The sequence below is a fragment of the Streptomyces sp. NPDC050674 genome, assembly GCF_040654575.1.
Taxonomy (GTDB): domain Bacteria; phylum Actinomycetota; class Actinomycetes; order Streptomycetales; family Streptomycetaceae; genus Streptomyces.
Genome location: NZ_JBFAIG010000007.1, coordinates 171441 through 227419, shown reverse-complemented (window position 1 = coordinate 227419; position 55979 = coordinate 171441). Strand labels below are relative to the sequence as shown.

At 72.5% G+C, this 55979-nt stretch carries 50 protein-coding genes and 2 pseudogenes (1 of these 52 only partly in view); 29 read left to right on the top strand and 23 right to left on the bottom strand.

Annotation, left to right across the window (positions count from 1 at the left end):
- The 6 genes from AB0I06_RS14545 to AB0I06_RS14520 form a co-directional block, all read right to left on the bottom strand.
- Positions 1 to 19, bottom strand: the start of a protein-coding gene (locus AB0I06_RS14545; RefSeq protein WP_363119109.1) for a methylated-DNA--[protein]-cysteine S-methyltransferase. Its footprint begins 476 nt before the window's first position; the window shows 19 of its 495 coding nt (coding positions 1-19); the start codon lies at positions 17 to 19; its stop codon lies beyond the left edge, outside the window.
- The gene (locus tag AB0I06_RS14540) at positions 19 to 1431 is read right to left on the bottom strand and encodes an AlkA N-terminal domain-containing protein (protein ID WP_363119108.1); all 1413 of its coding nucleotides are present in this window, start codon (positions 1429 to 1431) and stop codon (positions 19 to 21) included. Before AB0I06_RS14540 ends, AB0I06_RS14545 begins: the two co-directional genes overlap by 1 nt.
- Before the next feature lie 729 nt (positions 1432 to 2160).
- Positions 2161 to 3267 carry a ribosome small subunit-dependent GTPase A gene (gene rsgA, locus AB0I06_RS14535; protein ID WP_363119107.1) on the bottom strand — a complete coding sequence of 369 codons (1107 nt, stop codon included), beginning with the start codon at positions 3265 to 3267 and terminating at the stop codon, positions 2161 to 2163.
- Between the two features lie 210 nt (positions 3268 to 3477).
- Complete coding sequence (locus AB0I06_RS14530; RefSeq protein WP_363119106.1) at positions 3478 to 4968, bottom strand: cellulose-binding domain-containing protein; 1491 nt, start codon at positions 4966 to 4968, stop codon at positions 3478 to 3480.
- A gap of 234 nt (positions 4969 to 5202) precedes the next feature.
- Positions 5203 to 6525 (bottom strand): radical SAM protein, encoded by a 1323-nt coding sequence (locus AB0I06_RS14525; RefSeq protein ID WP_363119105.1) that lies wholly within the window; start codon positions 6523 to 6525, stop codon positions 5203 to 5205.
- A 124-nt stretch (positions 6526 to 6649) separates the two neighbouring features.
- Positions 6650 to 7657, bottom strand: coding sequence for a hydroxyacid dehydrogenase (locus AB0I06_RS14520; protein ID WP_363119104.1), 1008 nt, complete (start codon positions 7655 to 7657; stop codon positions 6650 to 6652).
- Positions 7658 to 7837: 180 nt separating this feature from the next.
- Here AB0I06_RS14520 and AB0I06_RS14515 point away from each other — a divergent pair, with 180 nt between their 5' ends.
- Positions 7838 to 9094 carry a D-arabinono-1,4-lactone oxidase gene (locus tag AB0I06_RS14515; protein WP_363119103.1) on the top strand — a complete coding sequence of 419 codons (1257 nt, stop codon included), beginning with the start codon at positions 7838 to 7840 and terminating at the stop codon, positions 9092 to 9094.
- A gap of 391 nt (positions 9095 to 9485) precedes the next feature.
- Here AB0I06_RS14515 and AB0I06_RS14510 read toward each other — a convergent pair whose 3' ends face one another.
- Complete coding sequence (locus AB0I06_RS14510; protein ID WP_363119102.1) at positions 9486 to 9836, bottom strand: helix-turn-helix domain-containing protein; 351 nt, start codon at positions 9834 to 9836, stop codon at positions 9486 to 9488.
- 134 nt (positions 9837 to 9970) lie between these two features.
- Between AB0I06_RS14510 and AB0I06_RS14505 the strand changes: the two genes are divergently transcribed.
- The 10 genes from AB0I06_RS14505 to AB0I06_RS14460 all read left to right on the top strand — a co-directional run bounded on the left by AB0I06_RS14505 (position 9971) and on the right by AB0I06_RS14460 (position 21761).
- Positions 9971 to 10729, top strand: a complete 759-nt coding sequence (locus tag AB0I06_RS14505) for an ANTAR domain-containing protein (protein ID WP_363119101.1) — start codon at positions 9971 to 9973, stop codon at positions 10727 to 10729.
- A 214-nt stretch (positions 10730 to 10943) separates the two neighbouring features.
- On the top strand, positions 10944 to 12191 hold the full coding sequence (locus tag AB0I06_RS14500; protein ID WP_363119100.1) for an ROK family transcriptional regulator: 1248 nt from the start codon (positions 10944 to 10946) through the stop codon (positions 12189 to 12191).
- A 220-nt stretch (positions 12192 to 12411) separates the two neighbouring features.
- Entirely contained in the window at positions 12412 to 13674 is a 1263-nt protein-coding gene (locus tag AB0I06_RS14495; protein WP_363119099.1) for a sugar ABC transporter substrate-binding protein, read from the top strand.
- Between the two features lie 20 nt (positions 13675 to 13694).
- A complete protein-coding gene (locus AB0I06_RS14490) occupies positions 13695 to 14660 on the top strand; it encodes a sugar ABC transporter permease (RefSeq protein ID WP_363119098.1) in 966 nt (321 codons plus the stop codon).
- Positions 14657 to 15541, top strand: a complete 885-nt coding sequence (locus AB0I06_RS14485) for a carbohydrate ABC transporter permease (RefSeq protein ID WP_363119097.1) — start codon at positions 14657 to 14659, stop codon at positions 15539 to 15541. Before AB0I06_RS14490 ends, AB0I06_RS14485 begins: the two co-directional genes overlap by 4 nt.
- 12 nt (positions 15542 to 15553) lie before the next feature.
- The gene (locus AB0I06_RS14480) at positions 15554 to 18466 is read left to right on the top strand and encodes a glycoside hydrolase family 2 TIM barrel-domain containing protein (protein WP_363119096.1); all 2913 of its coding nucleotides are present in this window, start codon (positions 15554 to 15556) and stop codon (positions 18464 to 18466) included.
- Positions 18467 to 18592: 126 nt separating this feature from the next.
- Positions 18593 to 19588, top strand: a complete 996-nt coding sequence (locus tag AB0I06_RS14475) for an ATP-binding cassette domain-containing protein (RefSeq protein WP_363119209.1) — start codon at positions 18593 to 18595, stop codon at positions 19586 to 19588.
- Between the two features lies 1 nt (position 19589).
- Positions 19590 to 20393, top strand: a complete 804-nt coding sequence (locus AB0I06_RS14470; protein ID WP_363119095.1) for an ABC-2 family transporter protein — start codon at positions 19590 to 19592, stop codon at positions 20391 to 20393.
- A 1-nt stretch (position 20394) separates the two neighbouring features.
- Positions 20395 to 21201 carry an ABC-2 family transporter protein gene (locus AB0I06_RS14465; protein ID WP_363119094.1) on the top strand — a complete coding sequence of 269 codons (807 nt, stop codon included), beginning with the start codon at positions 20395 to 20397 and terminating at the stop codon, positions 21199 to 21201.
- A complete protein-coding gene (locus AB0I06_RS14460; protein WP_363119093.1) occupies positions 21198 to 21761 on the top strand; it encodes a hypothetical protein in 564 nt (187 codons plus the stop codon). The genes AB0I06_RS14465 and AB0I06_RS14460 overlap by 4 nt, the downstream gene beginning before the upstream one ends.
- A gap of 215 nt (positions 21762 to 21976) precedes the next feature.
- Here AB0I06_RS14460 and AB0I06_RS14455 read toward each other — a convergent pair whose 3' ends face one another.
- Positions 21977 to 22099 carry a hypothetical protein gene (locus AB0I06_RS14455; RefSeq protein ID WP_363119092.1) on the bottom strand — a complete coding sequence of 41 codons (123 nt, stop codon included), beginning with the start codon at positions 22097 to 22099 and terminating at the stop codon, positions 21977 to 21979.
- An 84-nt stretch (positions 22100 to 22183) separates the two neighbouring features.
- Between AB0I06_RS14455 and AB0I06_RS14450 the strand changes: the two genes are divergently transcribed.
- The 3 genes from AB0I06_RS14450 to AB0I06_RS14440 all read left to right on the top strand — a co-directional run bounded on the left by AB0I06_RS14450 (position 22184) and on the right by AB0I06_RS14440 (position 25253).
- On the top strand, positions 22184 to 23503 hold the full coding sequence (locus AB0I06_RS14450) for a jacalin-like lectin (protein WP_363119091.1): 1320 nt from the start codon (positions 22184 to 22186) through the stop codon (positions 23501 to 23503).
- 168 nt (positions 23504 to 23671) lie between these two features.
- Positions 23672 to 24280 (top strand): WHG domain-containing protein, encoded by a 609-nt coding sequence (locus AB0I06_RS14445; RefSeq protein WP_363119090.1) that lies wholly within the window; start codon positions 23672 to 23674, stop codon positions 24278 to 24280.
- Positions 24255 to 25253, top strand: a complete 999-nt coding sequence (locus AB0I06_RS14440) for an aminoglycoside phosphotransferase family protein (protein WP_363119089.1) — start codon at positions 24255 to 24257, stop codon at positions 25251 to 25253. Before AB0I06_RS14445 ends, AB0I06_RS14440 begins: the two co-directional genes overlap by 26 nt.
- On the opposite strand, the gene AB0I06_RS14435 is transcribed toward AB0I06_RS14440, so the two are convergent.
- The 3 genes from AB0I06_RS14435 to AB0I06_RS14425 form a co-directional block, all read right to left on the bottom strand.
- Positions 25250 to 26038, bottom strand: a complete 789-nt coding sequence (locus AB0I06_RS14435) for an isocitrate lyase/phosphoenolpyruvate mutase family protein (protein ID WP_363119088.1) — start codon at positions 26036 to 26038, stop codon at positions 25250 to 25252. The genes AB0I06_RS14440 and AB0I06_RS14435 overlap by 4 nt on opposite strands.
- Before the next feature lie 77 nt (positions 26039 to 26115).
- Entirely contained in the window at positions 26116 to 27798 is a 1683-nt protein-coding gene (locus tag AB0I06_RS14430) for a DUF2264 domain-containing protein (protein ID WP_363119087.1), read from the bottom strand.
- Positions 27799 to 27876: 78 nt separating this feature from the next.
- On the bottom strand, positions 27877 to 28923 hold the full coding sequence (locus tag AB0I06_RS14425; protein WP_363119086.1) for a rhamnogalacturonan acetylesterase: 1047 nt from the start codon (positions 28921 to 28923) through the stop codon (positions 27877 to 27879).
- Positions 28924 to 29114: 191 nt separating this feature from the next.
- Between AB0I06_RS14425 and AB0I06_RS14420 the strand changes: the two are divergent.
- Positions 29115 to 30244, top strand: a pseudogene (locus AB0I06_RS14420) (polysaccharide lyase family protein).
- 9 nt (positions 30245 to 30253) lie between these two features.
- Here AB0I06_RS14420 and AB0I06_RS14415 read toward each other — a convergent pair.
- From AB0I06_RS14415 to AB0I06_RS14395, 5 genes are all read right to left on the bottom strand, one after another.
- Positions 30254 to 31666, bottom strand: coding sequence for an RICIN domain-containing protein (locus AB0I06_RS14415; RefSeq protein ID WP_363119085.1), 1413 nt, complete (start codon positions 31664 to 31666; stop codon positions 30254 to 30256).
- A gap of 1 nt (position 31667) precedes the next feature.
- Positions 31668 to 32795, bottom strand: coding sequence for a glycoside hydrolase family 43 protein (locus AB0I06_RS14410; RefSeq protein ID WP_363119084.1), 1128 nt, complete (start codon positions 32793 to 32795; stop codon positions 31668 to 31670).
- A gap of 413 nt (positions 32796 to 33208) precedes the next feature.
- Entirely contained in the window at positions 33209 to 34036 is an 828-nt protein-coding gene (locus AB0I06_RS14405) for an MOSC N-terminal beta barrel domain-containing protein (protein ID WP_363119083.1), read from the bottom strand.
- Positions 34037 to 34059: 23 nt separating this feature from the next.
- Positions 34060 to 35172 carry an aminoglycoside phosphotransferase gene (locus AB0I06_RS14400; protein WP_363119082.1) on the bottom strand — a complete coding sequence of 371 codons (1113 nt, stop codon included), beginning with the start codon at positions 35170 to 35172 and terminating at the stop codon, positions 34060 to 34062.
- A gap of 9 nt (positions 35173 to 35181) precedes the next feature.
- A complete protein-coding gene (locus AB0I06_RS14395; RefSeq protein ID WP_363119081.1) occupies positions 35182 to 36570 on the bottom strand; it encodes an amino acid permease in 1389 nt (462 codons plus the stop codon).
- A gap of 130 nt (positions 36571 to 36700) precedes the next feature.
- On the opposite strand from AB0I06_RS14395, the gene mmuM reads away from it, so the two are divergent.
- Positions 36701 to 37633, top strand: coding sequence for a homocysteine S-methyltransferase (mmuM, locus tag AB0I06_RS14390; RefSeq protein ID WP_363119080.1), 933 nt, complete (start codon positions 36701 to 36703; stop codon positions 37631 to 37633).
- A 251-nt stretch (positions 37634 to 37884) separates the two neighbouring features.
- On the opposite strand, the gene AB0I06_RS14385 is transcribed toward mmuM, so the two are convergent.
- Positions 37885 to 39492: a carboxylesterase family protein gene (locus AB0I06_RS14385; RefSeq protein WP_363119079.1), complete on the bottom strand. Its 1608-nt coding sequence runs from the start codon at positions 39490 to 39492 to the stop codon at positions 37885 to 37887.
- A 129-nt stretch (positions 39493 to 39621) separates the two neighbouring features.
- On the opposite strand from AB0I06_RS14385, the gene AB0I06_RS14380 reads away from it, so the two are divergent.
- From AB0I06_RS14380 to AB0I06_RS14360, 5 genes are all read left to right on the top strand, one after another.
- Entirely contained in the window at positions 39622 to 39861 is a 240-nt protein-coding gene (locus AB0I06_RS14380) for a hypothetical protein (protein ID WP_363119078.1), read from the top strand.
- 187 nt (positions 39862 to 40048) lie between these two features.
- Positions 40049 to 41092: a substrate-binding domain-containing protein gene (locus tag AB0I06_RS14375; RefSeq protein WP_363119077.1), complete on the top strand. Its 1044-nt coding sequence runs from the start codon at positions 40049 to 40051 to the stop codon at positions 41090 to 41092.
- A gap of 179 nt (positions 41093 to 41271) precedes the next feature.
- Positions 41272 to 41694 carry a Rid family hydrolase gene (locus AB0I06_RS14370; protein ID WP_363119076.1) on the top strand — a complete coding sequence of 141 codons (423 nt, stop codon included), beginning with the start codon at positions 41272 to 41274 and terminating at the stop codon, positions 41692 to 41694.
- A 189-nt stretch (positions 41695 to 41883) separates the two neighbouring features.
- Positions 41884 to 42309, top strand: a complete 426-nt coding sequence (locus AB0I06_RS14365) for a helix-turn-helix transcriptional regulator (protein WP_363119074.1) — start codon at positions 41884 to 41886, stop codon at positions 42307 to 42309.
- A gap of 133 nt (positions 42310 to 42442) precedes the next feature.
- The gene (locus AB0I06_RS14360) at positions 42443 to 42814 is read left to right on the top strand and encodes a VOC family protein (protein WP_363119073.1); all 372 of its coding nucleotides are present in this window, start codon (positions 42443 to 42445) and stop codon (positions 42812 to 42814) included.
- Between the two features lie 94 nt (positions 42815 to 42908).
- On the opposite strand, the gene AB0I06_RS14355 is transcribed toward AB0I06_RS14360, so the two are convergent.
- Together AB0I06_RS14355 and AB0I06_RS14350 are read right to left on the bottom strand one after the other, a co-directional pair.
- Positions 42909 to 43448: a peptidoglycan-binding protein gene (locus tag AB0I06_RS14355; RefSeq protein ID WP_363119072.1), complete on the bottom strand. Its 540-nt coding sequence runs from the start codon at positions 43446 to 43448 to the stop codon at positions 42909 to 42911.
- A 257-nt stretch (positions 43449 to 43705) separates the two neighbouring features.
- Positions 43706 to 44353 carry a ThuA domain-containing protein gene (locus AB0I06_RS14350; protein WP_363119071.1) on the bottom strand — a complete coding sequence of 216 codons (648 nt, stop codon included), beginning with the start codon at positions 44351 to 44353 and terminating at the stop codon, positions 43706 to 43708.
- Positions 44354 to 44413: 60 nt separating this feature from the next.
- Here AB0I06_RS14350 and AB0I06_RS14345 point away from each other — a divergent pair, with 60 nt between their 5' ends.
- Positions 44414 to 44824, top strand: coding sequence for a hypothetical protein (locus AB0I06_RS14345; RefSeq protein ID WP_363119070.1), 411 nt, complete (start codon positions 44414 to 44416; stop codon positions 44822 to 44824).
- Between the two features lie 21 nt (positions 44825 to 44845).
- On the opposite strand, the pseudogene AB0I06_RS14340 reads toward AB0I06_RS14345, so the two are convergent.
- A pseudogene (locus AB0I06_RS14340) lies at positions 44846 to 45899 on the bottom strand (IS630 family transposase).
- Between the two features lie 145 nt (positions 45900 to 46044).
- On the opposite strand from AB0I06_RS14340, the gene AB0I06_RS14335 reads away from it, so the two are divergent.
- On the top strand, positions 46045 to 46449 hold the full coding sequence (locus tag AB0I06_RS14335; RefSeq protein WP_363119069.1) for a VOC family protein: 405 nt from the start codon (positions 46045 to 46047) through the stop codon (positions 46447 to 46449).
- On the opposite strand, the gene AB0I06_RS14330 is transcribed toward AB0I06_RS14335, so the two are convergent.
- Together AB0I06_RS14330 and AB0I06_RS14325 are read right to left on the bottom strand one after the other, a co-directional pair.
- The gene (locus AB0I06_RS14330) at positions 46429 to 47118 is read right to left on the bottom strand and encodes a helix-turn-helix domain-containing protein (protein ID WP_363119068.1); all 690 of its coding nucleotides are present in this window, start codon (positions 47116 to 47118) and stop codon (positions 46429 to 46431) included. The two genes, AB0I06_RS14335 and AB0I06_RS14330, sit on opposite strands and share 21 nt — an antisense overlap.
- Before the next feature lie 119 nt (positions 47119 to 47237).
- Positions 47238 to 48209, bottom strand: coding sequence for an AraC family transcriptional regulator (locus AB0I06_RS14325; protein ID WP_363119067.1), 972 nt, complete (start codon positions 48207 to 48209; stop codon positions 47238 to 47240).
- Positions 48210 to 48289: 80 nt separating this feature from the next.
- Here AB0I06_RS14325 and AB0I06_RS14320 point away from each other — a divergent pair, with 80 nt between their 5' ends.
- On the top strand, positions 48290 to 49147 hold the full coding sequence (locus tag AB0I06_RS14320) for an NmrA family NAD(P)-binding protein (protein WP_363119066.1): 858 nt from the start codon (positions 48290 to 48292) through the stop codon (positions 49145 to 49147).
- A gap of 13 nt (positions 49148 to 49160) precedes the next feature.
- Here AB0I06_RS14320 and AB0I06_RS14315 read toward each other — a convergent pair whose 3' ends face one another.
- Entirely contained in the window at positions 49161 to 50327 is a 1167-nt protein-coding gene (locus tag AB0I06_RS14315; protein ID WP_363119065.1) for a YihY/virulence factor BrkB family protein, read from the bottom strand.
- 109 nt (positions 50328 to 50436) lie between these two features.
- Between AB0I06_RS14315 and AB0I06_RS14310 the strand changes: the two genes are divergently transcribed.
- From AB0I06_RS14310 to AB0I06_RS14290, 5 genes are all read left to right on the top strand, one after another.
- A complete protein-coding gene (locus AB0I06_RS14310) occupies positions 50437 to 52071 on the top strand; it encodes an acyl-CoA dehydrogenase family protein (RefSeq protein ID WP_363119064.1) in 1635 nt (544 codons plus the stop codon).
- Positions 52072 to 52331: 260 nt separating this feature from the next.
- Positions 52332 to 53609 carry a GAF domain-containing protein gene (locus AB0I06_RS14305; RefSeq protein ID WP_363119063.1) on the top strand — a complete coding sequence of 426 codons (1278 nt, stop codon included), beginning with the start codon at positions 52332 to 52334 and terminating at the stop codon, positions 53607 to 53609.
- A 184-nt stretch (positions 53610 to 53793) separates the two neighbouring features.
- The gene (locus AB0I06_RS14300; protein ID WP_363119062.1) at positions 53794 to 55104 is read left to right on the top strand and encodes a hypothetical protein; all 1311 of its coding nucleotides are present in this window, start codon (positions 53794 to 53796) and stop codon (positions 55102 to 55104) included.
- 66 nt (positions 55105 to 55170) lie between these two features.
- Positions 55171 to 55743: a GNAT family N-acetyltransferase gene (locus AB0I06_RS14295; RefSeq protein WP_363119061.1), complete on the top strand. Its 573-nt coding sequence runs from the start codon at positions 55171 to 55173 to the stop codon at positions 55741 to 55743.
- A gap of 126 nt (positions 55744 to 55869) precedes the next feature.
- The gene (locus AB0I06_RS14290; RefSeq protein WP_311241247.1) at positions 55870 to 55953 is read left to right on the top strand and encodes a putative leader peptide; all 84 of its coding nucleotides are present in this window, start codon (positions 55870 to 55872) and stop codon (positions 55951 to 55953) included.
- Positions 55954 to 55979: the final 26 nt, after the last annotated feature.

The following is a 55979-nucleotide window of genomic DNA, read 5'->3' as shown; positions in this document are numbered from 1 at the left end:
AGTAGGTCGGGTCGGTCATCACAACTCCCACTCCCCTGCTGCGCGCAGGTGGTTCACAGCGTACGAGCGCCAGGGGCGCCAATGGTCGGGGGCGTCGAGGCCGGGCGGCGCCACGTCCGGGTCGCCGAGGGCGCGGGTGCGGATGACCGCGACCGTGCGGGCGTCCAGGCCGGGCACGGCCGGCAGGGCGTGCCGCGTGGCGTCCCGGTCGGCGCCGGGGTCGAGGCGGACGGCCCGGTCGGCGAGGGCGGCGGTGAGCGCGCCGAGGGCGCCGCCGGGTTCGGCCCCGGCGAGGACGGCGGGCTCCGGGAAGAGGTGGGTGAGGCTCCCGCAGGGGGCGTCGAGGGCCTTGCCGTAGCGGCGTACGAGCCGTTCCGCCTCGGCCGGGCCGGTCAGGGCGCGCACCGCGAGTTCCTCGGGGTCGGCGGTGCCCGGTGAGCGCAGTCCGGGCCGGGCGGCGACCAGGGGCGCGAGCCGCGGGTCGGCCGCCAGACGCTCGTCGACGGCATAGGGGTCGGCGTCGAGGTCGAACAGCCGCCGCAGCCGCTGGACGGCGGTGGTGAGGTCGCGCGGGTCGGTGAGGTGCAGCCGGGCGTCGAGCCAGCCGCCCGGGTGGGCGCCGGATCCGGTCCGGGCGGTGCCGGGGCGTTCGTCGACGGCGGCGATGCCGGTGCCGTACGGCAGACGGAGGGTGCGCCGGTAGGTGCGGGTGCCGGGCGGGCCGCTCACCTCCTCGATTCCGGGTACGGCCTCGCGTTCCAGCAGGTCGAAGACGGGGCCGGCCCGGTAGGGGCCCCGGTGGGCGAGCCGGAGCGGAATGCCGGCGTTCGGGGTGGCGGTGCGGCGGTTCCGGCCGTGCCTGGGCGCGGCGGCGCGCAGTGCGCTCGGGGTCGAGTCGTACACGGCGCGGATCGTGTCGTTGAACTGCCGCACGCTGGCGAAGCCCGACGCGAAGGCGATCTCGGTGATCGGCAGCTCGGTGGTCTGCACCAGGACACGCGCGGTGTGGGCCCGCTGCGCCCGGGCGAGAGCGACCGGCCCGGCGCCGAGCTCGGCGGTGAGCTGCCGCTGCACCTGCCGTGCGCTGTAGCCGAGGCGTCCGGCGAGCCCGGCGACGCCCTCCCGGTCGACCACGCCGTCGGCGATCAGCCGCACGGCACGGCCGACCACGTCCGCGCGGACGTTCCACTCGGCGGACCCGGGCACGGCGTCCGGCCGGCACCGCCGGCAGGCCCGGAATCCGGAGCCCTGCGCGGCGGCGGCCGTGGCGAAGAACCGCACGTTGGTCCGCTTCGGGGTGACCGCGGGGCAGCTCGGCCGGCAGTAGATGCCGGTCGTCTCCACGGCGAAGAAGAACACGCCGTCGAAACGGGCGTCGCGGCTGCGTACGGCCTCGTACCTGGTGTCCTCGTCCGTTGCCTGGTCTCTCACGGCTCCAGTCTCCGTCGCCGGCCGAACGGCCGCTGGCGGAAATCGGACACCGAGATGGATCCGGGAGCGCGGGGTGAACGGCCCCCGCTGCTTGCCCGGCGCCTGACGGGAGTCTCGATGGGTCACGGGGCGCGGCGCGGGCACGGCCGGGGGGACGACCGGGGCGCTTGCGGCCGGGGCCGCAAACCGGGGCGCCCACCGGACCGCCGACGGCCGGGGGCCCACCGAGCCGCGGACGGCCCGGGGGGCGATGACCGCAGGCTGATGGCCAGGTCGCGCGAACCGAGGGCTGACGGCCGGGGCGCCGACCAGACCGCCGACGGGCCAGGGTGCCCACCGGACCGCGGACGGCCGGGGCCCAGCGGGACGCGGCCGGGCCGGGTCTGCTGCCCCTGGCGCGCCGCCCCGAGGCCGGGGACGGTTGCCCCGCCCGGGGTCGGGACACCCGACCCCCGGGCGACGCCGGCCCGGCACTGCGGCACCGGACCGCCGTGACACCGACCCCGCAACGGGACGACGGGCCCGGCGGCACCGGCCCGGCACTGGGGCACCGGACCCCGTGACACCGCCCCCCCCAACGGGACGACGGGCCCGGCGGCACCGGACCCACAACGGGAACCGAATCCCCGGCGACGCTGCCCCCGCAATGGGACACCGAACCCCCGGCGACGCCCCCGCAAGGACAACGGCCCGCCGGGAGACCCAGCCCCACCGCAGGGCGCGGAGGCGTCACGCGCGCCAGTGCGCTCCCCGCTTCGCCTCCAGTGCGGCCTTGCCCATCGCCCCCTTCCGCTTCCAGTCCTTGCGGATCTCCGCCCGCAGCCGGGCGTCGGTCTTGGCGACGATGCGCTGGTTCTCCCGCAGCAGCTTGCGGTAGCTCTGAAGCCGTCGCTCCGGCAGATCACCGGTCTCGACGGCGGCGAGCACGGCGCAGCCCGGCTCGGCCTCGTGGGCGCAGTCGTGGAAGCGGCACCGCTCGGCCAGTTCCTCGATCTCGGAGAACACCTGCCCGACGCCGGTCCCGGCGTCCCACAGGCCGACGCCGCGCAGCCCGGGCGTGTCGATCAGGACGCCCCCGCCGGGCAGGGCGAGCAGGTTGCGCGTGGTGGTGGTGTGACGGCCCTTGCCGTCGACGTCCCGGGTGGCCTGGACGTCCATGACGTCCTCGCCGAGCAGCGCGTTGGCGAGGGTCGACTTGCCCGCGCCGGACTGCCCGAGCAGCACGGACGTCCCCCCGCCGACGATCGCGGCGAGCACGTCGAGCCCGTCCCCGTCGACGGAGCTGACGGTGACGACCGGCACGCCGGGCGCGCTGGTCTCCACGTCCTGGACGAGGTGGGAGCGGGTCACGGCGTCCGGCACGAGGTCGGCCTTGGTGAGGACGACGACGGGCTGCGCCCCGGACTCCCAGGCGAGGGCGAGGAAGCGCTCGATGCGGCCGAGGTCCAGCTCGACCGCGAGGGACACGGCGATGACGGCGTGGTCGACGTTGGCCGCGAGGATCTGTCCCTCGGAGCGCTGGGAGGAGGTGGAGCGGACGAAGGCGGTGCGGCGCGGCAGGTAGGTGCGCACGTAGCGCGGGTTGCCGCCGGGGTCGACGGCGACCCAGTCGCCGGTGCACACGACCCGCAGGGGGTCGTGCGGGGTGACGAACGCGGTGTCGGCCCGCAGCAGCCCGCCCGCGGTGACGACATCGCACTGCCCGCGGTCGACCCGGACGACCCGGCCGGGCAGCAGCCCTTCCGTCTCGTACGGGGTGAACGCCTCGGCCCAGACCTCGTCCCAGCCGTAGGGAGCGAGCGCGGAGAAAACGGATGCGGCAGAAGAGGAAGACAAGGGTGACCCTTCTCAGGTCGGCCCCGGCCCGACGGTCGGTCGGATCAGCCGGCGGCCATGGAGGTGGACGTGATGATCTGGATGCGAGCAGCGCTCATCGCAATGACAGCCATCGGTCGACACCTCCTCGTCCCTCTTGGTCTGCTTCTCGTCCGGAACCGCCGACTGCGCGGAACCGCCGTCACGTTATCGCGTCACGGCGGAGGCGCGTCAACTGTTTTTCGCGCAGGCACGGCCGTTCAGTTCGAAGCCGTACGGCGGGGAGTTCTTCCCGTGCCAGGAGGCGAGGAAGCCGAAGGCCAGATCGCCGCCCGCGGGGACCGACTTGTTGTAGTCGGCGGCGGTGGCGGTGACGCGGGAGCCGTTCTGGGCGACGGAGGCGTCCCACATCTGGCCGACCTGCTGGCCGTCCCGGAAGGACCAGGCGACGCGCCAGGAGTCGAGCGGCTCGGTGCTGGTGACGGTGACGGTGGCCTGGAAGCCGTCGGGCCACTGGTTGACCAGGTCGTACTCGACGCGGCAGACGGGCTCGTCCTTCTCGTCGGGTTCGCTCCGGTCGGTGGGCGAGGAGGTGCCCTGGGGTTCGGTGTGGCGGTTCTCGCCGTCCGGCGTGCCGGAGGGGTCCGACCGCTTGGTGCGCTCGGTGTTCCGGGCGGCCGGCTTCGAGGTCGCGGGCGGCAGGGACGGGGCGGACGGCAGGGAGGGGCCGGGGTCGGCCACCGGCTGACGGTCGCCGCCGGGTGCACCGAGGTCGTCGCCCTCGCCGCCGAAGGGCATGAGCGAGACGCCGAGGGCGAGCGCGGAGACCAGGACGGCGGCGACGAGGAGGCCGTTGCGGGCCACGCGCGTCTTCTGCTCGGCGTCCTCCGGCTCTCCCCCCTTCTGGTCGGCCGCGCCGGGTCGTCCGGCGCCGAGGCGCACCTCGGCGGCGCGGCGGCGGCGCTCCAGATATGCAAGGCCGCCCCAGCCGATCACCCCGCCGGCCAGCGCACCGGGCAGCCCGCCGCCGTGCAGGCGCAGACAGGCGGCGGCCTCGGCGCACTGCACGCAGGTGGCGAGGTGGCGGGAGAGGTCACCGGGGGTGTCGGCGGCGGAGGAACGGGTGACGGCGTCCAGCAGCCGGGCGTAGCTGCGGCACCCGGCGTCCATCGGCGTGTCGAGGTGGTTGCGGTGGCAGCGGTCCCTGAACAGGGTGCGCACCTGCTGGAGTTCCTCGGCGGCGCCGGCCGGGTCGAGGCCCAGACGGCGGGCGACCAGGGGCAGGGGCAGCGCCTCCACCTCGGCGAACCAGAGCAGTTCGGCGTCGGGCTGCTGGAGATCGCGCAGACCGCGCAGCGCGAGCGGGCGTTGCAGCGGCGGGCCGGTGTAGCGGGCGGCCTTGTCCGAGTTGAGCCACAGCCGCAGGTCGGGGTCGAGTTTGTGGCCCTGCCCCTCCTCCTCCCAGGCGGCTGCCGTGGTGCGTACGGCGGTCAGCAGCAGGGGTATGCGGGGCAGCCGGGCCGGGCGGCGGCCGGTGCCGCGGACCGGGCCGGTCTCCGCGGCGCGGGCCTCACGTATGCCGAGTGCGAACGCCTCGCGGCCGAGCTGTGCGGCGGCGGAGGAGCCGGAGGTGCACAGATCGGCGTACGCGAGGACCGCGTCCCAGCACTCGGAGAACAGCGCGGCCTCGGTGGCGTCCTGAGGGGTCGGCAGGTCGGGCATGAGTCTCCTGCATCCACAAGCGAGGTCAACTCACCACATCGGCATCGGAGTTGGGGGGAACCCTCGCGGCAGGGCAAGAGCTTTTCACGCCTCTCACACAACTGACAAGCGCCCTGTTCAGATATCACGACAGGACGGCCGCACCCCCATGACTCCGGTGTCGGAGTGTCATACGGGTACGGCCGCCCTGCGACTCAATGCCGTGGCGTCTCCGGGGAAGACGTCACCGAAGCGTTATCGGACGGCGGTCGGCGCGTCGGCCGGGAGGCTGTCCATGAAGGAGCTGACGGAGAAGACCGCGTTGCCGGCACCGGGCGGACCGTAGCCGGGGGGCGAGGAGAGGCCGAAGTCCTCCATGGTCTGCCGGTAGGCCTGGAGCAGCCGGATGTGGTACTCCAGCGGCGCGCCCTGCGGGTTGGCCTTGCCGAGCGGGGTCGTGGGTTCCGGGCACCAGGTGGTGAAGCGGGGCGTGATGCCGTGCGACATGAAGAAGCGCAGGCCTTCGGTGGTGGAGGCGATGGCCTCGTCGACCGTCTTGAAGCCGAACGGCTCGGCCATCTCCACGCCCGCCACGAAGTTGGGGATGACGTTGCGCGCGCCGAAGACCTCCGCCGAGTCCAGGATGCGCTTGTGCCACTCGTCGCGGCCGACGTAGCGCTCCTTGCCGGGGCAGTACATCTTGAACAGGTACTCGTCCCACACCTCGTAGTTGGGGTGGTAGATCTGCACGCCGTAGTCCTTGAAGCGCTGGACGTCGTCGCGCGGCAGCGCCTGGGCCACGACCTTGCCGATCCAGCGGCCGGGGAAGCGCTCCTCGATGGCCTTGGCGTAGTGGCCGTAGAAGTCGGCCTCGTCGCGGCCGGAAACCGTCTTGGTGATGGCGCCGCCGGTGAGGGTGTAGGCGGTGGAGGCCTTGGCGGTGTCGTAGCGGTCGATGATCTCCAGCGCCTCCAGGACCTCCTCCACGTCCTTGACGCCCGTGTAGGGCCGGCCGGCGGCCTTGTGCTGGCGCCAGTTGTGGTTGATGTCGCAGTACTGGCACTCCTCCTTGGCGCCGAAGTACTGGCAGACCCGGAAGACCGTCAGGTAGATCAGGTAACCCCACTGGATGGTCGGGGCGACCTCCATGACCGACTTCCCGTTGGAGAGGGTGTGCCGGTAGTACTCGGGCATCGGCGGCACGCCGACGTCGGAGATGCGCCTGCCCTCGAGGTAGAGGCCGAGCACGCCGTCCTCGTTCGCGGCGACGCGGTAGGGCGAGGCGGGGTTCACCCGGACCGAGACGACCGTGCGGCGCAGGTCGTAGGGGCCACCGGTGAGGATGATCTCCTCGGGCGGCCGGCGCAGCGCGGCCTCGCCCAGCTCGGGCAGGGTGCCGTGGTCGAAGGAGAAGATGAAGTACGACTTCGGCTTGACCTCGCCGCCCTCGTTGTCGCTGAGCGCGGACGGGTCGAAGGCGACGCCGCCGCGGAGCAGGTCCTCCTTGAAGACGGCCTCCCGCGGTACGTGCGGGAACCGCTCCATCAGATCCTCGACCAGCGCGGTACGGCTGCCCATCCCGTTGCTCCTCCCGGTTCGGACGTACGACTCCTCACGGTATGCCCATGGGTGTACGCGGCCGGTACCGGGTCCCCCCGAGTCGACGCAATGCCCCGTTCGTGGCGTTTCGCGGGCGTGCGGTTCAGGCTTCGTGTGCCAGTGCCGCCCAGTCCACCGCGTACGCCGGGCTCTCCCCGGCCAGCAGCCGCTCCGCCTCCTGGGCGACGGTCAGGCCGAGCCGGGCCAGCTCGTTGCCCTGGGAGCCCGCGAGGTGCGGGGTGACGAAGGCACCGGGCAGGTCGTAGAGGGGCGAGTCTTCGGGGAGCGGCTCGGGGTCGGTGACGTCCAGGATCGCGGTCAGCCGCCCGGTGCGCAGTTCCGCCACCAGGGCGTCGTGGTCGACCAGCGCGCCGCGCGCGGTGTTGATCAGCACGGCCCCGTCGGGCATCAGGGCCAGCTCGCGGCGGCCGATCATGTGGTGGGTCTCGGGCGTCTCGGGGGCGTGGACGGTGACGATGGCGCAGGTGCGCAGCAGCTCGTCCAGGGGCAGCAGGGGGACGCCGAGCGCGGCGGCCTGCCGTTCGTCGACGTACGGGTCGGTGAGGGCCGGCCGCAGGTCGAAGGGGCGCAGCAGCTCCAGGACACGGCGGCCGATGCGCGAGGCGCCGATGACGCCGACCCGGCGGCCGTAATTGCCGATGCCGGGGATGACGCCCCAGCCGGTGGACGTGCGGGAGGTGCGCATCCGCTCACGGGCGGCGAGGACGTCCTTCCCGGCGAGCAGGATCATGGCGAGGGTGTACTCGGCGACCGGCACCGCGTTGGCGACGGCCGCCGACGACAGGGCGATGCCGCGCTCGCGCAGGGCCGGGGTGGCGAAGGACTTCACGGAGCCGGCGGAGTGCAGCACCGCCCGCAGCCGGGGAGCGGCGTCGAGGACCTTCTCGTCGAGGCGGGGGCATCCCCAGCCGGTCACCAGAATCTCGGTCCGGGCCAGCGTGTCGAGCACACGCGGGTCGGTGAGGTCCTCGGCCACGAGGCCCGGGTCGACGTCCACGGACTCCCGCAGCCGCGCCAGCACCTCGGGCGGGAAGACCTGCGGCACGTTCTCGGCGGCCATGGCGAACAGTCCTTGGGGGCGCTGGCTCAAGGAGGTGACCTTCCGGCTCGGGGGCGGCGCTGCGGAAACGTTCCGGTAAGACCTGTAGAAACCGCTCTCTACGCTGCATACCGTAGGCCGGGCGGGGCAGCGGCGGCAATGGACGCCGGGGGCGGGGTAGGTTCCGGCGGGGGCATCCCGGTCCCCGCCGTCTCGGGGAAGGACGACGCGATGAACGGGACCGTGACCAACTGGGCGGGCAACATCACCTACGCGGCCAAGGAACTGCACCGGCCCGGCTCGCTCACCGCGCTGCGCGCGCTCGTCGCGGACGGCGACCGGGTGCGGGTCCTGGGCAGCGGGCACTCGTTCAACGCGATCGCCGAACCGGGCCCCGAGGGCGTCCTGTTGTCGCTGGCAGGCCTGCCCCCGGAGGTGGACGTCGACACGGCCGCCCGTACGGTCCGCGTCGGCGGCGGTGTGCGCTACGCGGAACTGGCCCGCCGGGTGCACGGTCAGGGACTCGCGCTGCACAACATGGCGTCCCTGCCGCACATCTCGGTGGCCGGGTCGGTCGCCACCGGGACCCACGGCTCGGGGGTGCTCAACGGGCCGCTGTCGGCGTCCGTGCGCGAGGTGGAGCTGGTCACGGCCGACGGCTCGACGGTCACGATAGGCCGGGACGAGGAGCGGTTCGGCGGGGCCGTCACCTCACTCGGCGCGCTCGGTGTCGTCACCGCGCTCACCCTGGACCTGGAGCCGGCCTACGAGGTGGAGCAGTACGTCTTCACCGAACTGCCGCTCCAGGGCCTGGACTCCGGGACGTTCGAGACGGTGATGGCGACGGGGTACAGCGTCAGCCTGTTCACCGACTGGCGGGAACCGGGCTTCAGGCAGGTGTGGCTCAAGCGGCGCACCGACCAGCCACTGCCGGCCTTCCCCTGGGCCGCTCCCGCCAGGGAGAAGATGCATCCGGTGCCGGGCATGCCCGCGCTCAACTGCACCGAGCAGTTCGGCGTGCCGGGGCCGTGGCACCAGCGGCTGCCGCACTTCCGGGCGGAGTTCGTCCCGAGCAGCGGGGCGGAGCTTCAGTCGGAGTACCTGCTGCCGCGCGGGCACGCCGTGGAGGTGCTGCGCGCGCTCGACGCGATCCGGGGGACGGTCGCGCCCGTCCTGCAGACCTGCGAGGTGCGCACGGTGGCCGGTGACGACCAGTGGCTGAGTCCCTCCCACGGCCGGGACACCGTCGCGGCGCACTTCACCTGGATCGAGGACACGCAGGCGGTGCTGCCGGTCGTGCGACGGGTCGAGGAGGCGCTGGCCCCCTTCGCCGCACGGCCGCACTGGGGCAAGGTGTTCACGGTGCCCGCGGCTGCCCTGAGCGGGCTGTATCCGCGACTCGGTGACTTCCGGACGCTGGCGCGGGAGCTGGACCCTTCGGGGAAATTCAGCAACGCCTTCGTCCGGGACGTGCTCGCGGGGGCGTAGCCGGGGCGGGCGGTTTCTGGCCCCGCCGGGGAAATGGATCCATACCTTCGCGCGGGGCGTGCGCGCCGGGGCACAACCCGGGCACCGGGCAGGGCGTCACGACGACTCGCGGCCCGAGCGATCTCCGGACCCGCCGGGACATGCAGCCACACACCCGTGCGGAACACGTTCGCCAGGACACAGTCCGGGCGCCGGGCGGATCGTCACGACGGCCCGCCGCGCAGGCGGCCCCCGACCCGCCGAGGAGATGGCGACGCCTTCGTCCGGGCACTGCTCGCTCGCCGGGCACAGTCCGGGCACCGGGCAGGGCGTCACACCGGCCCGCCGCGCCCGACGCGGCGGGCATCGGCGCCGCACGCACGACCCGCGTGGCGGCGCGGCGATCGTCCGGTCAGGCCGTGGCGTGGGGCCGGCCCCGGGAGGCCGTGATCGTGGCGCGGTCGGCCTCGTCCTTGACCAGCAGGGACATCAGGGACGCCACGGTCAGACCCGCCTCGGCCGGGTGGCGCAGCACCTTGCCGGGGTCGATCCGGTACGTGTTGGAGCGCCCCTCCCGGGTGTGGGAGAGGTAACCGTCCTGCTCCAGGTCGGCGATGATCTTCTGCACGGCCCGTTCCGTGAGCCGGCAGCGGGCCGCGATGTCCCTGATGCGGGCACTGTGATTGTCGGCGATCGCGGCCAGCACTCGGGCATGGTTGGTGAGGAACGTCCATCCGGTGTGTGGCTCGGGCACTCCATCCATACCCCAACTCTAGCGACAGAACATTCACGCACTCAAAAACACGTACTTCATTTCATGTATTGATTGACGTGCGTGGGGTAGAGGGGCAACGCTGGAAGCGGAGGCAAGGCGTACAGACGAGGGAGAACAGAGCCATGCCGGAGCCTGCGTACCCTGCGCGCTCCCACACGCAGGAGGGCGCCGCAGCCGTGGCGGGCGACAGCGCGCCGGCGGCGGTCCCGCCGTGCATGGCGACCATGGACGTCACGCCGGACGGCGATCGGATGTCCGTGACGATGTGGGGTGAACTGGACCTCGGCAGCCGCCGGTTGCTGCCCGAGCTGTACGACATGCTCACCCTGTCGGGCGGCGGCATCGACCTGCGCCTGGACGCGATCGGGTTCTGTGACTGCTCGGGCCTCAACGCGCTGCTGGACCTGCGCGCCCGTGCCGTCGACCAGGGCAAGACGGTCACCGTCCGGTCCTGCGGCATCGCGGTCGAGCGCCTCCTCGAGCTGACCGGCACCCGGGAGCTGTTCGCGGACACCGCTGCGCGGGGCGACACCGCACCACCGGCCGCGCCCCCCGCCGCCCCGGTGCGGGAGGACGACCAGGACCTGCGCGCCGAAGTCGCCCAGCTGCGCCGGGCCATGCAGACGCGGCCCACCATCGACCTGGCCCGCGGCATCCTGATGGCCTCCTTCGGCCTGAGCCCCGAGGCGGCCTGGAGCGTGCTGGTCAGGACCTCCCAGAACACCAACACCAAGCTCCACAACCTGGCCCAGGACCTGGTGGGCACCGTGCACGGCACCACACTGCCGGAGCAGGTGCAGCGGCAGCTCGCCGCCGCGGTCGCCGGAGCGAGCGGCGAGCAGGCGGTCTGCCCCGTGGGTGCTGCCGAGAACGGGGACTGACCGGCCCCGCCCCACACCCGCCCTGAGGCATCATGGGCGGGCCACCGTCGGCCGTCGGCCACGGCAGGTCCTCAACTCCGCCCACCGGCCGGGTACTTTATAAAGCCCCTTTCCTAACCCCTTGTCGAAAGGACCGGCAGCCCATAGCCTTGCGCCGCGCCGGTGCCGACGTCCGACCCGGCCCGGCCGTTCTGGGAAGGAATGGGGCACCCCGGTGAAGCGCACATCACGTGACATCCGCACCGCGAACCGCTACGAGGTGCTGCGCCAGATCATCGCGGAGTCACCCACCTCCCGGCAGGAGCTGGCGGCGGCCACGGGGCTCAGCCTCGCCACGGTGGCCACCCTCGTCGGCGAGCTGCTGGACCTCGGCATGATCACCGAGGTCGGTTTCGAGGACTCGGCGGGCGGCCGCCCGCGCGGCCTGGTCGCGGTCAACACCTCGGGCGGCGCGCTGATCGGCGTCGACATCGCCGAGACGTACGTCCACGTCGAGCTGTTCGACCTGGGGCTGAACGTGCTGGCCCGCGCCGAGGAGGACGTCCGCCCCAGCGAGAGCCTGCCCGAGCAGGTGGTCGGCCACGTGGCCACCGCCGTCGGCTCCGTGGTCACCCAGGCCGGCATCGAAGGCGCCCGGGTGCTCGGAGTCGGCGTGAGCGTGCCGGGCCAGGTGGACCGCGCCACCGGCATCTCGGAGTACGCGCCCAACTGGGACTGGCACGACGTACCGCTGCTCGACCTGCTCACCGAGCACATCGCCTATCCGCTGTACCTGGACAACCCGCTGCGCGCCAGCGCGGTCGCCGAGCTCTGGTTCGGGGCGGCCCGCGGGGCCGGGACCGCCGTGGTGGTCAACCTCGGCACCGGCGTGGGAGCCGGTCTCGTCCTGGGCGGCGGGCTGCACCGCGGCGTCAGCAACAGCGCCGGCGAGTGGGGCCACACCACGATGGTGCTGGACGGACGCCTGTGCCGCTGCGGCAACCACGGCTGTGTGGAGGCGTACGTCGGCGCGCGCGGCATCATGCTGAACCTGCGCGAACTCGACCCCGACAGCGCGCTGTTGCACGCCGAGGACCAGACGGCGACCATCGACGCGCTGGCCCGTGGGGTCGCGGCGGGCGACCCCGTGGCGCGCCGCGTCGTCCACGACACCGCCCGTTACCTGGGCGCCGGTGTCGCGGACCTGGTCAATCTGTTCAACCCCGAGATCGTCGTGCTGAGCAGCTGGGTGGCCCGCACCCTGGGCGAGCCGCTGCTGCACGAGGTGCGCGAGGCCGTGACCCGGCACGCGCTGCCCCGGCCACTGGCCGCCACCCGGGTCGTCCTCTCCCCGATCCCCACCGACCCGGTGTGCCTCGGCGCGGCGACGTTCGCCCTCGAGGGCGCCCTCCAGGTCGTCGGGCAGAAGAACGGCAAACGCACCGCCCCCGTGAGGAGACGCGCCGCCACCCCCTCCCCGTAGGGGCGGAACCAACTCCTCCGCACCGCCCGCCTGTTCGAAATCGCGAACGGGACACAACGCTTCGTACAGACTTCGTCCAACCCCTTGCCGAAGCCTTAGCCGAAGCTCTAGCGTCCCGCACCGCACCCTTCTTTGAGCCATCTGGCGCGAGCCCCCGGGCCGTGAGCCATCAGGCAGTGAGCCGCAGAGCCGCAGCCGCACTCGAGACAAGGACGTCAGCATGTCGGCATTCAGCAACACCAACATGGACCGCCGAACCCTTATGCGGGCCGCGATGGGCCTGGCCGCCGCCGGCGGACTCGCCGCGTGCGGCAGCAACACCGGACGCGGCAGCGGCGGTTCGGGTGACGGCCTCGTCCAGTACTTCCACGCGTACGGCGAGGCCGGTGTCGAGCAGGCCGTGAAGCGCTACGCGAAGGCCTACAAGGACGCCAACGTGACCACGCAGTGGATCACGGGCAACAACTTCGAGCAGAAGCTCTTCGCCGCGCTGCTCACCGACAACGCGCCGGACGTCTTCGAGTTCCACCCGCAGATCCAGCTCGTCAAGAGCGGTCAGGTGGCCGACCTGACCGACATCATCGAGCCGGTCAAGGACGACTTCAACCAGGCCGACATCAAGTCGCACACGGTCGACGGCAAGATATACGGCGTCCGGATGATCGACGACCCGCAGTTCTTCTTCTACCGGCCCTCGCTGTTCAAGAAGGCCGGGGTCGAGGTGCCGACCACGCTGGAAGAGCTGATCGAGGCCGCCGACAAGCTGACCACCAGCAAGGTCAAGGGCATCTTCCTCGGCAACGACCTGACGGCGATCGACCGCCCGCTGATCTGGTCGGCCGGCGCCGACACGCTCACCGAGGACAACAAGCCCGCCTTCAACACCGACGCCGTCGCCGACGGCCTCAAGCAGCTGCGCTCCCTGTTCACCAGCGGCAACCTGCTGCTGGACGCGCCGGCCGACTCGTGGGACCCCTCGGCCCTCATCCAGGGCCTGACCGCCATCCAGTGGTGTGGCATGTGGGCCATGCCGGCCATGCAGAAGGCGCTCGGCGACGACATCGGCATCTTCCCCTTCCCGAAGGTCGGTTCGGCCGGCAAGCAGTCGGTCTACAACGGCGGCTGGTCGATGTTCGTCAACGCCAAGAGCAAGAACGTCGAGGCGGCCAAGGCGTACGTGAAGTGGCTGTGGATCGAGCAGAAGAAGTACCAGGAGGACTTCGCCACCTCCTACGGCTTCCACATCCCGCCGCGCACCTCGCTCGCCCAGTCCGCGACCAAGCTGAAGTCCGGCCTGCCGGCCGAGGGCGTCAAGCTGTTCAACGAGTTCGGCCACTTCGACAACATCGGCTGGACGCAGGCCATGATCGCGGCGTTCTGGGACGTGATCGCCAACACCGTCCGCAAGAACGGCGACCCGAAGGCCGCGCTCGACGCCTGCGAGAAGAAGGTCGACGCCGAGCTCAAGAAGCTCTTCGGTTAGACCGCCGGACGGATCTCGACATGTCGACCACCACCACGCGCGGGGTCGCCCAGCCCGCCTCGGCCAAGGCCTCCACGCCTCGGCCGCGGCGGGGCCTGAGGGCGAGCAGCACCTTCAACTTCTGGCTGTTCACCGGGCCGTTCCTGATCGGCCTGATCATCTTCGTCTTCGTGCCCATCGGCTGGAGCATCTGGCTCAGCTTCTTCGAGGCGCGCTTCACCGTCACGCCGAGCGAGTTCGTCGGCTTCGACAACTACGTGCAGATCCTGTCGGACGAGAACTTCAGGAACTCCCTCGTCACCTTCACCGTGTTCGCCGCGTTCATCGTGCCGGCCACCTGGGCCCTGTCGCTGGGCCTGGCGCTGCTGGTGAACCGGCTCCGGTTCATGCGGGCGTTCTTCCGGTCGGTGTTCTTCCTGCCCACCGCGGTCAGCTACGTCGCCGCCGCGCTGATCTGGAAGATGTCCATCTTCAACGGCGTCCGCTTCGGCCTGATGAACACGGTCATCGGCTGGTTCGGCATCGACAACATCGCCTGGCTCGCCAACCCCGATCCGCCCTGGTACTGGCTGGTCATCGTGACCGTGCGCCTGTGGCTCCAGTCGGGCTTCTACATGATCCTGTTCCTGGCGGCGCTCCAGAACATCCCGCGGGAGCTGTACGAGGCGGCCTCCATCGACGGCGCCAAGCCGGGATGGCAGACCTTCCGGCACATCACGCTGCCGCAGCTGCGGGCGACCACCACCGCGGTGATCCTGCTGCTGCTCGTGGCCGCCTACCAGGCCTTCGACGAGTTCTTCAACCTGCTCCCCAAGGCCACCTGGGGCCAGCCCCCGCTGGTCGAGCTGTACAAGGTGGCCCTCGGCCAGAACCAGAACTACGGCGCGGGCAGCGCGGGCGCGGTCGTGCTGACCCTGCTCATCTGCGTCGTCACCCTGCTCCAGGGCAAGATCATGGGCTTCGGAAGGGGTGAGGAGTCCAAGTGACCACCACAGCACCCGACATCACCAAGGCGACGAAGCCGGCCAAGGCCAAGCGCGGCGGCGGCGTCATGGGCAGCACCGGTCTGTACATCGCGACCGGCGTCGCCGCGGTCCTCTTCCTGATCCCCTTCTATCTGATCGTCCGCAACGCGCTGATGACGGACCCGGAGATCACGGGCGAGACCTGGAAGTGGTTCCCCACGTCCATCCAGTGGGGCAACATCAGCGAGCCGTTCGACGACGTCACCGTCGACTTCGCGCAGTCCCTGTGGAACTCCGTGGTCGTCGCCGTCCTGCACACGGCCGGCATCCTGCTGATCTGCTCGATGGCCGGATACGGCCTGGCCCGCATCCCGTACAAGCACGCCAACAAGGTCTTCTACGCCGTTCTGGTGACCTTGATGGTTCCGACGGCGGTCACCTTCGTGCCCAGCTTCGTGCTGGTCTCGTCGCTGGGCTGGGTGGACAGTTACCGGGGCCTGATCATCCCGGGCCTGTTCAGCGGTTTCACGTGCTTCCTGTTCCGGCAGTACTTCCTGGGGTTCCCGAAGGAGCTGGAGGAGGCGGCGCGCGTGGACGGGCTCGGTTACTGGGGCGCCTACTGGCGGATCGTCGTGCCGAACTCGCTGAACTTCTTCGCGGCCATCGCCACGATCACCTTCATCAACGGCTGGAACGCCTTCCTGTGGCCCCTGGTCATCGGACAGGATCCGAGTGCCTGGACAGTCCAGGTGGCACTGTCGTCATATATGACGAACCAGACCGTCAACTACCACCTGATCTTCATGGCCACCGCCATCTCGATCCTGCCCCTGATCTTCGTCTTCCTCTTCCTCCAGCGCTGGCTGGTGCAGGGGATCGCACAGACCGGCATCAAGGGCTGAGCTAGGAGACCGATGTCTTTCCGCACGACCCCATCCGTCGACTACGTCGAGGACGTCTCTCCGGGCAGCGGTGCCCTGCCGCCCCGTGCCTGGTACGCGTCCTCGGACGCACAAGCCCTGTCGCTGAACGGCAGCTGGCGCTTCCGGCTGTCGGCCACCGCCGGCGCCGAGGACGACTCGTTCGCCGCGGAGGGCTACGACGCCGGGGACTGGGCCGAGGTCACAGTCCCCGGGCACTGGGTCCTCCAGGGCGACGGGGCGTTCGGCTCCCCGATCTACACCAACCACCTCTACCCCTTCCCGGTGGACCCGCCGTACGTCCCGACGGAGAACCCGACCGGTGACCATCTGCGCGTCTTCGACCTGCCGTCCGACTGGCCGTCGGACGGCGGGGCGGTGCTGCGCTTCGACGGCGTCGAGTCCTGCGCCCGCGTCTGGCTGAACGGCACGGAGCTCGGCGAGTTCAAGGGCTCCAGGCTGCCGCACGAGTTCGCGGTCGGCGAGCTGCTCAAGCCGGGCGGCAACGTGCTGGCCGTACGCGTGCACCAGTGGTCGGCGGGGTCGTACCTGGAGGACCAGGACCAGTGGTGGCTGCCGGGCATCTTCCGTGACGTGACGCTGCTGCACCGCCCGGCGGACAGCGTGCGCGACTTCTTCGTGCACGCCTCCTACGACCACACCACCGGCGAGGGCACGCTGCGCGTCGACTCCGACGTCGACGGCCGGGTGACCGTGCCGGCCCTGGACATCGATGTCGCGACCGGCGAGCCGGTGACGGTTCCGGTCGAGCCGTGGACGGCCGAGACGCCGAAGCTCTACGACGGGGTGCTGGCCACGGGCGGGGAGCGGGTGCCGCTGCGGATCGGTTTCCGCACGGTCGTCCTCGAGGACGGGCTGATCAAGGTCAACGGCAAGGCCGTCCTCTTCAAGGGCGTCAACCGGCACGAGTGGCACCCCGAGCGGGGCCGCGCGCTCGACCTGGAGACCATGCGCGAGGACGTGCTGCTGATGAAGCGGCACAACCTCAACGCCGTGCGCACCTCGCACTACCCGCCGCACCCGGCCTTCCTGGACCTGTGCGACGAGTACGGCCTGTGGGTCATCGACGAGTGCGACCTGGAGACGCACGGTTTCACCGAGCAGGACTGGCGGGACAACCCGGTCGACGACGACCGCTGGACCCCGGCCCTGCTGGACCGCGCCGCGCGCATGGTCGAGCGGGACAAGAACCACCCCTCGATCGTGTTCTGGTCGCTGGGCAACGAGGCCGGCACCGGCCGCGGGCTCACCGCCATGGCGGAGTGGATCCACGAGCGCGACCCCGAGCGGCTGGTGCACTACGAGGGCGACTGGAACTGCCGCGACACGGACGTGTACTCGCGCATGTACGCCTTCCACGACGAGGTCGAGAAGATCGGGCAGCGCCTCGACGGCGGCACGCACAGGCGCCGCGAGCTGCCGTTCATCCAGTGCGAGTACGCGCACGCCATGGGCAACGGCCCGGGCGGGCTCGCCGACTACCAGGAGCTCTTCGAGAAGTACGACCGGCTCCAGGGCGCGTTCGTCTGGGAGTGGATCGACCACGGCGTCAAGCACCCCGAGCTGGGCTACGCCTACGGCGGCGACTTCGGCGAGGAGCTGCACGACGGCAACTTCGTCTGCGACGGGCTGGTCTTCCCGGACCGGACACCGTCCCCGGGCTTGATCGAGTACAAGAAGGTGATCGAGCCGGTCCACATCGAGGGCTGGGGGTCCCCCCTGCTCGAGCGAAGCCGAGAGCTCGGGGGAGGCGCGAACGGCATCGTGCGGATCACCAACAAGCAGGACTTCGCCGACCTGTCCGCGCTGGCCTTCGAGTGGTCGTGCCAGGTGGACGGCGAGACGGTCGAGTCGGGCTCGCTGTCCGTGCCGGCGCTCGCGCCGGGCGAGAGCGCCGAGGTGAAGCTGCCGGAGCCGCCCGCGGACGGCCGGGGCGGGGAGCGGCAGTGGACGGTGCGGGCGCTGCTCGCGGACGACACGTCGTGGGCCGAGAAGGGCCACGTGGTGGCCTGGGGCCAGTTCGCCGTGGGGACGCGGCCGCTGCCGTCCTTCCCGGCGACCGACCGGCCCGTCCTCGACGACGGCGGGATCACGCTGGGCCCGGCCCGGTTCGACGCGCGCACCGGTGCGCTGCTCTCGGTCGACGGGGTGGAGGTCACCGCGGCACCCCGGCTGGACGTGTGGCGGGCGCCGACCGACAACGACGACGGCGCCGAGTGGCAGACCGACACCCGCTACGGCGTGCTGTGGCGCACGCTCGGTCTGCACCGGATGCGCCACCGCCTGGTCTCGGTCGAGGCGGGCGACGACGCGCTGACGGTCCGCACCCGGGTGGCGCCCGCCGCCCGCGAGGTGGGTCTGGACACGGTGTACCGCTGGACCTCCGACGGAGAGCGGCTGCGGCTGACCGTGTCCGTGACGCCTGAGGGCGACTGGACGGTGCCGCTGCCCCGGCTCGGCGTCCGCTTCGGGCTCGCCGAGGCGGATCGCGTGGAGTGGTTCGGCGGCGGCCCCGGCGAGGCGTACCCGGACACGGCCACGGCGTCCATGGTGGGCCGCTGGCAGTCGACGGTGGACGGCCTCCAGACGCCGTACGTCCGCCCGCAGGAGAACGGTGCCCGCGCCGACGTCCGCTGGGTGGAGCTCGGCGGCCTCAGGATCGAGGGCGACCCGGAGTTCTGGTTCACCGCGCGGCGCTGGACGACCGAACAGCTGGACGCGGCCCGGCACCGCACCGACCTCACCCCCGGTGACACGGTGTGGGTCAACCTGGACCACGGGCTGCACGGCATCGGCTCCCAGTCCTGCGGCCCGGGCCCGCTGCCGCAGTACTACCTGAAGGCCGAACCGGCGGAGTTCTCGTTCGTGTTCTCGCCCGCCAGGTAAGAAGTTGATTAATGGATTGACCGATTGATCGACATTTTGACAGTGTCGTGACGTCATCCGCGGCCGGTCGGCTCCCGCAGCCGACCGGCCGCGACTGCGTGCAGCGCAAGGGAGTTGGTGGGTCAGTTGAGTGTCGCCATCGAGGTCCGCGGGTTGTCCCGCACCTTCCACACCACCGTCCGCCGCCCCGGCTTCACGGGCGCCGTCCGCTCGCTGGTCAATCCCGAGCGGGTGGCCAAGCACGCCGTCTCCGACATCACCTTCGACGTGGCGCGGGGCGAACTCCTCGCCCTGCTCGGCCCGAACGGCGCCGGCAAGTCCACCACCATCAAGATCCTCACCGGCATCCTCACACCCACCTCCGGCGAGGCCCGGGTCGCGGGCGTGGTGCCGTACCGGGAGCGGGAGCGCAACGCCCGCAACGTCGGGGCGGTGTTCGGGCAGCGCACCCAGTTGTGGTGGGACCTGCCGGTGCGCGAGTCGTTCGCGATCCTGCGGGACATCTACGAGGTGGCGAAGGCCGAACACGCCGCCCGCCTGGCGGAGTTCGACGACATCCTGGACCTGTCGTCGTTCTGGGACACCCGGGTGCGCCACCTCTCGCTCGGACAGCGGGTACGCAGCGACCTGGCCGCCGCCCTGCTGCACGACCCGCCGGTGGTCTTCCTCGACGAGCCGACCATCGGCATGGACGTGGTGGTCAAGGAGCAGGTGCGGGAGTTCCTGCGGCACCAGGTGGAGCAGCGCGGCCGTACGGTCCTGCTGACCACGCACGACATGACGGAGGTCGAGCGGCTGGCCGAGCGGGTCGTGCTGGTCAACCACGGCAGGCTGATGCTCGACGGCTCACTCGACGAGATCCGCCGGAAGTTCGGCTCGACCTGGCAGGTGCGGGCCACCCTGGCCGATCCGCACGCCGAGGTCGTGGCGCCGCCGGGCACCACGCTGCTGCGGCACACCGGCGCCCAGATCGTCCTCGGCCCGGGCGGTCCGGACGCGCTCACCGTCCAGCAGGCGCTGAAGGCGGTGATCGAGCGGTTCGAGGTGACGGACATCGCGCTGGACGAGGCGGACCTCGAGGACGTGATGCGGGCCGCGTACGCGCACGCCGGGGAGGTCTGAGGTGGCCGCGCTCCATGCCTGGCGCGCCGCCCGGGTCACCCCGCTCGGCGAGCTGAACGCACCGCCCCGGATGACGGCCGTGGCCCTGCGGCTGGCCGTGCAGGTGGTGCTGGTCTGGTCGCTGTGGAGGGGCCTGTACGCGCAGACCGGCACCACCGCGGGACTGAGCCGCGACCAGGCGGTCACGTACGCCGTGCTGGCCGTGCTGGCGTCCCGGCTGCGGGAGCTGGACCAGTACGCGGGCCGGGACACCGTCCTTCAGCACATGCACTTCGGGACGATCGTGTACTGGTACCTGCGGCCGCTGCCGCCGCAGCGCTACTACGCCCTGCGGGCCGCCGGAGAGCAACTGTACGGATTCGCCTGGGCGTTGACGGGATATCTGATCTGCCTGGCCGCGGGCGCCGTCGAGCCGCCCGGGTCGGCCGGCGTGGCGGGGGTGTTCCTGCTCAGCATGCTGCTGGGCCAGTGGGTGCTGTACTACGTGATGCTGGTCCTGGACCAGTTGTGCTTCTGGACGATCCGCAACACCGCGGCCATGCTCATCCTGCTGTTCGCGCAGAACCTGCTGTCCGGGGTGTACGCGCCGCTGTGGTTCTTCCCGGACTGGTTCGTGACGATGAGCGCGTTCCTGCCCTTCCAGGCGACGCTGAGTGTGCCGCTGTCGCTGTACGTGGGGCGCATTCCCCTGTCCGACGCGGTGTTCCAGCTGTCCGTGCAGGCCGCCTGGGTCGTGGCGCTGGCGTTGTTCACCCGGTTCCTGTGGCGGCGGGCCGCCCGGCGCGTGATCTCGCAGGGAGGCTGAGATGTCGTGGAAGGCACTGCGGATCGTGTGGCGCGTGACGGCGCTCAACTTCCGCGCGCAGCTGGAGTACCGCACCGAGTTCCTGCTGATGATCGCGATCGGGGCGATCTGGCAGGTGTCGGTGATCGTGTTCGCGACGGTGCTGCTGTCGCGGTTCGCCGGGATGGGCGGCTGGGACAGCTCCGACGTGCTGCTGATCCCGGCGACGCGCATGCTGGCGCACGGCCTGTTCGTCCTGTTCCTGGGGCGCATGCACTGGGCCGGGCGGCAGGTACAGGAAGGCCGCATCGACATCTACCTGATGCGCCCGATGCCGGTCCACCGCCAGATCCAGCTGGCGTTCTTCCCGACCAACGCCATCGGGGACCTGACGGTGGCGGCGGGCCTGATGGTGGGCGCGCTCTCCCGCAGTGACCTGGACTGGACGGCGGGCCGTGTCAGCTACCTGGTCGCGGCCGTCCTGGGCGGCATGCTGCTGGAGGCGGCCCTGTTCACGGTCGTGGCGAGCGCGTCCCTGCGCTTCCCGGCCGCCGACATGTGGGGACGCTGGCTGGAGGAACTCCTCGGCACCTTCGGCAGCTACCCCCTGAACGTCCTGCCCAGGGCGGTGGGCGGTTTCCTGACCTACGGCCTGCCGCTCGCGTTCGTCGCCTACTTCCCGGCGGCGGTCCTGACCGGCCACGGCCATGCCACCGGCGTCCCCTACTGGCTCGCCGCGGCCGCACCGCTGCTCGGGTTGCTGGCGTATCTGGCGGCGCGGCTGCTGTGGCGGTGGAGCCTGCGGCATTACAGCGGGATCAACGGATGAGCGCGCGGGAGTACGCCGCGGAGGCCGTCGTGTGGAGCCGGCTGGCCGGGCTGCTCTCGGCGCCCGGCGACCGCGAGGAGGTCCGGACGTGCTGGGACATCGGCGAGCAGGAGGCCGGTCTGGAGGTGCTGGTCGACCGGCTGCTCGGACAGGGCACGGGCGTCGAGGAGTCGGCCCGCGCCGAGCTCGCGGTGATGGCCGAGCAGTGGGGGGAGTGGGACTGGCTCGGCGCGCGGATCGCGGCCCTGCCCGGTGCCGGCGAGGAGGCCGGACGGCTGCGGGTGGTCCCGGACGGGGCGGAGGAGACACGGCCCGCCGGATTCGTGCTGCCGGGACACCCGCTCGCCGCGACGGTGCTGGTGCCGTGGATCGCCTGCGCGCCCTGCGGGAGGGTACTGGCCCGGTCCCACCGACGGGAGGAGTGGGGTGCCCTGTCGTTCCTGGCGGAGGGGTACGTCGTGTTCGGTCCCGAACGCGCCCCGGCGGTGTTCCCCCGCGACATGCCCGGGGCGTGCTGGGCCGCCCTGGACGCGCTGCGGGACGGTGACGACTGCCCGTGAGCCCCGGTGTCGGGAGCGGCCCGTCCCGGCACGCGTCCGGACGGCGTCCACAGCGGCCGTGTCCCGCCACACGTCCGTCCGACGGGCTGACCCGGCACACCCGGGCGGGTGGCCTCGGCACGGTGAAGTGATCTCTCTGGCGGTGCCCCGGTGCCGCGGACGCGAACCGATCACCTCCCGTGCCGGCAGGCAACGGACGTTCCCGCCTGGAGAGATCAACCGAGATCGAGGGGGCGGCGCGCGACGCCGGGCACGGCGAGCTCCTCGACTCCTGGGGCACGGATCTGGACCTGCTGCGGCACTCCCGACGCCAGGACGTCTCCCACTGTTCGCGCCATTCCCCTTGCGCACCAGGGGTGTTGCCCTCGAACCTGAGCACCGTTCAACTTCCCCCTCGTCTGCTCCGACCGGAGACACCCCCCATGAAGAGACTCATCGGCACCGCCGTGGCCGCGTCCCTGGCCGTCACGGGCCTGGCCACCACCGGCGCCACTCCCGCCGCCGCCGCGGAATCCGGCTCCTTCGACGTCCTCACCTACAACGTCGCGGGCCTCCCCGAGGGCCTGAGCTCCGGCCACCCGGAGAAGAACACTCCGCTGATCTCGCCGCGCCTCGGGGCGTACGACATCGTCAACGTGCAGGAGGACTTCAACTACCACGCCGCCCTGTACGCGGGCGACGACCACGCCCACCGCACCGCGACCAGCGGCGGAGTCCCCTTCGGAGACGGCCTCAACACCCTCTCGGACCATCCCTTCGAGGACTTCCAGCGGGTCAAGTGGACCAAGTGCACCGGCACCAACTGCCTCACCCCGAAGGGATTTTCGCTGGCGCGGGTCCGGCTCGCCGAGGGTGTCTTCGTGGACCTGTACAACGTGCACACCAACGCCGACGACACCGACGACGCGCTCGCCGCCCGCCGCGCCAACATCGAGCAGCTGTCCGCCTTCATCCGGGCGAACTCGTCCGGCAACGCGGTGATCGTCATGGGTGACACGAACACGCGCTACACGCGCTCCGGCGACAACATCCGCACGCTCGTGAGCGAGAACGGCCTGACCGACGCATGGGTGCAGCGCGTCAAGGGCGGGACGCCCCCGGCCCAGGGCAGCGCCGCGCTCGTCTGCCCCACCACGGCCCCGCCGGACGACTGCGAGGTCGTGGACAAGGTCCTCTACCGCGGCAGCAAGCTGCTGAGCCTGAACGCGACCCGCTACGGCAACGCCTGGGCGTCCTTCCTCGACCCGGCCGGCGGCAACCTCTCCGACCACTTCCCGCACGCGGTCGACTTCTCCTACACGCTCAACGCGTCGCTGCGCGCGAGCGACTTCTTCGGCGGCCCGCACGGCACGGCCTTCAACGACGCGGACGACCTGCCGGCGGTCCCCTCTCCGCGCACCCTCACGCTGCGCGGCAGCACCCGTCTGGACGCCGTGTCCCTCACCCACGACGGCGGTACCACCCTCACCCACGGCGGCACGGGCGGCACCGCGACCTCCCTGACCCTGGCCGCCGGCGAGCACCTGACCTCGGTGAGACTGACACAGGGCCAGAAGGACGGACGCACGCGCCTGTTCTCGGCGGCGTTCACGACCGACAGGAACCGGGGCCTGTCCGCGGGCACGGCCACCTCCGACGCGAAGACCTTCACGGCCCCCTCCGGCTGGCAGATCGTGGGCTTCACGGGCCGCGCGGGCGACGAGCTCGACAAGCTGGGGGTGGTGTACGCGCCGATCCGCTGAGCGGGCCGGCCATACCGACCGGCGGACCTGCCAGAGCGGTCGCGCAGGGGCAGGCGTGAGGGGCGGGGTGTGACGGCCCCCCTCCTGCCCCGGCGGCTACGATTCGCTCCCTGCGTCCACGGGCCCCGCCCCGGCACGGCCCTCTGCGAGAGGTAACCCGGAACCCCCATGCCCAGAGCCGGTCTCACCCCCGAGCGCCTCGTCGCGGCCGCGGTCGAACTCGCCGACGAGGCCGGCTACGAGGGCGTCACCCTCTCCGCCCTGGCGCGCCGTTTCGGGGTGAAGGACGCGAGCCTGTACACCCACGTCCGGGGCCTGCGGGACCTGCGGACCCGCATGGCCCTCCTCGCCGGCGGCGAGATGATCGACCGGATCGCGGAGGCGGTGGAGGGACGCGAGCCCGGCAAGGACACCCTCACCGCTTTCGCCTCCGCCTACCGGTCCTACGCCCTGGAACACCCGGGCCGCTACGCGGCGACCCAGATCCGGATCGACCAGGACCTCGTCGCCGACTCCCCCGCGATGCGCCGCACGGCCGACGTCACCTACGGCATGCTCCGCGCCTACGACCTGACGGAACCCGACCTCACCGACGCCGTACGCCTGCTGCGCAGCACCTTCCACGGCTACTGCGCCCTGGAGTCCACCGGCGCCTTCGGCGCGCCCCGTGACGTACAGACGTCCTGGGACCGGGCCATCGACGCCCTGCACGTACTGCTCCGCAACTGGCCCCGCGAGAAGAGGACACCCGATGGACCAGCGAGCCCGATCCGATGACACGGCCGGTGTCATAGCCGAGACCTACGCCCTCGGAACCGGTCCCTGGACCATGGCCCCCGTCACCCGGGGCGCCCTCGGCCAGATCTGGAAAATCTCCGGGAACGGCCGCTCATGGGCCGTCAAGGAACTCCTTTTCGGTTGCGACGATGCCCAGGTCGCCCGCGAGGCGGCGTTACTGAACTCTGCGGCTGACCTGGGCATCGCCTCGCCCCGGCTCCACCCCGACCGGCACGGCGCACACGTCTCCCGACTCGACTTCCCGGGCGGCACATCCTGGGTGAAGCTGTACGACTGGATCGACGGCACCCGTGCGGACGCCTCCGACCCGGACGTCCTGGATTGGTTCGGCCGGACCATGGCGCTGCTCCACCAGGCCGGTGCGGGCGCCGTCGAGACCCCAGGCGACTGGTACGAGCGGTGCCCCGACGACGCCGACTGGGAGGACGTCCTCAAGAAGGTGCGCGACGCCCGCTTGCCGTGGTCGGACGAACTGGACCGGTTCATCGCCACGACCGCGCCCCGGCTGGCCCACCAGGTGACCCCGTCGGCGCCCGGCGGCCTGGTGACCTCGCACCTCGACCTCCAGCCGCAGAACGTCCTCGTCGGCCCGGACGGGCCCGTCCTCCTCGACTGGGACAACGCCGGACCCGTCGCGCCGGACCGGGAGTTCGCACGTGCCGTCCACGTCTGGTCCGGCGGCAACGACGTGAACATCGCGTCCGCGCGGCGCCTGGCCCGGGCCTACCGCGAGGCCGGGGGCCAAGTCTCCCTCACCGGCCCGGAGTCCTTCGCGATGCTCTTCGCCACGGCCCTGAACTACATCCATGTGCAGGCAGAGACGGCAGTCGATCCCGAAGTGACGGCGGAGCAACGCGACTTCGGGGCCAGGCAGGCAGTGAGCTGCCTCCGCAACGTGCCGGACCTCGCCACCGTCTCCCTGCTGGTCGCCGCGCTCGGCAGTCGGCCCTAGCGGGAGCCAAGCCCCGCCACGGCCTCGTAGGAAGGCGTCGCGCCCGTCGGTGGCCGGCCGGCGCGGATCTCCGCCATCGCCTCCGAGGCCGCGCCCAGTGCCCGCCGGTACAGCAGCGAGCCGAGACTGATGCGGTGGACTCCCGCGTCGGCCAGGTGCGGGACGGACGGGCCGCCGGGCGAGTAGAGGACGTTGAGGGGCACGTCCAGGTGGCGCAGCAGCGCCTCGATCGCCCGCAGATCGGTGAGACCGGGGACGAACACCCCGTCCGCACCCGCCCGGCGGTAGGCGTCGAGGCGGGCGAGGGTGCCGTCACCGTCGCCCAGCCAGTGGGTGTCGGTACGGGCGTTGACGAACAGGCCGGGAGCGGCCTGCTTGACCGCTGCGATCTTCGCCGCGTGCCGGGCGACCGGCCCCAGACCGTCCTCCAGGTTGACACCCACCGCTCCGGCCGCGTGGAGCTCTCGCGCGAACTCCGCCACTTCGTCGGGGTCGTCGCTGAACCCGCCCTCCGCGTCGACGGACAGCTGGAAGGGCCCGGACCCGAGGGCCACGGCCAGCCGCAGCGTCTCCTCACGGGTCGCCGCCGCCCCGTCGGGCAGCCCCGCGGCCGCAGCGACGCCCAGGCTCGTCGTCCCGATCGCCGGGAAGCCCTGCCCCGCGAAGACCCGGGCGGATGCGTGATCCCAGGCGTTGGGCAGGAGCAGGGGCTTCCCGGCACGGTGCAGGGCGGCGAAGGCGGTCATGGACCCGCCGGGCGGCGTTCGTCTTGGATCTGCGGTCATGCCGCCACGCTAGGCCCGGCTCGCTTCGGCGCGGACCGAACCGTGGCAGCCGCGGGAGAACCGGGCAGCGGGAGACCTCAGCCGACGCGCACCCCGTCCCCGTCCAGCCGGACCCGCACCTCGGGCCCCTCGCTCCAGCGGACCCTGAACTCCCCCTCACCGGAGGCGGTCACGGCGACCGTTTCCGCCAGCGGGGCCGGAGCGGCCTCGGCGGTGAGCCGGGCCAGGGCGACGAACAGGGTGGAGTGCCCCGTCGTGACGCCGGTGAGGTCGTCGTCGAGCCCGATCGCGGGGAGCAGTTCCGAGCGGACACCGTCCGGCGCGCTCCAGCCGGTCAGGCGGACCTCCGTGCCCGGTTCCGCGCCGGTGACCAGATGCGCGCGCACCTCCGCCGACCCGCGCGCCAGCACCACGCTGGTCACCCGCGCTCCCCCGCCCGCCGTGTGCCGGGACGCCGCCCAGCCGTCGCCCACGCCGAGCGGTTCGATGCCGGTGCGGGCCGGGTCCCCGGCGACCAGGACGCTGTTGTCGTGGGAGTCCGACGGTGCCGTCACGGTGGAGTACGCCAGCCGCGTGTAGTAGGGGTCGTAGCGGACGTCCTCGCTGCCGTGGTTGTGGAGGCGGACCAAGCCGTCCGAACGGGTGGACTGAAGCAGCCAGTTGGGCGGTCCTACGGGGGTGACGGAGTCCGCGCGTTCGACGGGGGCGGGTTCCTCCGGCGCCGTCCAGACCTCGTGGTCCTCAGGCAGGAGCAGCCCGAGGAAACCCTTGCTCGCCCAGTAGGGGGAGGCCGGGCCCGAGTAGCCCTGGAGGACGGACTCGTCGGGACCGTGCCAGCCGAGGGACAGCAGGCCCCGGTCGTCCACCGCGCCCCTGTCCAGGAAGTACTTCAGCGCGCCCGAGGCCAGCCGCCGTGTCTCGCCGGGCGCCAGCGGCGTACGGCCGGTCAGCGCGCCCAGCCACAGCGGGGCCGTCGTCGCGAAGCGGTACGTCAGCGAGCGGCCCTGATGCATGGGGGCACCGTCGCCGCCGAACAGGCGGGCGTAGTCGCGCAGATGGCGGTCCAGGCGGTCGCCGTAGAGCGTCAGCAGCCGCTCGTCCTGCTCCAGCCAGGCGTGCAGCACCGGGTAGAGGTGCATCGCCCAGCCGTTGTAGTAGTCGTACTTGCGGCCGTCGCCGTCGGTGTACCAGCCGTCGCCGACGTACCACTGCTCGATGCGTTCCAGTCCGCGGTCGATCGCCGCGCGGGACGCCTGCGGCTCGTGGCCGATCTCGGCGAGGAAACCGCCCACCGTGACGGGGAACAGCTCCCAGTTGCAGGGCCAGGGTTCGGCCGTGAGGGCGTCGGCCAGCCAGTCGGCCGCCCGCCCGCGCACGCCGTCGTCCAGCCGGTCCCAGAGCAGGTCCCGGGTGAGGCGGAGGGCGAGGGCGATGGAGGCCGCCTCCACCAGGGGCTGGCCGCGGTCCTCGATGCGGGGCCAGACGCCCGAGACGCCGGCGGCGAGACCGGTCGCGTAACGCTCCAGGGCCTTCTCGTCACGGCGGAAGGCCGCGAGCAGGAGGGTGCGGGCGTAGCCCTCCAGACCGTCGGAGAGGCGGCCCGACCAGCCGGCCCGGTCGCCGGGCAGGTGGTAGAGCGCGCGGTCCTCGCTCGCGTACGGCTCGACGGCGGCGAGCAGGGAGTCGGCCGCCGCCTCCCAGTGGGCGCGGGTGTAGCCGGTGATCGGGGAGGTCGTGCGGTCGGCGGGAGGCAGGTGCATCTGAGGTCTTTCGTGCGGGGGCCGGTCGGAAGGGTCGGGCCTGGGGCGCCCCGGTTCCGGTCGGGGCGCCCCAGGGGTTCATCCCACCCGCACCGTGCCCTTCGGCACCAGATGCAGGGTGACGAGTTCGTCGCGGACGAGGCCCGCGAAGGCCGTCGCACCGCGCACGGAGGTGTGGGTGTTGTCCCGCGCCTCGTTGGTGAGGTACAGCGCCTTGGAGCCTTCCGGGCCGAGGGATTCCACCAGGGCCTTGGTCTTTGCCGTGAGGTCGATCAGCGGGACGTCACCCGCCGCGGCGACCGAGCGGATGACGGCCGGGTGGTCCACACCGAGGCCGTTGACCAGGAGCGCGGTTGCGTTGTTCAGCGTGCCGTCGGAGTTGAACCAGCGCCGCACGATGGGAGTGACAAGGACCGGCTGCCCGCCCCGCTCCCGGACGCCGGCGACCAGCGCCTCCAGGTTGGCCCGGTAGGTGGCCTCGTCCGTGGTCTTGTCGTTGTGCGCGAGCTGGACCAGGACCGGATCACCGGGGCGGATCAGGGGCCGTACGGTGGCCCACAACTGCGGGTTCCCCAGATACGTGACCGTACTCTCCCCGGAATCGGCGTAGTTGGCGACGGACACGCCCTTGCGGAGGAACTGGGGCAGCTGCTGGCCCCAGCCGGAGTAGGGGGCGCCGGGCTGGTCGCAGACGGTGGAGTCACCGACCAGGAAGATCTGGCGGGCGTGCCGGGCCCGGGTGACCCGGATGCCGGCGAGGGCCGGGGCGGAGCCGCCGATCCGCAGGTCGAGGCCGGGGGTTCCCGCGGGGCCGGTGGGCTCGCCCTCGGGGGTGCGGACGTTCACGGTGAAACTGCGCGTGACGCGTTCTCCGGCCGGTGCGGCCGTCTCCGGGAGCAGGGAGCGGCGGGTCTCGCCGCTGACGCTCGTGCTGGAGGCCGCCTCGCCGCCGAGCGTGACCCGTACGTCGTACGTGCCCGGCGGGACGTCGAAGTGGCAGCTGTCGGCGGCACAGTGGGCGAGCCCCCGGCCCGCGCCGCTCCCGTCGCCCGCGTGAGCGGGTGCGGACGACAACGCGGTCCCCAGGGTCACCGCTGCCACGACGGCGATGCTGAAACGTCTCACTCCGGGCTCCTCCCAGCACATGACAAGACCTGGACGGGGACCGTACCGGTCTCGACAAGCGCTTTCTAGACCCAGAGCAGCATTCACCGGATCTGCGGCCCCGCATGACTGAAAGCCCTTTCGCGAAATCGATTCAACTGTCACTCTCGCTTGCGTCTCACTCCCCCCACCCAGCGCAGGAGGCACTCCCCATGCCCCGAGCCACGAACACACCGGTCGGCCGCCGCGCCGTCGTCCTCGCCGCCACCGCCGGCGCCGTCGGCGCGGCCCTGACCCGCCCGGCGCACGCCGCCGGTTTCGGCTGGACCGACGACGGCGCGAACTACGTCGTCGACACCGGCGCCCAGTTGTAGAACAACGTCTGCCATCGAGGCCTCGGGCGTGTTCCCTAAGCCCGACGGCCAGAACCGCTCGAAGCACTACTCCGGGCGGCGTGTCATGGACTACGACCATGTCGGCTGGTCCGCCGGCGGCGTCGGCCTGTGGATGGTGCGCAGCAACCACGAGAAGGCCTCCGGCGGGCCGTTCTACCGCTCCCTGCTAAGGCACCAGAGCGCAGACGGCGGCGGCCAGTACGAGATCCTCCACTACGGGCAGAACCAGACCGAGGCGCAGCGCTTTGGCCTCCAGGGGCCGTACGTCATCGCCTTCACGGACGGCGGGGCACCCTCCCCGGCGCTGTACGCGGGAACGCTGACGACGCCGTGGGCCGACTCGCTCGGCATCGCGGGGTACGTGCCGGCGAGCGGCCGGGGCAAGGTGACGGGCGTCGGGATCACCGGCCGGGACGTCCAAGGCGGGCGCGATCTGGCGGATCGGGGACTGGGACGGCACCCCGGGCGGCTTCAAGAACGCCGACCTGATGACCTACGCGCATCCGTCCGACGTGCGGGCGGCGTCCTGGACGGGGAACGTCGTCGTCGGCAGTGGCGAGACGGCGGCCTTCCCCTGCTACCTCTGGAAGGACGTCAACAGCGGGATCCTGGTGTACTTCCGGCTGACGGCGGCCCAGGCGGCCGCCGCGCACACCCTGCGCGTCGGCGTGACGACGGCGTACGCGAACGGCCGGCCGCAGGTGACCGTCAACGATTCCTGGACCTCCGCGGTCCCCGCCCCGCCCACCCAGCCGGACACCCGGTCGCTGACCAACGGTTCCTACCGGGGCAACAACCACACGTTCACGTACAACGTCCCGGCGTCCGCCTGGAAGACGGACACGAGTCAGTACAACGTGCTCAGGATCGACGTGGTGAGCGGGTCGGGGGCGAGCGGATTCCTCAGTGCGGGGACGGCGATCGACGCGATCGACCTGCTGGTGTAGCGGCGGACGTCATGTCCCGCGCGTCCACTGCTGGTTGGTGCCGCCGTTGCACGTGTACGGGATGAGCGCGGCGCCGTTGGCGGTGGCCGCGCCGTTCACGTCCAGGCACTTGCCGCTCGCGCGGGACTTGACGTTCACGTACGAGCCGGTGGTGGCCAGTGACCACTGCTGGGCGGTGGCGGAGCCGTTGCAGTTCTCCTGCGTGACCGTGGTGGCGTTGTCCTGCACGCAGAGGCTGCTGTTTCTGACCATCAGCTGGTAGTAGCCGCTTCCGACGGGCTTGAACCAGTACTTCTGGTTGGCGCCGCCGTTGCAGTCGTACTGCTTGAGCTGGGCGCCCGGCCACAGCGACTGGCTCGTGACGTCGGCGCACTTGGAGGAGTGGCGGGCGATCAGCGTGTTGTACGTGGCGCTGGTGCCCGTGACGGTCCCGGCGGTCGTGTCGATCGTGACCTCGGGCGACCAGGACATGGACATGGTGGTCGAGTTGGAGAAGGTCAGCGGCAGCCACACGTAGCGCGAGTCGTTGACCGTCCCGCCGAAGGAGTTGCCCCAGCGGTCGCCCATGTACAGGTACGAGGTGCCCGAGGTGCCCTGCACCGGCAGGACGTAGGCCGTCTGCGAACCGTACGTCGTCGCGTCGCCGATGTTCTTCATGGCCGACCAGGGGCCGGCGATGCTGGTGGCCGTGGCGTACTGCTGCTGGTTGGGGTTCCAGCCGGTGGCGCCCGAGGTGAGCATGAAGTAGACGCCGTTCCGCTTGAACAGCGCCGGGGCCTCGCGGTGGCCGCCGGGCCAGGGGTTGGCGACCAGGTTCGCGACGCCGGTGTAGTCGGCGGTGAGGCGGTATATCTGGAGGTCGTAGTTCTCGCGGGCGGCGGAGATCATGTAGCCGGCGCCGTCGGTGTCGACGAAGACCGTGATGTCGCGGGACATGTGCTGGCCGAGCGGCCGGAAGCTGCCCTTCCAGGTGTAATTGCCGTCAACGGTGTCGGAGACGGCCACGGCCGCGCGGGCCTCGCTGTAGTCGGTGCCGTTCTCCTTGTGCATCCACATCACGAACTTGCCGGTGGAGGCGTTGTACATGACCTTCGGCCGCTCGATGTTGGCGGTCGCGAGCTCCGGATCGCTCGCCTCGGTGAGGACGTGGTTGCGGAACTCCCAGTTCTTCAGGTCAGTCGAGCGGTAGGCGTCGACGTACCGGAAGGTGTTGTCGGCGTTGCGGTGCTCGCCGAACCAGTAGTAGTAGGTGCCGACCTTCAGGACGCCGCCGCCGTGCGCGTGGACGGGGTTGCCCGAAGTGTCAGTGAACTGGGTGCCGTTGGTGACGGTCTGGGGCGCGGCCTGGGCGGGGCCGCCGGTGGCGAGGGCGCCGAACAGCCCGAGGCACAGGGCGAGGAGGGTCGCGTACGCACGTCTCATGTCAGTCACTCGCCTTCACCGTGTCGGCGACCGGGACGCCGAAGTCGGGGGTGCCGTCGCGCTTCCAGCCGAGTTTCTGCACGCGGGTGTGGCGGTTGGGGTCGTTCAGCGGGTCGCCGTTGATCTCCTTGTACTGCCGGGCGTGGTAGACGAGGACGTCGGTGCGGCCGTCCTCGGCGACGGTGAAGCAGTTGTGCCCGGGACCGTACTGCTTGGTGGTGTCGTTGCTGGTGAACACCGGGGTCGGCGACTTGGTCCAGCTCACGGGGTCCAGGAGGTGGCTGTCGGCGTCGGCGGTCAGCAGGCCCACGCAGTAGTTGAAGTCGGTGGCGCTGGCCGAGTACGTCATGAACAGGCGGCCGTTGCGCTTGAGGACGTACGGGCCTTCGTTCACCTTGAACCCGATGCGCTCCCAGTCGTACTCGGGGGTGGAGAGCCGCACCTGGGGGCCCTTCAGGGTCCAGGGGTTGGCCATCTCGGACAGGAAGATGCCGGTGTTGTTGTCCATGCCGGGTTCGTGCTGGGCCCAGGCGAGGTAGCGCTTGCCCCGGTGGGTGAAGGTGGTGGCGTCCAGGGAGAAGGTTTCCCAGGCCGTCTTGACCTGCCCCCGCTCCACCCAGGTGCCCTGGAAGGGGTTGGGGTGGGCGTTCTCCAGCACCCATATGCGGATCGCCCAGATCTCCTCGGCGGGCGCGGAGGCGAAGTAGATGTACCACTTGCCGCCGATCCGGTGCAGTTCCGGCGCCCAGATGTGGGCGCCCATGGGGCCGGTGGCGTGGGCGCGCCAGATGACGGACTCGTCCGCGGTGCCGAGGCCGCCGAGGGTGCGCGAGCGGCGCAGGATGATGCGGTCGTACTCGGGGGCGGTGGCGGTGAAGTAGTAGTGGCCGTCCGTGTGCCGGTGGATGTGGGGGTCGGCGCGGTTGCGGACGAGCGGGTTCACGAACGGGGCCGGCTTCGGGTGCCTGCCGGGCGTCGTGGCGGCGGTGGCGGTGTCCGCCCCGGGGGCCGCCTCGGCGACGCCGGGGAGGGCGGGGACGGCGGCCAGGGCACCGGCGGCTGCGGCACCCTTCAGCAGCAGTCTGCGGCTGGGGGGTTCGGGCAGAGCGTGGTCGCGGTCGCGGCTCATGCGCAGGGGGCCTGCCTCTCACTGGGGACACATGGCGTCGACATCCCCAGCTGGTCGAGATATCGGACGCCATCTGTCATGACGAACGCCGAAAAGGTAAGGGCGTGACACGAGGAGGTCAACGGGTCTGACGGGACCAACAGGTGCGGCGGGCCGCGGACATCGCGGCGGCCGGGTTTTCCGTTGTCGGCGCGGACCTGAGGCGTCTCCGATTCACGGGCGCCGCGTCATCCACGCCTCGGCAGCGGCTGCGGCGCCCTCGCTCGGGGCCGGACGGCGAGGTCCCCGTGCCGTCGGCGGCGACCGTCGGACAGTTCGTCAGGCCCGTCCACCCGGGTTCGCCCCGCGTCCCGTCTGCCGGGGCGGCCCCGTCCCGCCGCCGCCGTGAACCTCCACCGGTCCGCGTCGCCGCCTCACAGCTCGGACTCGCCCCACACCGTGACGTCCACCTCGTCCCCCACCGCCACCGTGCCGGGCCGCAGCACCGCGTACTTGGTGCCGAAGGCGACGCCGCCCTGGGTGGCGCGGCGGTAGCCGGCGAAGGTGCGCAGGGGTTCCGGACCCGCCCGGGTCCCGGCGCTCTGGTCGACCAGGGTGACCGCGCAGCGGATGGCGAGTTTGGCGTAGCCCAGTTCCGCGGTGCCGATGCGCAGGCGGTGGGCGCGGTCCTCGGTGTGGGGCTCGTCCCAGCCGTCGACGACGAGGTTGGGCCGGAAACGGTCGGCGGGGAGGGGACCGGCGCCGCGTTCGGTCAGCTTGCTGTCGAGCAGTGCGAGGGTGGAGCGGGAGAGGACGTGCAGGGCACAGCTGTCGGCGTAGCCGGAGGTGCCCGGCGTCAGGCCGTCGGTCACCCGGTCGTGTCCGGGCGGGACCCGCACCAGCCGGCTCCGGGCGCCGAGCACGTCCGAGAGCCACTCCGCCGCCTCGTCGCCCTGATCGATGCCCCGGTAAGCGGTTCCGAACAGATCCACAGGCTTTCGGGTGCCGGTGATGTCCACCTCGAGGCGGAGACAGTCCGCCCCGGGCGCGGTGAGCGTGAGGTGCTCGCCGTCGGGAGTGATCAGCGGGCGGATGACGGCCAGCAGCGGATCGCGGCGCTGTGTCCGGTACACGCCCTCGTCGCTGACGACCATGAAGCTGCGGTCGTGCGCCAGTCCGGCCGGGGTCAGCAGCGCCTCGTGCGCCGACGTCCCGGCGCAGCCCTTGACGGGGTAGTACGACAACTCGACGACTCGGGCCATGCTCTTCCGTTCCGTCACGCGGCTCAACGGCCGCTGGGGGCTTCGGGGAAGCCGAGCAGGGGTGCCAGGAGCCGCGCCTCGGCGGCCCACTCGGCCAGGAACGCCAGGGTCAGGCCCCGTTCCCGGTAGCGGAGTCCGGCCGGGACGGTGTCCTCGCCGCCGTAGGCCACCTGCTCCTCGTCCGCCCTGGCCAGCATCAGCGCCGTCAGCCAGTCGTACTTGACCGCGGAGGCGCACACGCCGAGCCGTACCAGGCGTTCGTCGCCCCGCCAGCCGCTCTGGCGCAAGCCCTGCACATAGGCGTCGTAGGCCGTCTTGGCCAGGCCCGGCAGGTCGGCGGCGGGGAGGAACAGGTCGAAGACGCAGTCGGGCAGGTAGTTGCCGAGGTCCTCACCGAGGGCGCCGTCGCCGGTGAAGGCCCAGTCGAGCAGGACGCCGGCGCCGGTGCCGTCGGAGCGGAGGTTGGCCGGCCACTGGTCGAGGTGCGACAGGGCGCGGGGCAGCGACTCCATGACCGTGAGGAACCACGCGCGGTCGTGGTGGAGGCGGACCATGTCCTCGCGCAGGCCGGGCGGGAAGTGCCGCCGGATCAGGGGGTGTCGCCACGCCTCGTCGGCGTCGAGCAGGTCCTGTCCCGTCGTCTGCCCCGAGATGTAGTCCCGCAGGAAGCCCCGCGACAGCCACGGGGTGTCCTCCCCCGCGCCGACCGCGCCCTGCGCGGTGCCGAGGCGGTGGGCGTGGTCGACGTGGCGGGCGAAGGACCAGGCGGTGGCCGGTTCGCCGGGAACGTCCTCCAGCCACAACGCCACGTCCCCGTCCGGCCGTTCGGCGCACTCCAGCAGCCGGGGCGCGCGGATGCCGTGCCGCTGCCAGACCTGGGCGAGACCGGACCGGTAGACGTACGCCTCACGGCGCCAGAAGTTCCAGTGGCGCGGGTCGTTGGACGCCGCCCAGGCGACGCCGGTCTCCTTCGTCCGCGTCAGCACCTTCAGGACGGCCGAGCGGTCGCCGCCGGTGACCCGCCACACCCCGGCCGTGACGCCGTTGCCCGGGTTGTACGGGAGCGGCCGGAACACCGCCTGGTCCGCCCGCACGTTCAGGACCTCGCGTACTTCGGCGTGCTCTGCGGCGACCATCCCCCGATGCTATGCCCGCGCCCCCGCAGTGTCCTTGCGTCCCCGCAGCCACACGTACACGGGAATTCCGGCGAAGAGGAACAGCACCCCCTGGTACACGGCCGCGTAGCCGGCACCGGCGATCAGCCAGAAGGAGAAGCCGAAGGAGAGCGCGGCCACCGTCAGGTCCCGGGCGAGTCCCGCGGGGCGGACGCGCTCGCGGGTGCCGCGGGCCAGCCAGTACAGCTGGGCCGCGGCCGACAGCAGGTACGGCACGCAGCCGGTGAACGTGGTGATCAGGACGAGGACGCGGAACGTGGTGTCCGGGCCGGCCGTGTAGTTGAGGGCGATGAGGAGGCTGCCGAGGACCGCGCACGCCCACACCCCGAACCCGGGGACGCCGCCCTTGCCGATGCGGGCGAAGGGCGCGGGGAAGAGGCCGTCGCGTGCGGCGGCGTAGGGCATCTGGGCGGCCATGAGGATCCAGCCGTTGAGGCAGCCGGTGATCGAGGCGACCGCGACCAGGGCGATGGCGGTGCCGCCCCAGCCGCCGCCGGTGATCGTGTTCACGGCGTCGGCGAAGGGGGCGCCCGAGTCGACGAGCCGGTCGTGCGGGACCAGGCCGAAGACGGCGACCGTGCCGAGGACGTAGACGAGGGCGGAGGCCAGGGTGCCCAGGACGCTCGCCCGGCCGACCGTGCGCTCGGGATCGCGGACCTCGCCCGCGCTGACCGCGGCCGACTCCACCCCGAGGAAGCTGTACAGCAGCAGCGCTGCGGAGGCGGCGAGCGCGCCGGAGACGCTCTGCCCGGAGGCGTTGAACGGGCCGAAGTTGTCCGCGTCGACGAAGAACAGGCCCACCGTGGCGAGCAGGAGCAGCGGGACGAACTTCAAGACCGTGGAGACGACCTGCACCGCGCCGACCCAGCGGGTGCCCGCGAAGTTGGCCGCGGCGGGCAGCCAGAGGGCGGCGAGGGCGACCAGGGCCTGGAGGACGTGGTTTCCGTGCAGGGGTATCAGGACGTCGACGTAGCCGACGACCGCGACGGCCAGGGCGGCGATGCTGACCCAGCACATCGTCCAGTACGACCAGGCCGACAGGAAGCCGGCGAACTCGCCGAAGGCGTCGCGCGGGTACACGTACAGACCGCCGGTGACGGGGCTGCGCCGCGCGAGCCTGCCGAACAGCAGGGCGAGCAGGACGGCTCCGACGGAGAGCACGAGGAAGGCGAGCAGGCTGACCGTGCCGTAGGGGGCGACGGTGGCGGGCAGGGCGAAGATGCCGCCGCCGATGATGTTGCCCATGACGAGGGCCGTGGCGGCGGCCAGGCCGAAGGTGCGGCGGGGGGACGGGGGCGCGGCGGCGGCCTGCCCGGAGGTCGTGGGGTCGGCGGCCTCGGTGGGGCGCGGGACGGTCATGGGCGTTCCTGTACGAGCGGAGGGGGAGGGCGGCGATCCTAACCCGCTGTCCCACATGCTGGTCGACCTGTTCATGGAATGGACACACTCGGCTGGGGCGCGCCGCCGTTTCTCGATTACCGTCGTCGGCATGACCAGCACTCTCACCCTCGCTGAAGCCCTCGCCGCCGGGACGGTCGTCCTGGACGGCGGCATGTCCAACCAGCTCGAATCGGCCGGGCACGACCTGAGTGACGAGCTGTGGTCGGCGCGGCTGCTCGCCGAACGGCCCGAGGCGGTGACCGAGGCGCACCTGGCCTACTTCCGGGCGGGCGCGGACGTGGCGATCACCGCCAGCTACCAGGCCACGTTCGAGGGGTTCGCCCAGCGGGGGATCAGCCGTGACCGGGCGGCCGAACTCATGGCGCTGAGCGTGGAGTCGGCCCGGGAGGCGGCCCGGCGGGCGGGGGTCTCACGGCCCCTGTGGGTGGCGGCGTCGGCCGGTCCTTACGGTGCGATGCTCGCCGACGGCTCGGAGTACCGGGGGCGCTACGGGCTGAGCGTGGACGAACTGGAGCGTTTCCACCGGCCGCGCCTCGAGGTGCTGGCCGCGGCCGGTCCCGACGTCCTCGCGCTGGAGACGGTCCCGGACGCCGACGAGGCCACGGCCCTGTTGCGGGCGGTGCGCGGGCTGGGGGTGCCGGCCTGGCTGTCGTACTCCGTCGCCGGTGACCGCACGCGGGCCGGGCAGCCGCTGGAGGAGGCCTTCGCCCTGGCCGCGGAGGCGGACGAGGTGATCGCGGTCGGGGTGAACTGCTGCGCGCCGCAGGACGTGGAGGCCGCGGCGGCGACTGCGGCGCGGGTCACCGGCAAGCCGGTCGTCGTCTACCCCAACAGCGGGGAGACCTGGGACGCGGCGGCCCGGGCCTGGACCGGCCGCTCGACCTTCACCGCCGACCAGGTGGAGGGCTGGCAGCGGGCCGGGGCGCGGCTGATCGGCGGCTGCTGCCGGGTGGGCCCGGACGCGATCACCGGCATCGCGGGGACGCCGGCAGCGGCGCGCGGCGACGGCACCCCGGCCTGACCTCCCGCGGCGGCCACCGCCGAGGACGGCCGGTCCGCGCAGCCCCCTCCTCCCTCTCCCCCCGCTCCTGGCCTCCGCCGTGGGAACCGATGGCCATCGGCGTTGGGCGCTCCATGTGCCCTGCGAGGAACTCGGCCACCTCGCCGCCCGCGCGGTCCAGGGCCGTGCGCCTGTTGCTGGGCACGCACGTCGTGGTGAGGGACTCGGTGGGGCCTGCTCCCTCGCACCGGCCGCTCGGCGGGCGCGCGACGTCACTGCCGGCGCAGCGCCCCGGAGCGGCGGAGGCGTCGCACGGCCGAGCGCAGTTCCGTGCTGCGGGTGGGCGTGCCACCGTCGGACGGGACCGGTGCGGGTGGCGGTTCGGGCGGGCGGAGGGCGTCGGCCCGCCAGAGGGCCAGTTCGCGGTCGTGGGGACCGTGGGCGGTGTGGGCCGGGCCGTCCTCGGCGCCGGGCTCGCGGTCCCCGAACACCCGCACCGGGTGGTCCTCGTTCCAGCGTTCCCAGCCCGGGTCGCCGTCCGCCGCGAACCGCACCCATGCCGAGTGCATCGCGTCCGCGAGCTCCTGCGGCGCCCCCTCCCCCGCCAGTTTCCGGGACTCCTCGGCCTGCCCGGTGTCGAAGACGAAGCCCAGCTCCAGCGCGTGGCAGGCGCCGAGCCCCGGCAGGTTCGAGGGCCAGGCGAACTCGTAGACGTACGTCGGCTCCTCACGGGCGTCGGCCAGGTGGTGCAGGGGGATGCGGAGCAGGTGGTCGGTGACGAGCCGGCCGACGAGGTCCGCGGTGCCCGCCCGGGGGTGCAGGGTGCGGTAGCCGCGCGGCACCTCGCTGCCGCAGCGGCAGCGGGCCATGGCGCCCGCGAAGGCGACGGCTCCGAGGCGGTCGACGCGTTCCATCAGCCCGCCCGGCACCAGCCACAGCCGGTGCTCGTCGCGGGTCCAGCCCAGCAGCAGTTCAACGCCCGCCGCGGCGCCGCCGTCCGTGAGGGCCTCGAGGGGGTCGCGCGGGACGACGTCGCCGTCGATGACGAGGCCGAAGGCGGGGCCTCCGATCACCGGGCTGCTCAGTCTGCCCACTTCGGCCTGGGTGCGCAGCAGCAGGTCGCGGTCGACGGCGGCGAAGGCCTCGGCGGTGGCGGGGATCTTCAGCCGGGACGCCATCCGGCGCACCATCCGCCGTACCCGGGCCCGTTCGGACACCTCGGGGGGCCCGCTCTGCAGGACGGCCCGGCGGACCAGGCCCTGGGTCTGCGGGGCGGCGAGGAGGGCGCCGACGCTGATGGCCCCGGCGGACTGTCCGGCCAGGGTGATGCGTCCCGGGTCCCCACCGAAGGCCTCGATGGCCTCGTGCACCCAGGTCAGGGCGGCGATCTGGTCGCGCAGGCCGGGGTTGGGGGGTGTGTCGGGGAACAGCCCGTAGCCCTCGACGCCCAACCGGTAGTTGATCGATACGCAGACCACGCCGTCACGGGCGAAGGCATGGCCGTCGTAGACGGGGACGGCTGAGGAGCCCCTGGTCAGGGCGCCGCCGTGCAGCCAGACGAGGACGGGGAGGCGGGCCCCGGGGTCGGGCTGCGGAGTCCAGACGTTGAGGTTGAGGCAGTCGTCGCCGGGCACGACCGGGTCGGACAGGTAGGGGGCGAAGGCGTCGGAGTACGGCGGTTTCGGCGGGGTGGGGCCGAAGGCGCCGGCGTCGCGCACGCCGTCCCAGGGCGGCGGCGGCACGGGCGGACGGAAGCGGCGGGGGCCGAAGGGAGGGGCGGCGTAGGGGATGCCGCGGAAGACCGCGACACCGCGCTCGTACCGGCCCCGCACGGCACCGTACGGCGTGCTCACCACGGGGTCCGCCTGGTCTTCCGTCATCCGTCCACCAGCCTCCTCACCGCGCTCGTGCACCGTGAGGATCAGAGCAACTCATGGTCGCCCGGTATTCCGGCGCACGAGCGGTGGGGAGGGCTGTTCGGCGTACACGGTTACGTCAACGGTGTGCCGGTGGACGGGCCGGCCACGCGGGGGGTGACGGTCGAGGGGGCCGACGCGCCTTTCCGGTTCGTCCGCGACGGGGTGCGCACGGCGATCGGTCCGGCGCTGGGCTCCAGCCGGCTGTCCGACGACCAGGGCTCCCGGCTGCGCTCCACCGGGGCGATGGCGGCGATCCACGCCCGGGACCTGGTGGACGCGGCGTTCACGGCGGATTTCACCGGGTTTCGGCTGACCGGCTCACCCGGCTGAGGGCGCTGTTCGGGGTTTCGAAAGTTTTGACCGGTGCGCAGCGGTGAATTCACCTTCCCTTCCCGCCGTCCTGCGCCGCACATAGAGTAGGAAGCGCTTTCTGCCCGGCCGGATCCCGTGATCGCCGTGTGCAGCGCTGGTCGAAACTTTCCACGGCCCTCGGGCGGGCCGGAGAGGTGGGTTCCCGATGGTCCGTACGGCGAGTGCGAGCGTGGCGGCCGGTCCGACATTGGCGGTCGTGGCGCGCGAGGCGGGGGTGTCGGTGCCGACCGCGTCCAAGGTGGTCAACGGCCGCGAGGACGTGGCGCCCGAGACCCGGCGCAGGGTGACCGAGGCCCTCGACCGGCTCGGCTACGTACGCAGACCCCGTTTCGACGCGGCGAAGGCGCCCCGGCTCGTCGATCTGGTCGTCCACTCGCTGGAGAGTTCCTGGTCGGGCGCGGTGCTGCACGGGGTGGAGGAGGCGGCGCACGACGCCGGCCTGGAGGTCGTGGTGTCGGCGGCGCTGATCCGCTCCCGGGTCGGGCGCCCGGAACGCGGCTGGCTGGACAAACTGGTCGCCCGTGGCTCGTCCGGGGTCCTGTTCAACCTGGCCGAGCTCAGCGACTCGCAGTACGCGTGGCTGGAGCAGCACCGCATCCCGTTCGTGATGATCGACCCGGTGCAGGAACCGCCGGAGGGCGTCGTCTCGGTCGGGGCCGCGAACTGGCAGGGCGGTCTGACGGCCACGGAGCATCTGCTGTCCCTGGGCCACGAGCGGGTCGCCGTCATCGCCGGGCCCCGGCGCACGCTGTGCAGCAGCGCCCGGGTCGCCGGATACCGCTCGGCGCTCACGTCCGCCGGGATCCGGCACCGCCCCGAGTACGTCCGGCACGCCGGTTTCGACGAGGCCGTGGCCCGCCGCCGCATGCTGGAACTGCTCGATCTGCCCGAACCGCCGACCGCCGTCTTCGTCTGCTCGGACCGGATGGCGCTGGGCGTCTACGAGGCCCTGTCCGCACGCGGGTTGAGGGTGCCGGACGACATCAGTGTGGTCGGCTTCGACGACCTGCCCGAGGCCCGCTGGGCCTCCCCCGGTCTGACCACCGTCCGCCAGCCGCTGTCCGAGATGGCCGCGACGGCCCTGCGGTCGCTGCTGCGCATGATGGACGGCCATCATCCGGAGAGCACACGCACGGAGCTGTCCACGCGGCTGGTGGAACGGGCGAGCACAGCGGCGCCGCGCGCGTAGGAGGTGCCGCGAGAACGCCTGCGGTGGGTCGCGGACGGACCTCGTGTGCCGGTGGCGTACGTCCCGCCGATGGTGTCTGCACGGTGGGAATGCGCTTACGTGCAATGGGAGTTGAGCGTGGTGTCAGGGTGCCGCCGTCGGGAGGACGGCGGCCGCAGTCAACGAAAAGGACGCCGGTAATGACGCCCGATCCGCGCACGATCACCAACCCGGTCACGCTCCACGACCCCACGCCCTTCGGTTACAGCCACGCGGTGTCGGCGCCGGGTGAAACCGTCTTCATCGGCGGCCAGTACGCTTCGGACCCCACCGGCGCGCCAGTGCCGGGCGACTTCGCCGCACAGGTGGAACTGGCCTTCGACCGGCTGCGTTCGGCCCTGGAGGGGGTCGGCCTCGGCTACGAACACGTCGTACGGCTCGGCACGTTCATCGTGGACCACGACCTCGGCAAGCTGGAGACCCTGGGCAAGGTCCTGCACGCCCGCTTCGGGGAGCGGCTCCCGGCGCAGACGCTGAGCGGCGTCGCCTCGCTGGCGCTGCCGGGGATGCTGTTCGAGGTCGACGCGGTCGCGGTACGGCCGACGGTGCGGGACGGGGTCTGACGGACACGGCCCCCGCGGGGCGCACGGGACGCCGGCCCCTGGTCGCGCGGGTGTCCGCCGCACACCCCTCGTGCGCGTCGCGCGCCCGCCGTTCAGGGGAACTGGCCGGGGCGGGTCGGCGTCGAACGTTGCGGTGGGGAGGGGCCGTCGCCGGGGGGCGAGGCGGCGGCGAGCGGTGGGGGGACGACCATGACGCGCTGGCAGCCGCTTCCGGACGTACTGCCGAGGGAGGGACGGCACCTGGTCGAGCAGCTGCGGGCCCTGAAGGACCGCACAGGCCTGAGCCTCGCGGAGCTGGCCCGGCGGACCGCGTACAGCAAGTCGTCGTGGCAGCGGTACCTCAGCGGGGCCAAGCAGCCGCCGAGCGGCGCCGTGCAGGCGCTGTGCCGGGTGGCGGGGGCGGACCAGGCCCGGCTGCTGGCGCTGTGGGACCTGGCCGACCGGACGTGGCCGCACGGGTCGACGGCGTCGGCCGGGGCGGCGGCGGCGGTGGCGGACGCGTCGCCGGCCGGTGCGGCGTACCGGCGTTGGCGGGCGGCGGCTCTGGTGTCGTTCGGGGTCATCGTGGTGCTGCTGGCGGGGCTGTTGTGGGTGCTGCCGGCGGGTAGCGGATGACCGCACCGGCCGTCCGCTCCCCGGCGCCGGTCTCTCCCGGCGCCCGGACCCGGACCGCCCGTGGATGTGCGCGCACGGCAGCCCGGTCGCGTGACCTGGTCGCCCCCACACCGCCTGCGAAAGAGTGAGCCGGATGATCGGACGCCTGTACGCCGTTGTCATCGACTGCCCCGACCCGGACGAACTGGCCGTTTTCTACGAGAAGCTGCTGTCGCTGTCACGGCAGGCGGACACCGCCGACTTCGTCGTGCTCCAGGACGCGTCGGGCGCCCCGGTGGTCGCCTTCCAGCGCGTGGACGGCTTTCGCGCGCCGCGGTGGGGGGATCCCGAGCGTCCTCCGCACCTGCACCTCGACGTGATGGTCCCGGACCTCGATACGGCCGAGGCCCAGGTGCTCGCCCTCGGCGCGACGCTGCTGGACGGCTCGGACAAGCCGATCGGTTACCGCGTCTACGAGGATCCCGTCGGCCATCCCTTCTGCCTGATCACTCCCGAGGGAGTCTGACCCCGCCTCTCCGAACCACCGACGGAACCGCCGGAACGGGCACCGCCACACCCCCGGGGGCCCCGGCCCGGGCGGCCGCACCGGGAGCGTCAGCTCAGCCGAGTGTGCGGTAGTGGGCGTACTTCCACGGTCCGACGTTCTTCAGCTTCACCTGGTACTTGCCGCCCACGCGCTTGAAGGTGACGTTCCGCACGAGGCCCTTGTACTGGACGATGTTGCCCGGCAGGCTCTGGAGCCGGGTCTGGGCGAAGTCCCAGCTCTCGCTGTCGACGGTGCCGTCGGTGTCGGGGAGGTTGTGCCGGCTCTGCCACCACTGCGTGGCCGACTCGGTCTCCGGGCCGAACGAGCCGTCGATACGGCTCTTGCGGAAGGGCTGCCACTCGCCCTCGTCGTCCTCCCACTGGGCGCCGTCCGCCCACAGCACGGTCTCCCACAGGGCGACCGCGTTGCCCCTGGCGTAGGCGTCGACGCCGAGGTTCTCCTCGTCCTCCCAGTCGTTGGTCACGGCACCCGTGCCGTCGATGCCGAAGTAGGCGGGTGCGGCGTTCGCCGCCGGCGCCAGGGCGATGCCGGTGCCCCCGGCGCCCAGCAGCACGGCCGTCATCATCGCCACGGTCCGATTGCGCATGCTCATGCGGTTGTCCTTTTCGAAGCGCCGTCCCCCGGCGGGTCGCCCCCGGGGCGGCTCGTCTCGTCTGCCACGGCACAGCGTCAGGGGCCGGCCGCGCCCCCGGCGAGACCTGCCGGCGTCCCCGGGCCGCCCAGGGACGGTTCGGGCGCGGGGCGGCGGTGTCCCGGGCGGGGACGGGTCACCGTGGGTCCGACCGGGTCGAGGGCAGCCGGACGCGGCGCGGGCGGACACCGGCAGGCCTCGCCACGCGCACCGGCGGCTCAGGACAGCCGGGCCGCCCAGGCGATGCCGCCCACGAGGTGGGCGCGGAAGGCCGGATCCTCGTAGGCCTCGGGGGCGTGGCCGAGCGCCGTGTAGAAGACGCGGCCCTCGCCGTGGCCGTGGCACCAGGCCAGGGGGTGGTCGGCGCCCATGCCGCCGCCCTCGTAGGAGGACTCGTCGGCGGTGAGCAGGACACGGACGCTGCCCCGCGGATTGGTGCGGAAGTCGTACCACTCGTCGGTGACGTTCCATACGGCGGGCAGATGCCGGGTCGCCGGATGGTCGTGGTCCTCGACGAGGGCCCTGCCGGGCTGGTGGAGCGGGTGGCGGGCGAACCTCGCGCCCAGCAGGTCGCCGTAGTACGGCCAGTCGTCCTCCGTGCAGGCCGCCGCGTGCACACCCACGAAGCCGGCGCCCGACTCCACGTAGGCGGCGAGCCGTTCACGTCCGGCGGGGGTGAGTATCTCACCACTGGTGGAGAGGAACACCACGGCCGCGTAGTCGTCCAAGGGCTGTTCGAGGGCGGCCGGGTCCTCCGTGGCGTCGACCTCGAAGTCCCCGGCGGCGCGCAGGGCGGCGACGCCGGCCGGGATGGAATCGTGCCGATAGCCGGTGGTGCGGGTGTGGACAAGCAGTCGTGGCGCCATGGCACCCGAACCTAGTGCTGTGACCGGATTGGTTCACCGGGTTGGCGGTACTGTCCGCGCATGAACCAGCTCCCGTGCACTTTGGAAGCCCTCGTTGTGCGCACCGACTTCTCGGCAGACGGTGCTTGGGACGCTCTGCGGGCGGCGCTGTTGTCGCCCAGCAGGGACGGCTTCTTAGCCAACGTCGCACTCGTCGATGACCGGAGGTACGAGGGCTTGACACCCGGCCAGGCCCTCGACCTGATCCCTGCGGAGTACCAGCATCCACTTCTTGTCCTGGCGGACTCTGCAGCTGTCGCCTCGACTGAACTGCCGCTCCTCGTGGTGGATCTGCAGGGCGAGCGTGGGCGGTGTGTCCGCGTTGTGGCAGCCGAGCTGTGGGGCATCGAGAACAACCTCGCTGGGGCGAACATGGACTTCGAGGAGTTCGTCGGCGCCGTCGACGACGACGGCGTTTTCCGAGGCTTCTGAGTCACTGGTCGCCAGGCGGTGTCAGGCTGCGGGTGCGAGGGGGCGTCCGCCCCAGCGGATGCCCTTTTCGCTGCGGATGCGGGCGCGTTCTCTGCGCTGGGCTGCGAGGACGTCGGGGTGGCGGGCATTGGCTTCGCGCTAGCGAAGGTAGCGGTGCCGGGGCCGGGTTTCGCGGGATGGCTGCGATGGTTCGAATTCGCCAGGGTGAACTGCCTCAGCGGGCCGAAGTGGGTCTCGATCGGGTTGGCCCAGGAGGCGTAGGTCGGGGTGAAGCATGAAGCACAGCTCGACCTTGTTCTTCCTCGCCCGGTGGCCTTGTCGGCGCCGGTGTGGGCGGCGAGGTTGTCCAGGATGATGTAGATCGGGGCGCCGTCGGGTCGGGCGGCGCGGACCGACTTCAGGGCGGCCAGCGTGTTGGCGGTGCCCTTGCGGCGGCGGTTGACGCCCCACAGCCGGTCGTCGCCGACGGAGTAGCAGCCGTGGAAGTAGGTGACGCCGTGCGTGCGGCGGTAGATCGCCGGGAGCTGGTTGGGCTTGCCGCATTCGGCCCAGCAGGACCCTGCGGTGGGGCGGATCCCGAGGGGCCCGAACTCGTCGAAGGCGAAAACCCGGTCCGGGAAGCGTTCCAGCACCTGCTCGATGCGGTCGAGCTTGGCGTCCCGCTCGGGGTCGGGCGATTCCTTCCAGGTCTTGGTGCGCTGGAAGGTGATGCCGCGACGTAGGAGAAGGCACCGTAAGGCTTCCCGACCGATCCGGATGACGCGTCCGCGCACGCGGCGCAGGAAGGCGGCGAGTTCGCGGATCGACCAGCGGGTGAAGGGTTGACCGACCTTGGTGGGGCGGGAGGTGGCCGTCTGGATGACGAAGTCCTCGTCCTCAGGGGCGAGCAGGCGGGGACGGCCTCCCGCCCATCGAGGGTCCAGGCAGGCCAGCCCGATCTCGTTTAACCGGCGGACGCCAGCAGCATCATCGCCCGCCGGTAGCGCACCGAGCTGGTACTGCCCCGGCGCACGATCTGCTGCAGCTTTTGCCCTTCCTGATCGGTCAGTCTGCGCACCCGCACAGGCTCAGCCACCGCACCTCCAGCGGTCGGAACGAACGTCATCGCCCATCCAACCGGCCCAACACCAACGCGGCGAACCTTCCCGGTCACAGCACTAGCCGGGCCGGGTGTCCGATTCGTTCAAGACCGGGTGTCACGGCCTGCCTACGGTGGCTCCATGACTGCACGATTCGATGCCATCGGCCTGGTCGTCTCCGACATGGCCGCGTCCGTCGCGTTCTACCGCCGGCTCGGGTTCGCCTTCCCGGACGGTGCCGAAGAGCTGCCCCACGCCGAGGCCGGACCGCCCGGCGGGCTGCGGCTGCTGCTCGACACCGAGGAGACGGTCCGTTCCTTCCTGCCCCACTGGCAGCCGCCCGTCGGCGGGGGCCGGGCCTCACTGGCCCTGCGCTGCGAAGGACCCGAGGAGGTGGACGCGTTGTACGGCGAACTGGTCGGCTCCGGGTACCACGGCGAGCTCAAGCCCTGGGACGCCTTCTGGGGGCAGCGGTACGCCATCGTGCACGACCCGGACGGCAACGGGGTGGACCTCTACGCCCCGCTAGCCACCGCGGCCGAGTAGCTCCCCCAGCGGCAGGCCGGCCAACTCCCGGACCTCACGGGCCAGATGGGCCTGGTCGGCGTATCCCGCCCTGGTGGCCGTCTCCGCGAAGGGCACGCCGCGCCCGGCCAGTGCGAGGGCGCGGTTCAGCCGCAGGATGCGGGCCAGGGTCTTGGGGCCGTAGCCGAAGGCGGACAGCGAGCGGCGGTGCAACCGGCGGGCGCCGAGGCCGAGTTCGTCGGCGGTGGCGGCGACCGTACGGCCCGCGTCGAGGGCCGCGACGATCTGCCGGAGCAGCGGGTCCGGGGGCTCGGCACCGGCCGCCTCCCGCAGGGCCAGCTCCTCCAGGCCGCTCGCCGGGTCGGGGGCCGTGTTCACCCGGTCGGCCAGGCGTCGCACCCGCGCGGCCGGCCACAGGTCGGTCAGCTCGACGCGCCGGTCGCGCAGTTCGTGCGCCGGTACGCCCAGGAGCGCCGGGGCCGTGCCGGGGTAGAAGCGGATCCCGGACCAGGGACCGGTCGTACCGTCCGGCACGTGGGCGCGGGTGTCGGGCCCGGCGACCAGCAGCCGCCCGTCGTGCCACAGCAGATCCATGCACCCGTCGGGCAGGACCCGCCCCACCCCGGCCCGGGACGGGGTGTTGGTCCACACGACCGCCCCGGGCAGCCGCGCCGCCCGCTCCACGTACACGAGGGCCAGGCTACGCCGGGAGTCGGGGGCGGGGCGGGTTGGATGCCGGGTCTCTGCTCCCTCGTGGGGTCTCGGGGCCGGTGCCAGGTCGCGCGCCCCGCCACCCCCGGCCCCGTCCGCTACGCCCCCCGCCCCCGATACTCCACCGGACTCACCCCGTACACCCGCTTGAACGCCGTGGACAGGGCGAACGCGCTGCCGTAGCCCACCGTGCGGGCGATCGCGTCGAGGGTGTCGGTGGAGTCGCGCAGGCGGTCGGCGGCCAGGGCTAGGCGCCAGCCGGTGAGGTAGGTCATCAAAGGCTCGCCCACCAGGCCGGTGAAGCGGCGGGCCAGCGCCGCGCGGGACACCCCGGCCTTCGCGGCGAGCGCGGCGACGGTCCAGGGGTGGGCCGGGTCGTCCTGGAGCAGGCGCAGGACGCCGCCGACGACCGGGTCGGCCAGGGCCCGGTACCAGGCCGGTGCCTGGGCCTCGGGGCGGGCGAACCACTCCCGCAGCGCCGCGATGACCAGCAGGTCGAGCAGCCGGTCCAGGACGACCTCCTGGCCCGGCTCGTCCCGGACGATCTCCTCGGCGAGGTAGGGCGTGAGCGGGCAGTCCCACACGTCGGACGTGAGGGTGAGCAGCGGCGGCAGGGCGTCCAGCAGCCGCCCGCCGACCTCGCCCCGCATCGGGTACGTGCCGATCAGCATCATGGTGGCGCCGTCGGGCCTCCCGCCCCAGGTGCGCACGCCCAGGTCCATGGAGCCGTTGAGGGGCCGTCCGTCGGGGTAGCGGCACTCCTGGTCCGGAAGGATCACCGCCCGGGGTGCCGTGCCGGGGGCGTCGGCGCAGGTGTAGGGGTCCGGGCCGCGGGCGATGGCGAGGTCCCCGGCCGTGAGCCGCACCCTCTCGCCCCGGTCGGGCACGATCCAGACCTCGCCGCGGACGACGAGCATCACGGTGAGCGGGGCCCGGTCCTCCACGCGCACCGCCCACGGCGGGTCGAAGCAGGCCCTGATCATGAACGCGCCCCGCGCGCGGGGGCCCTCCAGGAGACCTGCGAGGGGGTCCCCCCGCATCAGCGTGTTCGAGCGTGGGGGCGCGTCCATGCGGCCAGCGTAGACGCGGGCGTATGGGAATGAGCCGTTCAGCGATGGTTGCGTGCGGTGGGCGGCGGTTGACTCGGGGCATGACGCACACGACACAGAACACGGCGCGGGACACGCGGGACATGACGGTGGTGGTGACGGGCGCCTCGGGGCGTACCGGGAGCCGGGTGGCGCGGGCCGCGGCGGCGGCCGGGCTCACGGTGCGGGCGGCGTCGCGGGCCACGGGCTTCGACTGGTGGGACGCCTCGACCTGGGTGGGCACCCTGCGCGGCGCGGACGCGGCGTACCTCGTCCACCCTTCCGACGTCGGCGCTCCGGGCGCAGCTGAGGTGGTCGGCGCGCTCGCGCGGGAGGCGGTGGGGCTGGAGGTGCGGCGGCTGGTGTTGCTGTCCGCGCGGGGTGAGGACCAGGCGCTGCCCACCGAGGAGGCGCTGCGGGCGTCGGGGGCGGACTGGACGGTCGTGCGGGCCGCGTGGTTCGCGCAGAACTTCAGCGAGGGTCCGCTCGTGGCGGAGCTGCGGCGAAGCGGGGAGCTGGTGTTCCCGGCCGGCGAGGTGCGGGAGCCGTTCCTGGACGTGCGGGACATCGCCGACGTGGTGGTGGCCGCGCTGACGGGCGGCGAGCGGTACACGGGGCGGACGCTCACGCTCTCCGGGCCGCGGTTGCTGTCCTTCGGGGAGGCGGTCGCGGAGATCGCCGGGGCGACGGGGCGCCCGCTGGCCTACCGGGCCGTCTCGACGCGGGACTACGGTCAGGCCCTGGCCGGGTTCGGTGTGCCGACGGAGGAGGTGGCGGCCCTGACGGAGATCTTCGACACCCTTCTCGACGGCCGCAACGCGCACCTGTCGGACGGGGTGCGGGAGGTTCTGGGCCGTGCGCCCCGGGACTTCGGGGACTTCGTGCGCGAGGAGGCCGCGGCCGGGACCTGGCGGGGCTGACGGGGACGTTCCGTCACGTCTGCCCGGGCGGCTTCCCCTCCCCGTCGGCCTGCGGGCTCTTGACGTGGCTGTTCTTCACGTGGGCGCTCTTCACATGGGTGCGCAGCCGGGCCGAGACGTCCTCCGGGGGGAGGAAGCGTGACCAGCGCTCCGGGAACTCGGAGGGCATGTCGGGGTCGGCCTCGCCCGCGGCGGTGGCGCGGGCGACGTACTCGGCGACCTGGGCCTGCCGCAGCCGCTCGTTGGCCTCGCGGGCCGCGGCGGTGGCGGCGGCCGGCCAGACCCGGTCGATGGCGGCGTTGACCGCGGCCCCGACGAGCACGGCGAACGCGGACACGCCGATCCACAGCAGCACGGCGACGGGCGCCGCCAGGGAGCCGTAGATGGTGGGGCCCTCGACCGTGCTGGTCAGGTAGATCCGCAGCAGGAAGCTGCCCAGCACCCACATGCCGAGGGCGACGAGCGCGCCCGGCACGTCCTCGATCCACGGGGAGCGCACCGGGACGGACACGTGGTACAGCGTCGTCAGGAAGGCGATCGACAGCAGGATCACCACCGGCCAGTACAGGACCTGCACGACCGTCGTCGACCAGGGCACGACCCGCACCACGGCGTCCGGCCCGGCCACCATCAGCGGCAGCGCGACCGAGCCGATGAGCAGGGCCACGATGAACAGCAGGAAGGCCATGAGCCGGGTCTTGACGATGCCCCGGACCCCGTCGAGGCCGTACATCACGGTGATGGTGTCGATGAAGACGTTCACCGCGCGGGAGCCCGACCACAGGGCGAACAGGAAGCCGAGGGAGATGACGTCGGGCCGGCCGCCCTTCATCACGTCGTGCAGGATCGGCTGGGCGATCTCGCGCACGCCCTGGTCGGACAGGACGGTGCGGGAGGCCTCCAGGAGGTTGGTCTGAAGGCTCTCGATGGTGTCGGCGCCGGTCCAGGCGTCGACGTAGCCGAGCAGTCCGATCATGCTCAGCAGCAGGGGCGGCACCGACAGCAGAGTGAAGAACGCGGCCTCGGCGGCGAGGCCGAGGATGCGGTACTCGACGCAGGAGTTGACGGTGTCCTTGAGCAACAGCCAGGCGGTCCTGCGCTTGGAGACGTTCCGGTAGAGGGCCCGCGCCCGGTGGAGGCGCCCGGAGGGCGTGTCGGGGGTGTCACTTGCTGGCTGCACCCCCTAACGGTATCCGTCGTGCCCCGCCCCACTCACCCACAGGCCGGGTCTTCGCCGACCGGTCGGGTCCGCCGGGTGCCAAGGTGCCGGCGCGGGGTACTTTCGCAGCATGGCAGGCAGCACGCACACCGTGACGAACCAGGTCCCGCCGCTGGTCGGCTACGACGTCTTCTCCGCCGACCGGGCCCTGGCCGCCGCGGTCGGCCGGCATTGCGATCCGGAGATGCGCGAGGAGGTCCTCGGCGAGCTGGCGGCCCTGGGCCGGACCTCCGGCTCGGCGCAGGTGCAGGAGTGGGGGAGGCTGGCCAACGACAACCCGCCGCGGCTGCTCACCCACGACCGGTACGGCAACCGGCTCGACGAGGTCGAGTTCCACCCCTCCTGGCACCGGCTGCTCGGCAAGGGGGTCTCGGCGGGTCTGACGGCCGCGTGGGACCGGCCGGCGGGGCATGTGCGGCGGGCCGCCGCCTTCCTGGTGTGGACGCAGGTGGAGGCCGGCAACGGCTGCCCGCTGTCGATGACGCACGCGGCGGTGCCGGCCCTGCGCACCGACCCGGACCTGGCCGCCGAGTGGGAGCCGCGGCTGACGTCCATGGTCTACGACCGTGAGCTGCGGCCCGCGCACCTCAAGGCCGGGGCGCTGTTCGGGATGGCCATGACGGAGAAGCAGGGCGGCAGCGACGTACGGGCGAACACCACGTCGGCGCGTCCGCTCGCCGAGGACGGGACCTACGAGCTGACCGGGCACAAGTGGTTCTGCTCGGCGCCCATGTCCGACGGTTTCCTGGTGCTGGCGCAGGCGCCGGGCGGGCTGACCTGCTTCCTGGTGCCGAGGGTGCTCCAGGACGGCACGCGCAACGTGTTCCGGATCCAGCGGCTCAAGGACAAGCTCGGCAACCGGTCGAACGCCTCGGGCGAGGTCGAGTTCGAGGGGACCTGGGCGCGCCGGGTCGGCGAGGAGGGGCGCGGGGTGCGCACCATCATCGAGATGGTGGCGGCGACCCGGCTGGACTGCGTGCTGGGCTCGGCCGGGCTGATGCGGCAGGCCGTGGCGCAGGCGGTGCACCACTGCACCCACCGCGAGGCGTTCGGCGGGAAACTCCTCGACAAGCCGCTCATGCGCAATGTGCTGGCCGATCTGGCGCTGGAGTCGGAGGCGGCGACGACCCTGGCGCTGCGGCTGGCGGCGGCCTGTGACGACGGCGGCGAACAGGAGCGGGCGCTGCTGCGGATCGCGGTGCCGGCGGCGAAGTACTGGGTGACCAAGCGGTGCGCGCCCGTCGCCGTGGAGGCGGCGGAGTGCCTCGGCGGCAACGGGTACGTGGAGGAGTCCGGGATGCCGCGGCTGGTGCGTGAGTCGCCGTTGAACTCCGTCTGGGAGGGCGCCGGCAACGTCCAGGCGCTGGACGTGGTGCGGGTGTTGCAGCGGGAGCCGGGGGCGCTGGACGCGTATCTGCGGGAGGTGGGCCAGGCGCGCGGCGCCGATCACCGCCTGGACGGGGCCATCAAGGACCTGCTGACCGAACTCGCCGACCTGGAGGGCGTGGAGGCGCGGGCGCGGCGGCTGGCGGAGCGGCTGGCACTGGTGTTGCAGGGCTCGCTGCTGGTCCGTTTCGCGCCACCGCAGGTCGCCGACGCGTTCTGCGCGGGGCGGTTCGGCGGCGACGGGGGCGCGGCCTTCGGGACGCTGCCGCACACACTGGACCTGGCGTCGGTGGTGGAGCGGGCCCGGCCGGTGTCCTGACGCGCCGCGCGCGCCCGGGTGAGCGCGGAGCGGGGGTGGTGCTGCGCCGACACGGCACCACCCCCGCCGCACTGGCCCGTTCGAGCCACTGAACGCCGCTCGGGACGGCGTCGCTCAATTTTCGGCCACGGCCGGGCCGTCCACCAGGGTTGCAGGGGGTTGCAACTTGCTGCTGACTGTGTGCGGACGGTGCGCGCGGACCTCGGACAGGCGTCACTATGAGACGGTCGGTCAGAAGCGACTCCGGGGGGCGCACGCGTATGGACGTCACGCACTGGGCCGCCGTGGACAGTTCGCGCGCGGCCCGGGTCCTCAGCGAGGTCCGTTCCGCCCGGCTGGCCGGGCGGCCCGCTCCGCTGGCGCCGCGTCCGGTGATCGAGCGGTCCTGGGAGCGGATGCTGCGCAGTGGTGTCGATCCGGAGCGGGACGTCCGGGCGGATCCACTGTCCCGCGAGGAGGTGCAGCGGCGGCGCGAGACGTCGGTATTGCGCCATGTGCTGCCGGTGCTGCGGGAGGGGTTGCTGGCGGCCGCGGACGTCGCCCACCACATCATGGTGGTGGCCGACGAGGACGGCCGGGTGCTGTGGCGCGAGGGCAGCCCGCCGGTGCTGCGCAAGGCCGACGGGCTCGGCTTCGAACTCGGCGCCGACTGGCGTGAGGACGTGGTCGGCACGAACGGTGTGGGCACCCCGGCGGTGGTGCGCAGGCCGGTGCAGGTCTTCGCCTCGGAGCACTTCGTGCGCTCCCAGGCCGGCTGGACGTGTGCGGGCGCTCCCCTGACCGATCCGCGGGACGGGCGGCTGCTCGGCGTGGTGGATGTGAGCGGGCCGCTGGAGACCATGCATCCGGCCACGCTCGCCTGGGTCGGCTCGGTGGCCAAACTGGCCGAGGCCCGGCTGCGGGAGATGCACACGGAGTCGCTGGAGCGGCTGCGGGCGGTGGCGGCTCCGGTGCTGGCCCGGCTCGGCGGCCGTGCCCTGGCGGTCGACCCGGACGGCTGGACGGCGGCGGTCAGCGGGATGCCGTACGTGCGGCGGGTGGCCCTGCCGAAGTCGCTGTCGGCGGGCCCGAGATGGCTGCCGGTGCTAGGGCCGTGCTCGGTGGAGCCGCTGCCCGGGGGCTGGCTGCTGTCGGCCGTCGCCGAGGAGCCGGTGCCGCGCGGCCCGGCCCGGATCGTGCTGGACCTCAGGCAGGCGCGGCGCTGGTCGGTGGAGGTGCTCGGCTCGGCGGGCTCCTGGACCCGGGAACTGAGCCCCCGGCACGCGGAGTTGCTGTACCTCCTCGCCGTGAACCGCTCCGGCCGCAGCGCCTCGGGACTGGCCGGGGACCTGTTCGGCGACCCGGCCCGCACGGTGACGGTGCGTGCCGAGATGTCGCGGGTGCGGCGGTATCTGGGGGCGTTCCTGGAGCACCGGCCGTACCGGTTCGCGGAGGACGCCGAGGTGGAGGTGCTGCTCCCGGACGACCCGCGGGATCTGCTGCCCCATTCGTCGGCACCGGCGGTGAGCAGGCGGCGGGGGGCCGCACCGGCGCCCTGAGGTTCACTTCGTGTGCCGGCGGAGCCGTCACAAGCCGCCCCGAGGGTGCATCTTTCGCATATTTGCGGGGTCTTCGTCCCCCGCACCGCTCACCTGCCGTAGCATCCCTGTACGGGCCACCCCACCTGCTCCTCCGTCAACGTGCGGATCACCAGGCGCAGTTGGTCCGTCTCGGGAGGACGTTATGAAGCATCGTGGCAGACACCGGCGGCGCAGGCGGGGCAGGGCGCTGCGCGCGACCCTGGCCGGGACGGCCCTCGCGCTGACCGCCGCCGCCACCCTGATCAGCGCCTCGCAGGCCACCGTCGCCGACGCCCCCGGTGCTCTCCGGACGGTCGCGTCCGACGAGGGCGGGCGGCTGCCGCTGGCCGAGCACCGGGTGCCCGGGGCGTGGCTGGACCGGCTCGCGTCGGCGATGGGCCGGCCCGTCGGTGTCGGCGCGGTGCTGGAGGACGCCGACCGCCCGCTGCGGCGGGCGGCCGACTGCCCGGCCGCCGAGCGGCGCAGCCTGCCGGTGGAGCCGGCGGCGACGCGCGCGTACTGCTTCGCGGGATCCGACACCCGGGACTGGCGGGCCGGTGCGGTCACCACCTCGGGCGACGCGGACGACGACGGCCGCTGGGGCAGCGACCGCGTGATCCTCTCCGGCTGGTCCCGGGGCGCCGCCGAGGGCGGCTCCCTGGACGGCCCGGCTCCCGGGCAGGGCCTGGCCAGGGTCGCCTTCGTCGACGCGAACGACCCCGCCCGGCTGCGCTACACCTGGGCCCTGCTGGCCGTCCCGGTGGACGGCGGGCGGGACTACCGGGGGCTGGTCTCCCCGCTGTCCGGCATGGTCTGGTACCAGGACAAGCTGCTGGTGACGACCCGTGAGCGCGACCGGGACGCGCTGTTCGTCTACGACATGGACCGCATCCAGCGCGCCACCGTGACGTCCGACGCGGTCGGCCGGGTGCCCGGCGGCTGGGCGGCGCACGGCTCCCGGTACGTGCTGCCCGCCGTGGCCTCGTACACGCTGCCCGGCGGCGACGGCGCGCCCCGACCGGCCACCGTCTCCCTGGACCGCAGCACCTCCCCCGACAGTCTGGTCGCGAGCGAGTGGGTGCCCGCGGACGGCGACCGGCGCACCCGGCTGTGGCGCTACGCGCTGAGCCGGGACCCGGACCGCGCCGGCCTGCTCACCACCGGCTCCTCCGGGAAGGCGGACCCGGTCGAGGCGTACGAGACGAAGACGACCGATGTGCGGGGCGTGCTGGCGCACCGCTCGGGCTGGTACCTGGACCGCGCGGCGGGCGACCCCGGCGGGCACGGGACGCTGTGGCGCCAGGACACCGAGGGCGCGCGGGCGGCGGAGTGCGGGACGGACGAGACACGGCACTGCTGGAGCGGCCGGTCCGCCTCCCTGTCCTACTGGCAGGAGACCGGCGAGGTCTGGTCCCAGTCGGGGCGGATGCTGTTCGCGCTGCCTCTGGCGTCGATCGACCGGGCGCTGCGCTGACCCGTGCCGCTCGCGGAGCGGGGGGCCGATCGACAGACGTGTGGGTCGGATGGTTTTCTGGCCCGCATGACCAGCATCGCCGTGACCACGTGGTCCCTGGAGCAGACTGCCCCGACCGACCTGCTGCCCGCTCCCGTGCCGGAGGGGGACGTCCGGGTCGTCCGCTCCGAGCTCGTCTCGCCCGAGTTCAGCCGGTTCCTGTACGCGTCGGTGGGCGGCGACATCCGCTGGACGGACCGGCTGGGCTGGTCGTACGCGCGGTGGGTGGAGCACCTGGAGCGGCCCGGGGTGGAGACGTGGGTGGCTTACGACCGGGGCACGCCCGCAGGGTACGTGGAGCTGGAGGCGCAGGACGACGCGGTCGTGGAGATCGTCTACTTCGGGCTGCTCCCGGCCTTCCGGGGCCGGCGCATCGGCGGGCACCTGCTGTCGTACGGCACGGCCCGGGCCTGGGACCTCGCGGACCGCTGGGCGGGACTGGCGCCCACGAAGCGGGTCTGGCTGCACACGTGCAGCAAGGACGGCGCGCACGCGATGGACAACTACCGGCGGCGGGGCTTCACCCTGTTCGACACCAAGGTCGAGGAGGAGGCGGAGGTCGCGGCTCCTGGGCCGTGGCCTGGGGCGTTCCCCGGCTGACCTGGACCGGCACCTGACCGGTGCCCGATGTGACCAAGGACACCCTTGTCTTGCTGTGCGAGACAAGGGTGTCCGCATCTTGGACGAAGCTGGACTGTGTCCAGATCGCCGTGACACGCTTCCGTCATGTCTGGAACTGGAATTGCCTTGGTGAGTCGGCGGCACGTCGACCTCGGCCGCATGTCCAGCGCCATCTGTCCGGCGCACTGAGCGTACTCAGCCCACGCCCGACATCT

Excerpts from the sequence above, each read along its gene's own strand:
- AB0I06_RS14445 (WP_363119090.1), top strand. The coding sequence starts at position 23,672 with ATGCCCAGAGCCGGTCTCACCCCCGAGCGCCTCGTCGCGGCCGCGGTC.
- AB0I06_RS14395 (WP_363119081.1), bottom strand. The coding sequence starts at position 36,570 with ATGACCGTCCCGCGCCCCACCGAGGCCGCCGACCCCACGACCTCCGGG.
- AB0I06_RS14450 (WP_363119091.1), top strand. The coding sequence starts at position 22,184 with ATGAAGAGACTCATCGGCACCGCCGTGGCCGCGTCCCTGGCCGTCACG.
- AB0I06_RS14310 (WP_363119064.1), top strand. The coding sequence starts at position 50,437 with ATGGCAGGCAGCACGCACACCGTGACGAACCAGGTCCCGCCGCTGGTC.
- AB0I06_RS14400 (WP_363119082.1), bottom strand. The coding sequence starts at position 35,172 with ATGGTCGCCGCAGAGCACGCCGAAGTACGCGAGGTCCTGAACGTGCGG.
- AB0I06_RS14290 (WP_311241247.1), top strand. The coding sequence starts at position 55,870 with ATGTCTGGAACTGGAATTGCCTTGGTGAGTCGGCGGCACGTCGACCTC.
- AB0I06_RS14300 (WP_363119062.1), top strand. The coding sequence starts at position 53,794 with ATGAAGCATCGTGGCAGACACCGGCGGCGCAGGCGGGGCAGGGCGCTG.
- AB0I06_RS14410 (WP_363119084.1), bottom strand. The coding sequence starts at position 32,795 with ATGAGCCGCGACCGCGACCACGCTCTGCCCGAACCCCCCAGCCGCAGA.
- AB0I06_RS14360 (WP_363119073.1), top strand. The coding sequence starts at position 42,443 with ATGATCGGACGCCTGTACGCCGTTGTCATCGACTGCCCCGACCCGGAC.
- AB0I06_RS14495 (WP_363119099.1), top strand. The coding sequence starts at position 12,412 with ATGTCGGCATTCAGCAACACCAACATGGACCGCCGAACCCTTATGCGG.
- AB0I06_RS14345 (WP_363119070.1), top strand. The coding sequence starts at position 44,414 with ATGAACCAGCTCCCGTGCACTTTGGAAGCCCTCGTTGTGCGCACCGAC.
- AB0I06_RS14350 (WP_363119071.1), bottom strand. The coding sequence starts at position 44,353 with ATGGCGCCACGACTGCTTGTCCACACCCGCACCACCGGCTATCGGCAC.
- AB0I06_RS14295 (WP_363119061.1), top strand. The coding sequence starts at position 55,171 with ATGACCAGCATCGCCGTGACCACGTGGTCCCTGGAGCAGACTGCCCCG.
- AB0I06_RS14370 (WP_363119076.1), top strand. The coding sequence starts at position 41,272 with ATGACGCCCGATCCGCGCACGATCACCAACCCGGTCACGCTCCACGAC.
- AB0I06_RS14435 (WP_363119088.1), bottom strand. The coding sequence starts at position 26,038 with ATGACCGCAGATCCAAGACGAACGCCGCCCGGCGGGTCCATGACCGCC.
- AB0I06_RS14460 (WP_363119093.1), top strand. The coding sequence starts at position 21,198 with ATGAGCGCGCGGGAGTACGCCGCGGAGGCCGTCGTGTGGAGCCGGCTG.
- AB0I06_RS14525 (WP_363119105.1), bottom strand. The coding sequence starts at position 6,525 with ATGGGCAGCCGTACCGCGCTGGTCGAGGATCTGATGGAGCGGTTCCCG.
- mmuM (WP_363119080.1), top strand. The coding sequence starts at position 36,701 with ATGACCAGCACTCTCACCCTCGCTGAAGCCCTCGCCGCCGGGACGGTC.
- AB0I06_RS14325 (WP_363119067.1), bottom strand. The coding sequence starts at position 48,209 with ATGGACGCGCCCCCACGCTCGAACACGCTGATGCGGGGGGACCCCCTC.
- AB0I06_RS14530 (WP_363119106.1), bottom strand. The coding sequence starts at position 4,968 with ATGCCCGACCTGCCGACCCCTCAGGACGCCACCGAGGCCGCGCTGTTC.
- AB0I06_RS14365 (WP_363119074.1), top strand. The coding sequence starts at position 41,884 with ATGACGCGCTGGCAGCCGCTTCCGGACGTACTGCCGAGGGAGGGACGG.
- AB0I06_RS14430 (WP_363119087.1), bottom strand. The coding sequence starts at position 27,798 with ATGCACCTGCCTCCCGCCGACCGCACGACCTCCCCGATCACCGGCTAC.
- AB0I06_RS14490 (WP_363119098.1), top strand. The coding sequence starts at position 13,695 with ATGTCGACCACCACCACGCGCGGGGTCGCCCAGCCCGCCTCGGCCAAG.
- AB0I06_RS14505 (WP_363119101.1), top strand. The coding sequence starts at position 9,971 with ATGCCGGAGCCTGCGTACCCTGCGCGCTCCCACACGCAGGAGGGCGCC.
- AB0I06_RS14465 (WP_363119094.1), top strand. The coding sequence starts at position 20,395 with ATGTCGTGGAAGGCACTGCGGATCGTGTGGCGCGTGACGGCGCTCAAC.
- AB0I06_RS14440 (WP_363119089.1), top strand. The coding sequence starts at position 24,255 with ATGGACCAGCGAGCCCGATCCGATGACACGGCCGGTGTCATAGCCGAG.
- AB0I06_RS14405 (WP_363119083.1), bottom strand. The coding sequence starts at position 34,036 with ATGGCCCGAGTCGTCGAGTTGTCGTACTACCCCGTCAAGGGCTGCGCC.
- AB0I06_RS14480 (WP_363119096.1), top strand. The coding sequence starts at position 15,554 with ATGTCTTTCCGCACGACCCCATCCGTCGACTACGTCGAGGACGTCTCT.
- AB0I06_RS14415 (WP_363119085.1), bottom strand. The coding sequence starts at position 31,666 with ATGAGACGTGCGTACGCGACCCTCCTCGCCCTGTGCCTCGGGCTGTTC.
- AB0I06_RS14455 (WP_363119092.1), bottom strand. The coding sequence starts at position 22,099 with ATGGCGCGAACAGTGGGAGACGTCCTGGCGTCGGGAGTGCCGCAGCAG.
- AB0I06_RS14305 (WP_363119063.1), top strand. The coding sequence starts at position 52,332 with ATGGACGTCACGCACTGGGCCGCCGTGGACAGTTCGCGCGCGGCCCGG.
- AB0I06_RS14510 (WP_363119102.1), bottom strand. The coding sequence starts at position 9,836 with ATGGATGGAGTGCCCGAGCCACACACCGGATGGACGTTCCTCACCAAC.
- AB0I06_RS14335 (WP_363119069.1), top strand. The coding sequence starts at position 46,045 with ATGACTGCACGATTCGATGCCATCGGCCTGGTCGTCTCCGACATGGCC.
- AB0I06_RS14320 (WP_363119066.1), top strand. The coding sequence starts at position 48,290 with ATGACGCACACGACACAGAACACGGCGCGGGACACGCGGGACATGACG.
- AB0I06_RS14385 (WP_363119079.1), bottom strand. The coding sequence starts at position 39,492 with ATGACGGAAGACCAGGCGGACCCCGTGGTGAGCACGCCGTACGGTGCC.
- AB0I06_RS14375 (WP_363119077.1), top strand. The coding sequence starts at position 40,049 with ATGGTCCGTACGGCGAGTGCGAGCGTGGCGGCCGGTCCGACATTGGCG.
- AB0I06_RS14355 (WP_363119072.1), bottom strand. The coding sequence starts at position 43,448 with ATGAGCATGCGCAATCGGACCGTGGCGATGATGACGGCCGTGCTGCTG.
- AB0I06_RS14515 (WP_363119103.1), top strand. The coding sequence starts at position 7,838 with ATGAACGGGACCGTGACCAACTGGGCGGGCAACATCACCTACGCGGCC.